Origin of the sequence: Pannonibacter phragmitetus DSM 14782 (assembly GCF_000382365.1) — a bacterium.
Taxonomy (GTDB): Bacteria; Pseudomonadota; Alphaproteobacteria; order Rhizobiales; family Stappiaceae; genus Pannonibacter; species Pannonibacter phragmitetus.
Window position 1 is genome coordinate 1 of record NZ_KB908218.1, and the last position, 56471, is coordinate 56471.

A 56471-nucleotide genomic window follows, 5' to 3' on the forward strand; every position below is an offset into this window, starting at 1 on the left:
GCGCCACCGGCGCATCATTCTGTCCGGTGATGGTCACCGTCACCGTCTGCTGCGAGCTGAGCCCGTTGCTGTCGGTAACGCGGTAGAGGAACGTATCCGTCGCCGTCTCGCCTGCTGCCAGATGCTCGAAGGCCCCGGCCGGATCGTAGGTGAAGGTGCCATCGCCATGGTTCACCACCGTGCCCAGCGTGCCGGTGACATCCACCTCAAAGCTGTGCGTGTCCGAAGCGTCCACGTCGGTGAAGTCCGCCGTCACCGTCAGGGCGGGGCCCTCTTCCAAGGCAGAAACAAACAGAGCAGGGGCGACAGGAGCATTCATGATGGATCACCACATACAATTCGAAAAAAGTTGCACAACCTAGGCAATTCATCTATTGCGAGAAATGTCCAGAAAATTATTTATACAATCGGAAATTGCCGTGAAAAACCGTGCGCTCAAACACACCTCAAATGATGCAAAAGCGTTAGTTGCGGCTGCCTGCCTGTTTACTTTTGGTGACAGTAACAAACTCTCGCTCACGTGATCTAGTCGAACACAACACTCCTATAACTCAAGATCAATGGGCCGGACGTGAGCGAAGATTCACTTCAAAGCGCATTTAGCAGCATTAAGCGCAGCATGTTCGTTGTCGGGCTCATCAGTTTTGTCATAAACCTGCTGATGTTTACCAGCCCACTTTATATGCTACAGATTTATGATCGCGTATTGGCGAGCGGGTCGCTCCCAACTCTGATTGTTCTGTCCGTGTTCGCTGTAACGCTTTACTTGGTCTATGGCATTCTGGAAGGTGGGCGGGGGCGAGTGCTGGCGCGGCTTGCCCAAAGAATAGATGCTCAAGTGTCAGGGCTTGTCTTTAAGGTTTCAACCCTGCTGCCGGTTTACATGGGACCGAAGGGAGCACGGCTTCGTCCGGTGCAGGATTTGGATGCGATACGCCAATTTCTCGCAGGCCAAGGTCCTACGGCAATTTTTGACCTGCCCTGGATGCCAGTCTATCTAGGCGTATTGTTTCTATTTCATCCACTACTTGGCGGTCTTGCAGTTGGTGGTGCAGCAGTCATTCTCATCCTGATTGGCATGAATGAAGCTGCGTCAAAAGGCCCTTCGGCAGAGGCGGCGAGGTCAGCTGCCCGGCGTGCCTTCACAGTCGAGTCAAGCCGCCGGAATGCCGAAGTCATCAAGGCAATGGCCATGACCAAGCAACTGGCAGCCCGCTGGGACACCGAAAATGCGAGATATCTCTCCACCCAGCGAAGGGCATCAGACTGGTCGGGCTTGTTCGGTACAGCGATCAAAACATTCCGCTTCATTCTTCAATCCGCGGTTCTTGGTCTTGGAGCTTATCTCGCGATCGAGCAAGAAATTACTCCAGGGGTGATGATCGCGGCTTCAATCATGATGTCGCGCGCGTTGTCGCCCGTCGAGGTGGCTGTTGGACAGTGGCGCGGATTTGTTGCTGCCCGTCAAGGCTACGGGCGCCTTTGCAATGTACTGAATGCACTGCCGGCGCAAGCCGCAGTCATGGATCTCCCCTTGCCGCGAAGCTTCCTGAAAGTAGAAGCGATCAGTTGTGCCCCGGTCGGAGTGGCAAGGCCCATTCTCCACGGCATCAGTTTCACGCTTTCGGCAGGAGACGGACTGGGCATCATCGGCCCGTCAGGCTCAGGAAAGTCAGTGCTCGCACGGGCTTTGACCGGCGCCATTCCGGTCCAGCGCGGCGCAGTCAGGCTTGATGGCGCGGAACTAGCGCAGTGGCCGGAAGACATGCACGGCAGGATCATCGGCTATCTACCCCAGGATGTTCAGCTGTTCGACGGTACGGTTGCTGAGAACATTGCCCGATTCTCCAGCGAAGCCGATTCGGCTGCAGTCATAGAAGCAGCGCAGCTTGCTAGTTTGCACGAGTTCATCACAGGGCTTCCTGAGGGCTACAATACCCTCATTGGCACAGAAGGAGAGCAGCTTTCTGGCGGGCAGCTACAGCGCCTCGGTCTCGCAAGAGCGCTCTATGGCAACCCATTTCTTATTGTTCTCGACGAGCCCAATTCCAATCTTGATGGCGCTGGGGAGACTTCGCTGACACAGGCCATCCGAGCCATGCGGCAGAAGGGATCAATCGTGATCATCATCGCTCACCGCCCAAGTGCTGTAGCTGCAGTTGAACAGATTCTCATGCTGAGAGATGGGCAGATGGCAGGGTTTGGCCCCAAGGACGAAGTCCTGCGCAGCCTCGTGACGCCTGTGGTCCAAACAGGAGTTGCGTGAGATGAACGTTGTGCCCTTATCGGCAGCGGCTGTCGATCAACAACTAGCGAATAGCGTCACAAAGCATTTTTGGGGCCTTCTGTCACTTGCAGCTCTGGTGCTCGGCGGCCTTGGTGTTGGGATGGCCTTCGCGACGATCTCTGGTGCTGTTGTCGCATCAGGAACCGTGGTGGTCGAAACCAATGTCAAGCAGGTGCAGCACCGGGAGGGCGGCATTGTACGCGAGATCTACGTGCGCAACGGTGATCATGTTGAGGCAGGCCAGCAGCTGGTCAGACTTGATGACACAGTGACCAAGGCGAATCTCGCCGTGGTTTCCACGCAGTTGCTTGACCTATACGCCCAGGAAGCAAGACTTCTTGCTGAACGGGACGGCGCCGAAACCATCACTTTCAGCACACGTGCCTCTGCTATTGGCGGAAGGGAGGAGATAAAGCTCACTCAAGAGGGGCAAATCAATCTCTTGAATGCAAGACGGGCCTCACTTGGAGGCCGCAAGGATCAGCTTGCCGAGCAGATCACTCAATTTGAGCGGCAGATAGATGGACTTGATGCGCAACAGATTGCCAAGGAAGCTGAAATTGCCTTGATTGATACAGAACTCGCAGATCTCACCGGGTTGCTCGAAAAAGGCCTTGTCTCAAAGCCGAGGGTCATTGCCCTACGGCGAGAGAGGACACGTCTCGAAGGTGAGAGAGGCGAGCTGATCTCCCGGATTGCGCAGGTGCGTGAAGGTATCAGTGAACGCCGCATCCAGATACTGCAGCTAGATGACGAAATGCAGGCCTCCGTTCTGGAGCAACTGCAAGACGTAAGGCTTCGCATCGCCGGTCTTGAGGAGCAGAAAATTGCAGCTGAAGATGAACTGCAGAGAATAGTGCTACTCGCTCCACAAAGTGGATTTGTGCACCAATTGGCAGTTCACACGATCGGTGGTGTCATCGCGCCTGGTGAAGTAATAATGTTGATTGTCCCGCAAGAAGACCTTCTTGTAATCGAGGCTCAGGTACAGCCCAAGGACATTTCACAAATTACTGCAGGTCAGACTGCGAGAATCAAGTTCCCGAGCTTTGACCAACGAACTACTCCCGATCTGACGGCCAGCGTCCAGACGATCTCCGCGGACCTGCAACGCGACGATGTAACAGGCCACGCCTTCTATGCGGTGCGGCTGGCAATTCCTGACAGCGATTTGACTAAACTGGATGGCAAGCGGTTGGTTCCAGGTATGCCGGCAGAAACTTTTGTAGAAACAGGTGACCGAACTATCCTCTCATATCTGATGAAGCCTCTATATGATCAGATTTCTCATGCGATGCGTGAAAGATAATATTTAATATACATACTATATAGGAATATTACTTCCCATTATCTCATCTCGCTCCACCTGCAGTGATGAAACGATATCGGTCACATCGTAGACTCTCTTACAAAGCTCGCGATATCCGTCCCAGTAATCCAAGTCTGTTGTCTGGCGCTCGAAGCTGGATGGATCCCACCAGTCTGACAGCCAGTTGGAGGGACGCGCCAGCTTGACGGCGAGGAGGGGATAAAGTTGGCCGTGGATCAGTTGGATGAAGTGTTCAGACTCCAAGAGGAGCCCGACGGAAGCCACATCCTGATAATGGAGCCTCAGTTTCCGGCAGGTATTTGAGAAACTGGCCAAATCATATTCGCCATGCCCACCGATCTGATCGCTCAGATTAAGTGTCGTCGTGAAAACCTCGCAGACAAAGTCATGCCTGTGAACGACGATTGCGACATTGCCTTCTCGTGACATGCTGCGCAGGAAGACGATTTTCTTGGGCTTTTCACGAACGAGTTCGTCCGCAAGCTTTGCCCCATAGCTTGAAATTGAGCCGACTTCATAGGGGCGGCCTTCGCCATGCTTCAACCATGCGGGACGCACGCCCAGGTATCGTGCAGCGCGATCAGATAACTCAAACGCAGGAAATACGGTACCACTAAAGACACGCTCCAGAAGCTCTGCGGTCTGCTCCGAGATGGCCTCCGCAAGCATGGAGACAGTAGTCTGCACCGAACTGGCATCGTTGATCTGTGCGAGCGCCCACCTGTACCTAGAAGCAGCGCTCGACATAAACGAGTCTTCAAGCCGGGCGACAATCTCAGCATTCATCGAACGGTTATTATCTTTAGCCGCTTCAGCGATTTTGTCGCGCATGCCGTCCGGAAAACGAACGACGAACTGGTCTTTGTCTTTGGCTTTTGTCTGACTCATCATCTTAGCTTGATACTACCGACACGCTATCGTGAAAATAGTCCCTTTAACTTGAGTTTTTTGATTTCACTTTTGACCAATCATTTTATATATCACGGTACTATCAAGACGGAGGAACCGATGAGTCGTCAAGATTGGTCCAAAATCCTGTTGCGCCTTCCGCATGAGGCACGGCAGTTCCTGGAGAACGAAACGCTGAAGAATGCATCTTCGCTGAACAGTGAGGTTGTGCGGTGCATACGGCAGCGGATGGAGGAGATGGAGAATTCGCAGGCCCATGCAGGCGGGCGTTCGCAAGTGTCCCAATCAGGGAGCCCGGCATGACTGACACCGGGATACTGCCCAGGGCGCTGACAGAGGCGAAGACGGCGGACGAGTGGGTTTCGATCTTTGCCGAGAAGGGCATCAAGGTCTCTGCCCGCCAGTTGACAGCGCGAGCCAGACGCCTTGGCGCATTCTACCAATGTACCCGGCCCATGCTGATGCACCCGGATCACATCGAACAAATCCTAACTCAGGCAATCCAATGCCGCTCGAACTCATCAAGCGCACAGATTCTGATGTCTGGCACCTCCGGGGCCGCATCGACGAAATCCCAAACAGCCCCTACTTCCGCAAGAGTACGGGAAAAACTCGAAAGGCTGATGCAGAAAGGTACCTAGGCTGGTTTAGAGATCAGCAGATTGAGGAGTATTACAGATCGAAGCTGCCAAAGATTGAGCAGCCGAAGATCGAGCCTCCGTTCCTGTTTGCTGATGCGATTGAACTTTACAATCCAACGCCGGAATTCGCCGGATATCTTCTGAAGGTTATGCCTTATCTGGAGGACAAGCCGGTCAGCGAGATCAATTCGAAGATGGTCCGGGAGCTAGGCCCCAAGATCTCGCCCAGGAGTTCAACCGAAACCTGGCGCAAGCAGATTATCAACCCGGTGCGCGCTGTCATTAATCACGCCCATGATCTTGGACGCTGCCAGCCCCTCAGGATCAAGGGCTACTCAGACAGCGAGCGCGAACGGCAAGACCTGTTACGGGGAAGGCAGAGCCGCGTTGAGAAGACACCGGGCGACTGGACGTGGATCTATCTGTTCCGCGAGCACACTGATCACCGTTTTGGGCTGTTGGCTCAGTTCATGTTCGAGACTGCAGCGCGCATCAGTCAGGCTCTCGCTCTGACGCCGGATGATCTCAATCTCGAGCGCTGTACCGTCTCCATGCCAGCCGCAAAAGGCTATCCCCGAACCGATGTGAAGCTATCGGATGAACTCGCCGCCGATCTTGCCAAGTTGCAGCCCCGCCGTCCGCGCCGGACAAACGATCCCAACCAGCGCCGCCCTCTGCTGCTGTTTGGCTATGCCTCGCGGGCAAGCGTCTACAAGCGCTGGAAACGGGTTTGCGATGCGGCCGGTATCGACCACCGTATGCCCCATGCCGCAGGCAGGCACGGCTTTGCCACCGAGATGCTGAACCGGCAGGGCATTGACCCGCATACCGTCGCCAAGCTTGGCCGCTGGAAAGATGTGAAACTACTCTTCGACACCTATGGGCATTCTGAGGACGGAGAGCGGAAGATTCTCGATGCGCTTCGTACAGGCCGCGTACAGGGGCTGGAGCGAGTGAAAACCAAGATACTGAAATCAAAGGAGAAAACCTGACATGCGAGCTTCCCTCCGAAGGCAGAGGCCAGGGGTTCGAATCCCTTCGGGTGCGCCATTTTTTATAGAAAACTAGAAAACGGATATCTTTGCAAAAGCCGGGAAGGGCCGTTGCCTGTTCGCTGTTGACGGTTTGCCTGCCCTTGCGTTAAATCGGAGCCGTCCAATCCAAGCCAACAGGGGATTGTAGATGCTGGAGCTTGTGACCACCCGCTGACTGTCCCGATCAACCGGGACATCCAGATGCACCGTTTCGCAGCGGCGGTTTTGCCGTGCCCGAAGGGTGCCAGGGTGATTTCTGCACACAGGCTTTTCCATGAACATCTCTCGCAGCGAACAGCGCGTTCTGCACGTGCTGGCGCAAGGCGGCTATATCCGCCATCACCGGTCCGGCAGCGGCCGCATAACGGACGTGCAGTGCTTCACGCGCGACGGCCTTCTCCTGTCCAATTGCACGCCCGAGGTCTTTGCCAAACTGCGGCGCAAGCGCCTCATTGAATCCAGGGCATCCAGCCCCTACCGGATTTCCGGCAAGGGACGCCTCTGTGTCCGGGCTCAGCCCGACAACCGTCAGGAGGCATTCGCATGATCATCCGCACCGAAATGGCCGCAGACACTCCGGCGATACGCCGCGTGGTCACCGAAGCGCTCAAGATGCTGGCGCAATCCACCGGCACGGAGGCCGCGATTGTCGAGGCGCTGCGGGCCGATGGGGCCCTTGCGCTTTCACTCATCGCCGAAGAGGACGGCGAGGTAACGGGCTATCTCGCCGCCTCCTGGGCCCGCATAGGGCCCGATGGCCCCTGGGGGCTGATCGGCCCTCTGGCGGTGCTGCCCGAACGGCACCGTCAGGGCATTGGCACGGCGCTGATGCGCGAAGCACTGCGCCAGCTCAGGCCGCTGGCGCGCGGGGCGGCGCTGGTGGGCAGCCCGGCCTATTATGCCCGGTTTGGCTTCCGGGCCTTTCCCGGCCTGGGTGTCACGGGCGTTCCTTCCAGTGTGGTTCTGGCGCTGCCTTTCGACGGGCAGGCCCCGCAGGGAGAGCTGATCCATCACCCTGCCTTCGGACTGAACCAGCCGGACTGACACTTGGCCGGGCCGCATCGCCACAGGATACGGCCCGGTCATCCCTTGTCGTCAGAAGGGCTTGTCGAGGCGAAGCCGGATCAGCTCGAAGGGCAAGCCGTTGTCATCCTCCGGACGCCGGCCCACCTCCGTGAAGCCCAGCCTGCGGTAAAAGCCATGGGCGGCCTCATTGCGGGCATAGACCTCCAGGTCCAGGCTGCTGCGGCTCTTGAGCGCATGAATCACAAGCGCCCTGCCAAGGCCGCGCCCGTGTTGCGCCGGGTCCACAAAAAGACCACCAATAAAGCCATCAAGGAGGCCGATGAAGCCGGCCGGCTGGCCATTCACCTCGATGATCCAGGTTTCAGCCATGGGCAGATAGATCTCTGCGGTCAGCTTCTCCTGGGCATCGAGCTGGTCCTGGCCCAAAAAGGGATGACCCAGCTCGGAGGCTGCCCGCCAGATGCGGAGCAGGCAGCAGGTATCATCCGGCCGGTACGGCCTGATGCAAAGGTCAGTCATGTTCATAGTTCCATCAGTCAGGCGCAAATGCGCACAATCAATCGTTCGGCCGGATGGCCGCTCACCCAATAGGGTCAAACTGGATTGAAGCGTCTGCGCATAAATCTCCCTGGCTGACTGAGCCTGTCCTAGACGCGCGGCCCCTTGCTGTCAACGCAGCCACCCTCTCCCGCGATTGACAAGCCTCCATTCCCGGCGCAAAGGTTGGGCTTCACCTTGGGGTGTCCCGTGCAAGGGGCTGAGATACTGCTGGCGATGCAGCGCAGTGACCCGTTGAACCTGATCCAGTTCACGCTGGCGGAGGGATGGTGCGTGATGCGCGAGGGTCTGGCGTTTGCCAGCGGGCGCCTCACAAAGCCCTTCCGCCCGTGAGACCGATGCCACGAAAGCCGGAAGCGGATGCGCCAGACACACTCTCGCCTTTCCAGACTGTCAGGCTCTTCTACGGTGCTCGTGCGCGGGGCAGGGGTTGCCGGGCTTGCGGCGGCGCTCGAACTGTCCCGCCTTGGGCTTGCCGTCACCGTGGCCGACACCAGTCCGGCGCCGGGACATGGGGCTTCCTTCTATGCCGGCGGCATGCTGGCGCCCTGGTGCGAGGCGGAGACCGCCGGGCCTGAGGTGCTGAAGCTTGGGCTGGAAGCTGGAGACTGGTGGGAGGCGGCCGTGCCGGGGCTTGTCTCCCGCAAGGGCACGCTGGTTCTGTGCCCGCCGCGCGATCAGGCGGAACTGCGCCGTTTTGCCAGCCGGTCCTCTGGACACCGCATGGTGGATGCTGTGGAGATTGCAGAGCTGGAGCCTGCGCTGGCGGGACGTTTCATGACCGGATTGTTCTTCGAGGAAGAGGCGCATCTCGACCCGCGCCTTGCCATGACGTCGCTGTGGAAGCAGCTGGAAGCGCAAGGCGTCACATTCCGCCTGGGCGATGCGGCGCAAGCGGCAGAGAGCGAGGCATCCCTCGTCATAGACTGCACGGGCCCCGGCGCCATAGACCGGATACAGGGCCTGCGCGGTGTGCGCGGCGAGATGCTGTATCTGGAGACCGGCGAGATTTCCCTGTCGCGGCCCGTGCGGCTGCTGCATCCGCGCCATCCGCTCTATGTGGTGCCGCGCGGCGGCGGGCGCTTCATGGTGGGGGCGACCATGATCGAAAGCGACGATGGCGGCCCGGTCACGGCCCGCTCGGTCATGGAACTGACCAACACCGCCTATGCGCTGCATCCGGCCTTCGGCGAAGCGCGCATTGTGGAGCTTGGCGCCGGAGTGCGTCCGGCCTTTGACGACAACATGCCGCGCGTGGTGGCAGAGCGGGAACATCTGCCCCCCGGCACGGATCTGGCCGTGGCCGGCATGTACCGGCACGGCTTCCTGCTCGCCCCGGCCCTCGCCCGGCAGGCAGCGGATATGGCCGCACGGCGGCTGATGGAAAACAAGGGAGATGCAAACCCATGAATGTGCTGGTGAATGGCGAGGCCGTGGCCTGTGCGGCGGAAACCCTGCCCGCCCTGCTGCTGGAACTCGATTATGAAAGCGACTGGCTGGCCACCGCCGTCAACGGCGAACTGGTGCCGCGCGAGGCACGGGATGCCTGCGCGCTGAACGAGGGTGACCGGATCGAGATCCTGTCCCCCATGCAGGGAGGCTGAGATGAGCCTCAAGCTTTATGACTGCGAGATCACCTCGCGCATGCTGCTGGGCACGGCCCGCTATCCTTCCCCTGCCGTGCTGGCTGATGCCGTACGGCGCTCGAAGGCGGAGATTGTCACCGTGTCGCTGCGCCGGGAGACGGCGGGCGGGCGCAATGGCGGCGCCTTTTTCCAGATGATCCGGGATCTGGGTGTCAGGGTGCTGCCCAACACCGCCGGGTGCCACAGCGCGTCCGAGGCCGTGCTGACGGCGAAAATGGCGCGCGAGGTGTTCGCCACCAACTGGATCAAGCTGGAGGTGATCGGCCACCACGACACGCTGCAGCCGGATGTGTTCGAACTGGTGGAGGCAGCGCGCATTCTCAGCGCCGAAGGCTTCGAGGTGTTCCCCTACACCACCGATGACCTGATCGTGGGGGAAAAGCTGCTGGCTGCCGGATGCCAGGTGCTGATGCCCTGGTGCGCGCCCATTGGCACGGCTGCGGGCCCGCAGAACCTTGCCGCTCTCAGGTCCATGCGTGCCGCCTTTCCGGATGTGCCGCTGATCGTCGACGCCGGGCTTGGCCGACCCTCCCATGCCACCACGGTGATGGAGCTGGGCTTTGATGCGGTGCTGCTCAACACGGCCGTGGCCGGGGCAGCGGATCCGGAGCTGATGGCCGAAGCCTTTGCCGGGGCGGTGGAGGCGGGGCGCCAAGGCTATCTTGCCGGATTGCTTGAACCAAGGGACATGGCCGTGCCATCAACCCCTATCATTGGCAAGGGAGCCTTCGGATGACGCTTGATCCGTTCTATCTCATCGTCGACAGCGCGGACTGGATCGCGCGCCTTGTGCCGCAGGGCGTGAAGCTGGTGCAGCTTCGCGTCAAGGGCTGCGAACCTGAAGAACTGCGACGCCAGATCCGCGAGGCAAAAGCCGTGTGCGAGGCGCATGGCGCCACACTGGTGCTGAACGACTACTGGCAGATGGCCATCGACGAAGGCTGCAGCTGGCTGCATCTGGGGCAGGAGGATCTGGCGGAGGCCGATCTTGCCGCCATCCGCCGCGCCGGGCTGAAGCTGGGACTCTCCACCCATGACGAGGCCGAACTTGAGACGGCGCTTGCCGCGAAGCCCGATTATGTGGCGCTGGGTCCGGTCTATCCCACCATCCTGAAGGAGATGAAGTGGGTGCCGCAGGGGCTGGAAAGGCTCGGCATCTGGAAAAGCCGCATTGGCGCATTGCCACTCATCGGCATTGGCGGCCTGACGCCGGAACGGGCGGAGGCGGCGCTTGCCGCAGGGGCTGACAGTGCAGCGGTCGCCACCGACATCACCCGCAACACAGATCCGGAAGCGCGCGTGCGCGAATGGCTCGCCGCCACGGCCCGCTGGCGCTGATCGCCAGCGGGGGGACCGGGCCTCAGGCCTGCAGCGGTACGCTCATGCGCACGGTCAGGCCATGGCCGGTGAATTCACGCTCGATCTTGCCACCCAGCTCGCCGCGGATGCTGGCGTCAATCAGCCGTGTGCCGAAGCCCTTGGCTGTGCCGGGTTCCACGGCTTGTGCGGATTTCTCGGTCCAGACAAGCTGAAGCAGCTTGCCCTTGGGGGTGGCTTCCAGCGTCCAGTCCACGGTCAAGGCCCCTCCCTCATCGCCAACGCGGGCATATTTGAGCGCGTTGGTTGCCAGCTCGTGGAAGACGAGACTCAGCGCATGCGCAGCCTTTTCGTTGAGGACAACCGGAGGACCGCACAGCTTTTCACGCTGGAGCGCTTCGCCGAATACCTGCTCCAGCTCCTGCTCCAGAAGCTCGTTGAGCCCGGCCCGCTGCCAGCGGGACCGGGTCAAGAGGTCCTGCGCATTGGCCATGGCCTGCAGTCTGGAGGCGAAGGAGGAGGAAAAGCTCTCCAGCGAGGGAGAACTGCTGGCCGTCTGCCGTGCAATGGCGAGGATGCGGGCGATCGAATTCTTGATCCGGTGCTTCATTTCCTGAAGCATCAGATCCTTCTCGGCGATGACCTGCTGCGACAGGGTTTCCAGCTCGCGCCGGGCTTCGACGGCCCGGTTCTGGTTGCGGATGGAAACCGCCAGGGCCGCTGCAAACAGCAGTGAAAACGTGCAGATCAGCAGCGAGCGCCAATGCGCCCCGATGCCGTTTTCAACGTCCGGCTGCCGCACCCGCACGAGCCAGCCGCGGCCCGCAACGGTGATTTCTCCTGACATGGACTGGAAACTCTGCTCCGAAAGTTGCGCATAGTCTTCGGACCGGAAAAGAACGGGCTGAGTGGAACTGTCAGCCCCTAGATCCGTCACCTCGACCTCGACAGGCAGCTCCTGCGGATGCGTCAAAGACGCCAGAATGAGATCTCCCGCGCGCACCGGCGCATAGATGAAACCGTCCGGGTGCCGGCCGGGTTCATCGCCCAGCGCACGCGGCTGGCTTCCGCGAAAGGGACTATAGACCAGAAAGCCTGACTGTTTTTCTGTTCCTGTCTCCTGCACCAGTTCAACCGGCGCCGAGGCATGGGGCTTGCCGGTTTCCATGGCACGCGACATGGCGGCCCGGCGCAGGGGCTCGCTGAACATGTCATATCCGATGGCCCGGGCATTGCGTGAGGCCTGCGGCTCCAGCATCACAATGGGCGTGCGCCAGTCTTCTGCGGTGGCATTGGGCCAGACGGCAGCTTCAGGCCCGAAATGGACGGACAGAGCCTCATTCACAGGGGCCTCAGCCCCGGTTCGGATCAGTTGTGCAAAGCCGACGCCCTGCAGCCCGCGAAGCTGGCCCGTCAGCTCAAGGCCCAGAACGAAGGTGCGAAACTCGTTATGCCCGGCAACGCCCCCCGCAGCCTCGAAAAAGGCCTGGGTGGCAGCCAGCACACTGAGCTGCTGGTCTATCCGGCTGCTGACCCTGTCAATGGCTTCCCGGGCAACGGCTTCAAACCGCTGCCGTTCTGCCGTTGTTTCGGCCTGAAAAACGGCCCAGGTCAGCCACAGTCCAACACAGACCACGGCAAGAAACACGGCCGGGGAGAGATACTTCCTCATGACATCTGCAACCGTGCTCAGGGGACAGGGCGTACACACACCCTGCCGGTTAGGGGAGTAAACGGCGTGCCTTGTCAGGTTTCAATAGGTTACGTTAGGATAATGTGGTGAATTTCCGGAGTTAACCCCATCTGGCCGGAGGAATCAGGCCGGATGGGGCTCCAGGGGAAACTCGATGCTGTATGTCACCAGACGCGGCGTAAGGCTGTAACTGGCCTTGCCGTTGACAGCCTGCGGCACCACCCGCTCCAGCACGGTGCTGCCAAAATGCCGGTCATAGGCCGTGCGGGATGTCTGGGCGGCACCTGCCGGGGCATCCGTCTCGCCGGCCTGCGGCGTCACGGTTTCGATCCAGACGATTTCCGCAACACGCACTCCGTCCTGCTTGCTCACCCGGCAGCGCACCGTGACCGGCGGGCCAACGGTCAGCGCCGTTCCGTAGCTGACGGCATTGACCATCAGTTCATGCAGGGCGAGGCCCACATGCAAGGCCGCATTCGGGTCCAGCAGGGCGTTATCGCCCAGCACCTCGACCAGATGCGGATTCTGCGGGACATAGCGGCTGACCTGCTGGCGCACCAGATCCTCGAAATAGGCTCCATGCCAATTGGAGTCCGTCACAAGATCCTGCGACTGCGCGAGCGAGTGCAGCCGCCCCCGGAACTTGGCCAGAAACTGGTCCATGCGGGTCGAATGCCGCGCTGTCTGCGAGGCAATGCTCTGGATGATGGCAAGGAGGTTCTTGGACCGGTGACTGACCTCGCGCAGAAGCGCCCGGAGTACCTTCTCGCGGCGGGTCTTTTCGGTGAGGTCGGCGATCGTCGTCAGCAGATAGGGACGCGCACCGAAGGACGTTACCTGTTCCACATTGAAGGAAAAAACCCCGGCCTCGCCGAGATCGGCTTCAAGGGAAGCAGGCTCACCCGAGGCCATGACCTGAGCCTTGCTGGCCGCCAGCATTCCGGCCACCTCGTCACCGAAAATAGCTGCATCCGTCGGATGGCCTGCCTCCGGATCCAGCCTCCAGGGCGCGGGGAGATTGGCGGCATAGACATAGTTCAGCTGGCTGTCCTGCAACGTCAGACAGATACCTGACCGCTCCAGCGCCAGCAGCAGATATTCACGAAGATGGGTCTCCGGCTGCCCCGGGTCCTTCCAGATCAACCGATGAACCACCGGCACTACTCCAACTGTCGCAGAAAGGGGCTCCGCTGCTTTTGCAGCCAGCCCCCCCTGCTGTTCGCTCCGGAACATCACCTCTGCCCTAGCCCCGGCGCAGCACACCAGCGACTAGGGACAGGACGAGGAAGACCAGAAACACGAAGAACAGAATCTGTGCAATGCCGGCAGAAGCACCGGCAATGCCACCAAACCCCAGCACACCTGCGATGACCGCAATTACGAAAAAAACAGCCGCGTAATAAAGCATGTTCAGCTCCTTTCGTGGGGCGGAGGCCTTGTCTTTACTGACAAGAACTTCTCCGCCTGAAGAGTTTTGTTAACCTCCACCGCCGGGGGCCCCGCGCATCTGGAAGCAGTTCGCTGATCATGAAACGGCTGAATGTCTTTCTGGTTCCATCACATGCGCTTCAGAGCGGTTGAAAAAGCCTCACTCGGCGGCAGCCCTTGCGCTTTCATCGAAGAACAGGGCCTGGCTGATCAGCGCTTTGACCATGTCCGGATTGAACGGCTTGGTCACAAGGAACGCCGGTTCCGGCCGCTCGCCGGTCAGCAGGCGCTCGGGGAAGGCGGTGATGAAGATGACCGGCACCGTCACGTCGGCGAGGATTTCGTTCACCGCATCCAGGCCGGAACTGCCATCGGCAAGCTGGATATCGGCCAGGATCATCCGCGGCCGGGTCTCGCGGAACAGTTCCACGGCCTCCGCATGGGTGCGGGCAATGCCGGTGACCCGGTGGCCCAGCCCCTCCACCATCTGTTCGATATCCATGGCGATCAGCGGCTCATCCTCGATGATCATGATATCGGTGGCCACCTGACGGGAGATGTCCTCCGCCGCCTCACGCAGCAGAGCGCCAAACTCGGTTTCCGTTACGGACAGAATATCGGCCGCCTGGGCTACGGTGAACTCTTCCACGGACACCAGCAGGAAAGCGAGGCGGCTGCGCGGCGGCAGAGACGCAAGGTAACTGGAGGCGCGGCGCTCCCACAGGAACGGCGATTCCGACGTCTCGATCTCGATCAGCGTGGAACCAAAAAGCGTGGCAAAGAGTTTGTAAAGCGCAACCCGGTCGTCCTGCGCCTCTGGCAGAAGCGACACATCGGCAATCAAGGCCTCGAGGGTCGCCGCGACATAGGCATCGCCTGATGCCTGCGAGCCGGTCACGGCTCTGGCGTAGCGGCGCAGATAGCTCAGGTGAGGTGCAATACGGGTCGAAAGCGACATAAAAAAACGCTCCATAGGGCTTTCCGGGTGGCGTCCAGAATGGAACTGCGCCGGGAAACCGGATTTTGACCGCCCGCACGCACGGGCATCTTGGTAGAGAAACGCCTGGCTCCAAAAAAAGTTCCTCCTGCCTGGAACTTTTTTTGACGGCCCGCATTTTCCTGACAGATACGAAACGGATGCATGATGCCCATGAACGACTGGAAAAAGCCCGGAACACCGGACGCTGGCACTGGAGCGCTGGATGGCGCTCATGCCCAGCAGATCTCGGCCCGTCTCCGCCAGCTTTACGACACGGTACAGAACGAAGGGATTCCCGACCGGTTCCTCGATCTTCTGGAGCGCCTCGACGAAGCTGAGGAGAGGAGCTTGAAGAAATGACGGCAGCGGGGACGGCAGACACGGCGCAGGCGGCAGACCCGCGCAAGATCTTCAAGCGTGAGATGCTCGCCTGCCTGCCAAGCCTGCGCGCCTTTGGTGTGTCGCTGGCCGGGAACGCCGACAGGGCCGATGATCTGGTGCAGGACGCCATCATGAAGGCCTGGGCCAAGCAGGAAAGCTTCGAGCTGGGCACCAACATGAAGGCCTGGCTCTTCACCATCCTGCGCAACGAATTCTACAGTCAGGCCCGCAAGCGCGGCCGCGAGGTGCAGGACAGCGACGGCCTGTTCACCGAGCGTCTCGCCGTGCATCCGGGCCAGTATGGCTCGCTCGACCTGCAGGACTTCCGCAAGGCGCTGGAAGAGCTGCCCGACGATCAGCGCGAAGCCATCATTCTGATCGGCGCCTCCGGCTTTTCCTATGAGGAAGCGGCGGAGATCTGCGGCTGTGCCATCGGCACGATCAAGAGCCGGGTCAACCGCGCCCGCAACCGCCTGCAGGAACGGCTGCAGATCAGCGGCGAAGAAGATTATGGCCCCGACAGCCTGTCTGCACCGGCCACCCAGAAGCTGTTTCACGGCTGACCGCGAATCAGCCTTTTGGCCTTGCCTGCGGCGGGCAGACCTGCCCTTCGTTCCGCCCGCTTGTGCTCTATGATTGAAAGGCTGCGGCACGAAAGAGAGTTTGAATGCGCGTTACAGCACTTCTGAACCGGGATGGCGGCACTTTGAAGACTGCCGACATTCAGGCGGTCTGCAACCGTATCGAGGCCGAATTTTCCGCCGCTGGACATGAGGTGCAATGTATCGTCACCTCCTCCGCCCGCCTTGAAGACAATCTGAGCCGCATTGCCGGGGATCCGGCAGCAGAGGTCATCCTTGCCGGCGGCGGGGATGGCACCATCTCGGCTGCCGCTGCGATGGCCTACCGGTCCGGCAAGGTGCTGGGCGTGCTTCCGGCCGGGACCATGAATCTCTTTGCCCGCTCGCTCGCCATTCCCTTGCCGCTCGACAAGGCCATCGCGGCGCTGGCGAAGGCAGAGGTGGTGCGCTCCGACATTGGCCTGATGAACGGCCGGCCCTTCGTGCATCAGTTTTCCCTCGGCCTGCAGGCGCAGATGATCCGGGAGCGCGACAAGGCGGAACATGCCTCGCGCCTTGCCAAGATGTGGGGCAGCTTCCGCGCTTTCCTGCGCTCCACCTTCCGCCCCTTTTCCTTTCGCGCCAAACTGCGCACCGGCAGCGAGGTCCGGGGCGGCCGGTTCAGCATCATTGCCGTGTCCAACAACGTCTATGGCGAGGGCACGCTGCCCTATGCGGCCCGGCTGGATGAGGGGGTTCTGGGTGTCTACAGCGTCCACCGGCTGACCTCACTGGAAACAACGCTGCTGGCCGCCGACCTTGCCCGTGGCGCATGGCGCTCCAACGCCAATCTGATGTATGACCGCGCCCGTGAGGTCGAGGTGGAACTCTCCCCTTCCATGCGCCGCAAGATTGGTGTGCTGGATGGCGAGCTGGTCGGCCTGCCGCTGAAGATCACCGTAAAGATCGAGCCGCAGGCTCTTGCCGTGCTGCGTCCGGCTGCGGCCGGGGCAGCGTGAGCCCCCTCCGGCGCCGGTCTCCTGACAACGGAAAATCCCGGCACAAGGCCGGGACGAATGCAGATGGCTGGCTTGGCAAGGGTTTGTTCCAAGGCTCCCGATGCAGGCGCATCACGGCAAGAAATTGCTCTGGAACATGGCTCTGGCACCGCACGGGCTTGGCCACCAACTCACTGAGCCAAGCTCAGTGAGTGGTGTTATTCGCTGCCGGACGAGCGGGTGCGGGTGGCGAGGAACAGGCCGGCTATTGCGAGAACGGCCAAACCCATGGTCTTGCCCTTTCCGCCGGCCAGAAGGGGCGCAGCTGCGGCAAGGGCGATGGCGTTGAGCGCGCGTTTCTGCTCGCGCTTGCGCCGGTCCTGCCGGTTCAAAACCATCATGATGGCCACCAGAAGCGCCGCCAGAGACAGCAGCAGCAGAGCACCGGCGAAAAGAACGGCAACCGGATCATATCCGGTGCGGACAACCCAGATCACGGCGGCGGTGGCGCCGAAGCCCCAGGCGGTGAGGACCAGCAGGGCACAGGCCCCAAGCAGCAGGACGCTGCGGCGAAGCTGCCGCAGCCTTCCTTTTGCGTCACCCAGGGTATCCAGGGCGAGGGAAGCCAGAAGGCGCATGGTTTAGCGCCGCAGCAGCAGGGCTGCCAGAACGCCGGCACCTGCGGCGATGGCAAGCGCCTGAAGCGGACGGGCGCGAACCTGCGTGACAACCTTGCCTTCCAGATCGGCAAGCTCTTTCTTGAGGGTTTCCAGCGCGTCCTCACCGGCGACCTTCAGGTCATCGGCCTTGCCGCTGCCATAGCTGGCGACGGCCTTTCCGAGATCGGTGACATCGGCCCGGACGCGGGCGATGCGCTCTTCCAGATCCTTGGCGGAAACAGACTTGCTGGTGTCATTTGCGGCATTCTGAACTGCTGCGGGCATGATATGCTCCTGTTGTCAGATTTTGCGGCCGGACTGGCCGTCATTTCTCGGAGAAGATGGATCCGGCTGGTGGCGCCCGCAGCTGCGGGCGCCAGTCACGATCAACGGATGACCGTGGTTTCCGGGCTTTGCCTGTAGGCTTCGAGCGTGTAGGCCGGGGCGTTCTCGATGGCCTCCGGCGTCACTGACGTGGTGGCCTGAATGGCGCCTTCGGCATCACGCTGGATCATAATGTTCGAAGCCCCAACGGCGACCGGCTTGCTGCCGATGCCAAGCACGCCACCTACGTCAACCACATAGGCTTCTGCCTTGCCGGCGGGTGCGAGCACCACGTCGGAGATCTTGCCGGCCGTGTCGCCGCCAGCCGTAACCAGGCTGGTGCCGATCAGGCTTTCGGTGCTGATCACATTGACACCTGCAGCCTGTGTGCTGCCTGCCTGACCTGCGGCACCGGCGCCCGGCATGGCCGTGGTGGTGCCTGCGGTTTCATCGGTCAAACCGGCTGATTCCTTCAGCTCGCCGATCACAGACGGGCCAGTCAGGCTGGTCTTGTCGAAGGCAGGCTCGGCATTGAGCTGCTGCGGCGTCATCTGCACCATCAGGCGGCTTTCGCCGTTCTGATCGATCCAGGTCAACTGATCGAAGGGAACGGCAACGTCCTTGCCTTCGGAATCAGCGGTGCTGTCAACCGAGATGATCACGGCGTTGACCTCGCCTGTCTCGGTCATCGCTACATCGGACACCTTGCCGATGTGCTCGCCTTCGGTGGAACCAGTCGCATGGACGTCCTCACCGATCAGGCTGCTGGCGGCAACCTCAGACGTGATGCCCGGCAGGCCGGACGGAGCGATGGTGCCGGACGGCTGGCTCATGTCCTGTCCCGGCATGACACCCGGCTGTGCATCCATCGGAGCACCAGGCATCACGCCAGGATTTTCGACAGACGGCGCCGTTCCTGTTGCGTTATTCATGTCCTGTGCCATTGCCGGAGCGGCAACAAGTACAGAAACAAGAGCGGTCGTAGCAAGAATCCTTTGGATCATTATTTATCCTCCATTTCTTGCAGATGGCCCCGCTGATCCCTGAATTGAGAAACAACTGAAAGCCATCCTGTTTTTCCCACACACGGTAGCAAAACACACCACGGAGAACTTTGTTCCAAAATTTTTTGCTGCACGCTCCGCCGGACCGGTCGCATCAATCATATTTACTTGAATCAAAAACTCAGGTATCGAAGGCCAAATCAAAAACTCAAGGTTGCGTACCCGTGACAAAAATCCGGATGCTGATGCTGGCCTTGGCGGCCAATGCATTCCATCAGGCGGCATTGATCGCCCTTGTGCCGGTATTGCAGCATCTTTTCGGTGTCAGTCTTGCAACGCTCGGGGCCCTGGTCGGGCTTGGCCTGCTCGCGGCTGCTCTTGCCATTCCGGGCTGGGGCCGTGTGGCAGCCAGCCGCGGGCTTGACCGGGCCCTGAAGCTGACGCTGACAGGGGCCGGCCTCGGCGCCATGATGATGGGCGCAGGCATTGCCGCAGCAGCATACGGCTGGCTCGCCGCCCTGCCGGCCTTCGGGCTTCTGGCCGCCGGACGCCTGATCTACAGCCTCAGCGCCCCGGCCATTCTGCCGCTGGCGCAAAGTGCAGGCACGGTCAGAACACAGCAGAACACCGGAACAGAGGGCGCGGCGCTGGCCGGTCACATCGGCCGCCTCAATGCCATGAACGGCATTGGCCGCCTTGCCGGAAATGCCTTGATCGCACCCCTGCTTCTGCTGGGCGCCTGGGCGCCCGTTCTGCTGCCACTGCCGGTCTATCTGGCGGCGCTTGTGCTTTTCCTGCGTCAGGGCGCTGGCGGAAAACCTGCCGTCCGCCCGGTTCCGAAGAGGGAAGCTGCCGCGGCCAGACCGGGCTGGCGACCGCTGGCGGGGCCTCTGTCTCTTGGCTTCCTGCTGCAGCTGTCCACGGGCGCCGCTTATGTTCTGCTTGGCCCCCTCATTGCGCAGCGGCTCTCTCTCTCTCCTTCGGAAGCGGCCAGCGCAGCGGGACTGTGCCTAGCCGTCTCGGTGGCCGTGGGCATTGCCGTGCAGCTTGGCCTTGAGCGGATCATTGGCCACCGCCTTCAGGCAGGCCGCCTGGCCGGGGCAGTGCTTTGCGCGGCAGGGCTCAGCCTTCTGGCCTTTGCAGCCAGCCTGCCGGTCCTGGCGCTTGCCGCAGCACTCACCGCTGCCGGTCTTTCCGTAGCCTTGGGCGCCAATACGGCCCTGACGCTGTCTGCCGAAGGCATGCCAGCGCCAGGCCGTGCCCTGGCCTCCACCCGCCTCAGCAGCCTGCAATTTGCAGGGCTTGCTGCAGGCTCCCTTGCGGGCGGTGTTCTGGGCTCCCTCAGCCTCGACATGGCCCTTGCCGTTCTGGCGGGCGCAACCGCGCTCACCGCAATTCTCATCCCAATCCTCACCCGTTTCAGCCGCAGCAGCGGCCCGGCGCTTCAGCTCCCCCTCCCGGATCTGTCCGCCGCCGCCCCTGCCCACGCCCCTCATAAAGGAGCATCCGAATGAACCCCGTGCTCGAAATGCGCCCCCATGCCGGCACCCCCGCCTTGCCGCTTGATGTGGCTGGAATTGGCATCGGCCCCTTCAATCTCAGCGTCGCTGCGCTCCTCGACAGCGTGCCGGGGCTGAATGCACGCTTCTTCGAAAAGAAGAAGCAATTCGTCTGGCATCAGGGTCTGATGTTCCCCGGCTCGATCCTGCAGACCTCGTTCCTCAAGGATCTGGTCACGCCCGTCCTGCCGACGAGCCCGCATTCCTTCACCGCCTTTCTGGTGGAGAAGAAGCGCTTCTATGACTTCCTCTCCGGCCGCTTCACCGGCGTCACCCGGATGGAATTCAACGAGTACCTGCAATGGGTAAGCGGGCGGATCGACACTCTCACCTTTGGCGAGGAAGCCACGGCCGTGCATCTGGACGGCAGCCGCCTGCGGCTGGAGTTTGCCAGCGGCCGCACGGAGCTGGCGCACAATCTCATCGCGGGCGCAGGCATGGCGCCGTTTGTGCCGCCCTGCACGGCCGCGCATCTGGGGGCCGATTGCTTTCATGCGGGTACCTACCTGACCCAGCCGCGCAACTTCACGGGCAAGCGCGTGGCGGTGATTGGCGGTGGTCAGACCGGCGCGGAAATCGTGCTCGATCTTCTGAACCGTGCCGAGGGCGCGCCTGCGCACGTAAGCTGGATCAGCAATCTGCCGCGCTTCTCCCCGCTGGAGGAAGGCGGCTTTGTCGATCAGGTGTTCACGCCGGGTTATGTCGCAGCCTATCAGACGCTCCCCTTCGAGGCCCAGCGCAGCGAGATTTCCGGCCAGAAGCTCGCCAGCGACGGACTGACGCCCGCCACGGTGGACACGCTCTTTGCCGAGATCTACCGCCGCCGCCATCTCATGGGCGAGAACTGCATTTCCCTGCTGCCGGGCCGCAATCTGGAGGCGATGGACCGGCAGAACGGCGGGTTCCTGCTGCACACCCACGCCATCACCAGCGGCGAGAGCGAGCTTTTCGGCGCTGACGCGGTGATCCTGGCGACCGGCGCCCGCCCCGCGCTGCCAGCCTGCCTTGAGCCCCTGCGCCACCGGCTGGATCTCGATACCAATGGCCTGCCGGTTCTGGATGCCAGCTACCGCCTGCAATGGGATGGCCCTTCCAGCATCGGCCTCTTCGGCCTCAATCTCGGCCTGTCGTCGCACGGGATCGTCGATCCGCAGATGAGCCTGATGGCCTGGCGCAGCGCCGTCATCATCAACGCCCTGACCGGAGAGGATCTCTTCGATGTCAGTGCCGGACCGGAACTGGTGGACTGGCCGAAGCGCATCCCGGATGAGACCCCGCTCACCCGGGCCGTCGGGTAAACCGGCCGCCACCGTCGCCGCCGCCTGCCAGACCCGCCCCGGTCCTGGCGGCGGCGGCTGACCTGATCCCGATTGACGAGGACCCGGCATGAACCAGCTTCTGCCCCTGACCCAGCTTGCGCCCGCTGCCGCGCCCACGGATGCCGCCGCCCTGGCAGACCATTCCGCCACCAGCGCCTTTCTCAACGCTCTTCTGCGCGAGTGGGACGGATGGTCTGTCACCAGACCGGACGAAACAGCGCGCCTTCAGACAGCCTTGCCGGACGGTTTTGCCGGTCCGGGCGGGGAAATCCTGAAACTGCCGCTTGCGGGCGGCGATGCGCTGCTGATCCACGCCCCTGCCCGCACCCCCTTCCGCACCGCCGTGCGCCTGCCCTTCTGCCTGATGAGTGCTGATGGCAGCCTGCGCAAGGTGCCGCTGGCCACCGCATTGGCCCTGCTCGTCACCGATCCGGTGGCAAGCGCGGGCGATGCGGCGCTGCAGATGAAGCTGCTGCAGCGGGTGATGGACAGCCGCCTTGCAGCCGAAGCAGCCTTCCGCGCCCGCCAGCCGCTGGGGCTCGCCTCAGGCTGGACTTTCCAGCAGGGCGAGCAGGCCCTGACCGGCGGCCACGCCACCCATCCCAATCCGCGCAGCCGCGACGGGCTGGATCTGGAGGAGGCCCGCCGCTTCGCGCCGGATCTGGGCGGGCGTTTCCCGCTGTTCTGGTGCCTTGCCCACCGCTCCATCCTTGTGCTGGCCAGTGGCATGCCGGTTCCGGCGGAACAGATGCTGCGGGCACTGGCAGACAGTGATCCGTCCTTGCCGCAAGAGCTGCGCCAGCCGGAAGACGGCTTCGTGCCGCTGCCCTGGCATCCCTTTCAGGCGCCGAAGCTTCTCGCCCGGGCGGATGTCATCGCCCTCGTGCGCGAAGGCCTGCTGCGCCCGCTGGGCGAGCTGGGCCAGCCCTTTGCCGCCACCGGCTCGTTCCGGGGTGTCCATGCCTGGCATGCACCGTCGATGCTGAAATTCTCGCTGTCCCTGCGGCTCACCAACTCCCGCCGCACGCTGGCGCGCAAGGAAGTGGAGCGGGGTCTGCAACTGGCCGAATTGCTGGATGGCCCGATCGGGGAAAGCCTTGCCACCGGGTTCCCCAAAGCTTCGATCCTGCGCGAACCAGCCTATGTGGCGCTGAAGGATGCCGATGGCGGCGCGCTGGAGGAAAGTTTCGTTGTCCTGCGCGACAACCCGTTCCGTGATGAAACTGCATCCGGTCCGGTGATGATGGCGGGCCTGTGCGAACAGCGCCCTGATGGCGCGTCACCTCTCGGCGAGCTGATCCTTGCCCGTGCCGCACGCGATGGCGGCGCGGTGGAGGAGCTGGCGGAGAGCTGGCTGCAGGGTTTCCTTGATGTGGCGATCCATCCGCTCCTGGAAATCCGCGCCCGCTACGGCCTTCTCTTCGGGGCGCATCAGCAAAACATGACGCTGGCACTCGATCCGCATGGCTGGCCGGCGCATTTGTGGCTGCGCGACTGTCAGGGCACCGGTCACCTCACCACACATCACGAAATGCTGGCCAGGCACCTGCCCGATATCGGCCGCCACGCCGAAAACGTGGTGCCGCCGGAGCTGGGCGATGGGCTCGTCTGCTACTACGTCATCGTCAACAACCTGATGAGCGTGATCGCCACGCTGGTGCTGGATGGGCTGATCCCGGAAGAGCGGGCCAACCGCTGCCTTCTCACCTTCCTGCAACGGGAAAAGGCGCAAAGCCGGGGCGACACCAGCCTGCATGATTTCCTGCTGAACCGGCCAACCTGGGTGAGCAAGGGCAACTACCGTACCAGCCTCAGCAACGTGAACGAGGCTTCGGGCGATGGCTCGGGCCAGCTCGCCGCCTTCCTTGAAATGCCGAACCCGCTGCTGGCGCTGACGCGCGCGGACGGGAAGTGACACGGAGACACAGCCCATGAACATTCATGCTGCCAGCACCACACGGGCGGAAGCCCTCGTGACCACCCGTCTCGACAGCACCGGGGAAACACCGGTTCTGTCGCTGCGCCTGAACGGGGCAATGCCCGGCGCGGACGAGCTGACCGGCGCCGTGCTGCGGGCGCTGGAAGCGGCCTTTGCCGCTGACGGAAGCCTTCAACGGCTGATCCTTGATCCGGCAGATGCGCCGCTCACCATCCGCGATCTGCCCTTTGCCCATCCGGTTGCGGGCGGGCTGGAGGTGCGCCGCGATGGCTTCTACCAGACAGACATGGTCTGGCTGGGGCACAGGCCCACGGGACGGCTGCGCACCGGGCTGGTGCCGGGCCCCGATGGCCGCGACCACCCCTTGCGCCCGCCCCATCCGGTGGGCGTGGTCTATGAGCGGTATGACCCGGTGGCCGATCTCACCGTCTCCTTCCGTGCGGTGGACATCGACCGGGACCTCGACACCTTCCACCGCTGGATGAACGATGGCCGCGTCGCCTATTTCTGGGAACTGGCCTGGGACAAGCCGAAGCTGCGCGACTATCTCGCCGCCTTCGCGGAGCGTCCGCATACCTATCCGCTGATCGGCTGTTTCAACGGCGAGGACGCGGGCTATTTCGAAACCTACTGGGTGCGGGAGGACCGGCTTGGCCCCTTCTATGACAGCGGCCCCTGGGACCGGGCCTGGCACGGGCTGATCGGCGAGCGCCGCCACCTTGGCCGCGCCAAGACCGGCGCCTGGCTGCGCGGCCTGCTGCATTACCTCTTCCTTGATTGCCCGATGACGGAAAACATCATGGGCGAGCCGCGCGTCGACAATGCCAAGCTGCTGAACTACGCCGAGGAGGTGGGCTACGAAAAGGTCAAGGAATTCGACTTCCCGCACAAGCGCTCGGCCCTGATGCGCTGCCCGCGTGACCGGTTCTTCTCGGAGGTGCGGCTGTGAACGCGCCCTTCACCCTGTCCACCCCGGCCGGCAGCCGCAGCGCTGCTGACGCCCGCTGGAACGCCGTTTGCCGGACCGCACTCGCCAAGATGCTCGACGAGCTGACCTACGAGGAAGTGCTGGCGCCGCAGACTGAAGGGCCGGGCGAATATGCCCTGCGCCTCAAGTCCGGCATCACCTGGCGCTTTGGCGCCCGCACCGGCGCCTGGGGCAACCTGCTGACGGACAGCCGGACGATCCGGCGCGAGCCGGAGGGGGCGGTCTCGCCGCTTCAGTTCACGCTGGACGCAAGGGCCGAGCTCGGCATGGCACCGGAAACCCTCGCCACCTTCCTGCGCGAGCTTTCCAACACCCTGCGGCAGGACATGATCCTGCATCAGAAGGCGGAAGGGCTGGATGCGGAACGGCTGCTGAACCTTCCGGTGCATGTGCTGCACGGGCTGCTGGAAGGCCACCCCAAGGCGGTGGCCAACAAGGGGCGCCTTGGCTGGGGCGCGGATGACCTTGCCCGCTATTCGCCGGAATCGGCCGAACCCTTCTCCCTGTTCTGGCTGGCCGCCACCCGGCAGAACTGCCGCATGGGCGGAGAGGGGGATGAGGCAGCCTTCCTGCGCCGCCAGCTTGGAGGAAATGAGGCGGCAAAGCTTCTTGCCCGCCTCACGGAAAAGGGGCTGAGCCTTGAGACCCATACGCTGATCCCGGTGCATCCCTGGCAGTGGGACAACGTGATCCAGCAGGCCTATGTCACGGATCTGGCGACGGGTGGTCTGGTGTTCCTCGGCAGCTTCGGCGGGCGCTATGTGGCCGGTCCCAGCCTGCGCACGCTCACCAGCATCGACCGGCCCGGCTCGGCGGATGTGAAGGTGGCGCTGACCATCCTCAACACCTCCGCCTGGCGCGGCATTCCGGGCAAATACATCGCCATTGGCGCTGCCCTGTCAGACTGGCTGGAAGGCATCGTTGCCTCAGATGAGCTGCTGGCCCGGCACGTGACGATCCTGCGCGAGGCGCGCGGCATCTGGTACCGGCATCCGCTCTATGGCCAGATGGAGGACGCACCCTATCAGCATGGCGAAACGCTGGGCGTGATCTGGCGCGACAATGCCTCCGGCCGGGTAGGGCCGCACCGCCGCGCCTGCCTCTATGCCGCGCTGCTGCATCCCGATGCGGAGGGGCGCCCGCTGGCCGTGGCCCATGCGCGCCGGGCGGGAATGGACTTCGAGGACTGGCTGAAGCGCCTGTTCGAGGTCAGCGTGGCGCCGCTTTACCACATGCTCTGCCGCTTCGGCACGGGCTTCATCGCCCATGGGCAGAACATCACCGTGGTGCTGGAAAGGGACGTGCCGGCGGGCATTGCCATCAAGGATCTGCAGGGCGATGTGGATCTGGTCAATGTGGTGTTTCCCGAACAGGCGGACCTTCCGGACGAGGTAAGGGCCGTGCTGCCGTCGAAGCCTCCGGCCTATATCGTTCACAACATCCAGACGGCGCATTTCGTCACCGTGCTGCGCTTCTTCTCTGCCCGGCTCGAGGCGTCCGGCGTGCTGCCGGAAGACAGGTTCTACCGGCTTCTGGCGGATGTGCTTGAAGCTTACATGGCGGCCCATCCGGAGCTGGCGGAACGGTACAAGATGTTCGATCTGTTCAATCCGGCGATGCCGAGGGTCTGCATCAACAAGGTCCGCTTTGCCATCGGCTATGGCGATGCCGCCCAGCGCCCGATGCCCGCCCTCGGCACGGATCTACGCAACCCGCTGTGCCGGCGTGAAAATGTTGCGTGAACGCAACAGCACAACTTTTGCAAGGCGCAGGCTTCGTACGAAACTTGAATCTTTAATTCATATATGTAGTTGTAGCGCCAATATCAGGAAGCCAGGCCGCAAGGGCCAAGCCACCGCAGACCAGACTTCAACCGCACATGCAACAGGTGGCAGGCCATGCATTTCAAGACACTTGCGCTGACAACGACGGCGCTCATCGCAGCATTTCCGGCACTGGCGCAGGATGACACCGCGCAGAAGACGTCCACCCTCGACAAGATCGTCATCACTGCGGGGCGCAGTGAAAGTGCGGTCAGCACGCTGGCACAGTCGGTGGTCGTGATCGACCGGGAGCAGATCGAGAATACCAACTTTGGCTCGACGGATGCAGCAGATCTCATCTCCCGTCTGGTGCCTGGCTTTGCGCCTTCGAACCAGACCCTCTCCGGCGCTTCGGAAACCTTCCGTGGCCGTGAAGTGCTGATCATGGTGGATGGCGTACCGCGCAACACGCCGCTGCGTGACAACTCCCGCATCCTGTCGATGATCGACCTCAACACGGTCGAGCGCATTGAAGTGGTGAATGGCGCATCCAGCCTTTATGGCGCGGGCGCGACCGGCGGCACCATCAACTTCATCACCAAGCGCGGTGCGGAAGAGGGCATCCGCACGACCATCACGACGCAGGCCAGTGCCTATACGCAGGATGTGGGCAACTCCATCGCCCCCTCGGTCAGTGCGAACGTGGAAGGCCGTATCCGGCAGTTCGACTATTTCTTCTCCCTCTCCGGCGACATGACGCGCAAGGCCTATGACGGCCGTGGCAAGGAGATGGCTTCCGACGCCATGCTCGGCCAGGGTGGCGCCGACCGGACGAAGCAGGGCAACCTGTTCACAGGGCTCGGCTATGAGAACGAAAGCCGCCGCTTCGATCTCAGCTTCGACTGGACCTATCTGGAGCAGAAGCCCGACTGGCTGACCAACTACACCACCACGCCCGTTTCGCCCGACTTCCGGTCGCCTTATGTCAGCGATCCGCTGAAGGAAGATTCCAAGTATCTGACCGGCAAGTTCACCGAGAATGATTTTCTGCTGGGCAAGCTGGAACTGAAGGCTTTCTACAATTCCATCGAGAAGCAAAGCCCGTTCAACACGCTCTCGGCCGTCAATTCCATTGTCTATTATTCCGGCAATCCGGCCAGCCCGACCTCGCGGTTCAACCAGAGCGTCCTCAAGAGCGACCGTGCCGGTGTCAGCGCGACCGTGAACAGCCCGATCGACTGGCTGCGTCAGGGTGCCAATCTGACCTGGGGTCTGGATTACACCTATGACCAGACGACACAGGAGCTGACCGATGGAACAACGGTCATTTCCCCGATGACGCAGAACCAGATTGGCGCCTTTGCGCAGATGGAAGTGCCCGTCACCGACCGTCTGACCCTTCAGGGCGGGGCAAGGTTTGATCAGTTCTATCTGGACGTGAAGGATTTCAACCGCCCCGCAGCGGTGCAGTACCGCTCACCCACGGCCTATACGCTCTGGCCTGCAATCAATGTCCGGGGTGGCAGCTTCGAGTACAACTCGCCGACCTACAACATCGGCGCGGTGTTTGATCTGACGCAGGAAGCCCAGGCCTTCGCGAACTTCTCGCAAGGTTACTCGCTGACCGACATCGGTGGCTTTACCCGCCGTGCCGGCGTTAACACCACCGGCGAGATCTGTGCCGCCTATGGCTCGCTTGCCCGCGCCTTCGGCTGCTCCGGCACGCCGTCGCTGACCATCAGCTATGCGTCGATTGCGCCCAAGCCGCAGCTGGTGAACACCTACGAAGGTGGCCTGCGCGGCGACTGGGGCCGCTTCCGCGGCACGGCGAGCGCCTATGTCTCCACCTCGGATGATGGCGTCTCCTACAACGTGACCACCAATCAGGTCTCCCAGCAGAAGGAGAAGATCTGGGGCCTGGAAGCCAGCGCCGAGGCGGACGTCTGGGACAACGTGACCATCGGCACCGTCTTCTCCTACGTGGAAGGCAAGTATGACGCCAATGGCAACGGCCGTATTGATGCAGGCGAATACATGCCGAACAACCGCATCCCCAACAACGTCAAGTTCAATGTCTATGGTGAGATGCGCTTCATTCACGACATCATGGCCCGCGCCGAGATCGAGCATCTGTCCGGACGCAAGCAGACGAGCCAGCACCTGCCAGCCGTTACCTTGGTGCACATGGGCGTTTCGAAGGACATGGGCAAAGCGGGCAAGCTGTCACTTGGTGTGCGCAATGTCTTCGACACGGAATATGTCAACCCGACAGCCAGCGCCGTCCGCGGCGCGGAGATCTCGGGCCTTGGCCGTACGGTTGCCCTCACCTACCGCGTGACCTTCTGATCCTGAGGCCTCCCGCAAGCGATTGCGGGAGGCTTGCCTTTTTTCCGGAAAGACCAGTGCCATGCGGGATGCACCAGCGCCCCAAAGCCAGACAGCGCCAGAAGAGAAAAGCCGTGTCCGTCTTTATGTGACGCTGGCCGGGCTCTATCTGGCGCAAGGCATTCCCACCTATCTGATCGCCGCCGCCCTGCCGCCCGTTCTGCGCGAGCAGGGCGTTTCGCGTACGGCCATCGGGCTTTTCTCGCTTCTGATGCTGCCGCTGGTGGTGAAATTCGCCTGGGCGCCCTTCGTCGACCGGATCCGCCTCTTGCCCATCGGCCACAGGCGCGGCTGGATCGTGCCGATGCAGCTGGCCAGTTCGGCCGCCCTTTTCGCCATGGCCTTCATCCAGCCCACGGATGTGGTCAGTCTTTTCGTCATCTGCACGGTCATTTCCGTTGCCATGTCGACCCAGGACATCGCCACGGACGGCTATGCCACGCAGAAGCTGACGGAAGCGGACCGGGGCATCGGCAACGCCTGCCAGGGCGGGGCAGTCGCCTTCGGCGTCGTCATCGGCGGCAGCCTGTCGCTGTTCCTGTTCGAAAAATGGGGCTGGCAGCCGACACTGCTCTTCGTCGCCGCCCTGTCCCTCATTCCCCTCGCCATGACCGTGATGATGGAGGAGGACGAGGACGAGGACCGCACCGCCCACACAGGCGAACGCTCCGCTCCCCCGCCCCGGCCCTCGCTCCGTGCCTTTTTCCGCCGTCCGGAGGCCGTGCAGATCCTCATCGTGGCGCTGGTGTTCCGGGCCAGCGAAGGTCTCGTCAAGGCGATGGAAGGGTCTTATCTCGTTGATATCAAGCTGCCGCTGTCCTGGATCGGTTATCTGTCGGGAGCTTCGGCGGCAACGGCCGGTCTTCTCGGTTCCGTGGTCGCCGTGGGTCTCATGCGCTGGCAGGGCACCCGTACCGCGCTGATCACGCTGGGCGGCCTCAGGACCATCTGCTTCCTGATGTTCATGGTCCATGCGCTCGGCCTTTCCAGCAGCATCTACACCGTCATGGGCGCCGCCGCCTTCCAGACGCTGATCCGCTACATGGAAATCGTGGTGCTTTATTCGCTGTTCATGTCCGTCGCTTCAAAGGATCAGCCGGGCACGGATTTCACCATCCTCGCCTGCGCCCAGCTGGTGGTCTATCTGGCCGGAGCCAGCGTTTCGGGTGTGCTGGCGGACAAGCTCGGCTATGGCACCCTCTTCACCCTGTCCACGGCCCTGTCCGGCCTTGCCGTGCTGCTGACAGCAACACTCCTGCGCCGCAAGCCCGCCCCGCCGATGTTTGAGGAAGTCCGCCCATGAACGGCCCCGCCCCTCTGATTGCCTTCACCACGCTTCCCAGCGGCGCGCCTGCAGCGCTGCTGGAAACGCTCATGTCCGAAATGCTCCGCAACGGCATGGACATTGCCCGCCCCTCCCCGGAGGAAGTGGTGCTGAACCTTGACCCCAACACCGTTGGCCTCACCGTTCATGAGGGCGAAGGGCTGCGCATCACGGTACAGGCAAACGGGCTGGTTCCGCTGCACCGGTTGAAGCAATGGCTGATGGAGCATCTCGAAGAGCTGCAGCCCGGCACGACCGCCGCCTTGCGCTGGTCAGACGATGGCCCGCGCGATGACGAGGTGGCCCCGCCCTATTTCCACGAGCTGACGGTGCTGAAGAAGGTGGCGCTCAGCCCTGTGCTGCTCCGCCTCACCTTCAAGGTGGAGGGGATGGAGCGCTTCGGCAGCGACGGGATTCATGTGAAACTGCTGCTGCCGCCGGAAGGCCGCGCCCCTGTCTGGCCCCGGCTTGCCGCCAATGGTGCACTGATTCTGCCTGAAGGGCCGGACGGGCTGCACATGCGCTATTACACCATCAAGGACACCCGCAAGCAGGCCGGCGAGATCGATATCGACGTTGTCCGCCATGCGGGCGGCGCCGTCTCTGACTGGGCCGAGGCCTGCCGCGAGGGCGATGTGATCGGTCTGCTCGGCCCCTCGGGTTTCCAGCATCCGCCCTTGCAAGGCCCGCTGCTGATCGCCGCAGATGGCACCGGCGCGCCCGCTGCAGCCCGCATGATCGAGGCACTGGCCGAAGATATGGACCGGGAAGGCACCCCCGTTTCCGGCGGCGGGCATGTGATCCTCGGGCTCGGCACGGATGAGGAGGCGCTGGCCTATCTTCCCGCCGCAGAGGTTGCCCGCCTCGGCCTGACCGTGCATGGCCTTGCCCCGGAAAGTTTCGATGCGGATCTGGAACAGACCATCCGCACGGTCTTTGCGGGCACGAAGCCTGCCTTTGCCTGGTTCGCCGGCGAACAGCAAACCGCCCAGCACCTGCGCCCCCTGTTCCGCAAGGAGTTCAGCCTCGGCAAGGGCGATCAATATGCGATTGCCTACTGGACGAAGGGCAAGACCGGGATGGAGAGGTAAGCGTCAGGGGGGGATTTACCAGAAAGCCTGACATCCATTAGTTTCGTCTTGCCATGGCCCGACCATGGCATCCATTCCGTGACACCTCCACCTGCTCAGGCCTGCCGGTTGGCAAGGGCATGGATGCCATGATCAAGTCATGGCAAGACGGAGGAAAGGGATGGGCCTCTATCCCAAACAAAAGCCCCGGCGGATGCAGCATCCGCCGGGGCTTTGTTACGCCTGGCCGTTGCAGCCGTGTCTCACTCCAGACCTTCAAACAGCGCCGTGGAGAGATAGCGCTCGGCAAAGGACGGGATGATGACGACGATGGTCTTGCCCGCCATCCCGTCGCGCTGGCCAACCTTGATGGCGGCCGTCAGCGCCGCGCCGGAGGAAATGCCCACCGGCACGCCCTCGGTGCGGGCCACTTCACGGGCCGTGGCGAAGGCCTCGTCATTGGTCACCTTGACGATTTCGTCAAAGACCGACGTGTCCAGCACGCCCGGCACGAAACCGGCGCCAATGCCCTGGATCTTGTGCGGGCCGGGGTTGCCGCCGGACAGGACCGGGCTGTCGGCCGGCTCCACCGCCACCACATGCAGGCCCGGCTTGCGGCTCTTCAGCACCTGCGACACGCCGGTGATGGTGCCGCCCGTGCCGATGCCGGAGACGAACACATCCACCTCGCCGTCCGTATCGTTCCAGATCTCTTCCGCCGTTGTGCGGCGGTGGATCTCCGGGTTGGCCGGGTTCTCGAACTGCTGCGGCATCACCGCGCCGGGGATCTCGCTGACCAGCTCCTGCGCACGGGCAATGGCGCCCTTCATGCCCTTTGGCCCTTCCGTCAGCTCCAGCTCGGCGCCGAGGATCTTGAACATCTTGCGCCGCTCGACGGACATGGTCTCCGGCATGACGAGGATCAGCCGGTAGCCCTTGGCGGCGGCCACGAAGGCCAGCGCAATGCCGGTGTTGCCGGAGGTCGGCTCCACCAGCGTGGTCTTGCCCGGCTGGATCTGGCCAGCAGCTTCCATCGCCTCGATCATGGCCACGCCGATACGGTCCTTGACGCTGGAAATCGGGTTGAAGAACTCCAGCTTGCCCAGCAGAGTGGCCTTCACCCCGTGCTTTTCCGCAAGGCGGTCCAGCCGCACAAGCGGCGTGTCGCCGATGGTTTCGGTGATCGAGCTGTAAATCCGGCCGCGGCCCGGCTTCCTGTCGGTCATTCTCATCTCCCGTCCTGGCCCCCGGCACCGTGATGCGGGGCACCTGTTCTTTTGTCGGAATTCTGACCCTAACCTAGGAACAATTCGCGCCGGAATCGAGTGCTCTCATGCTCAAAAGCCTGAGGAATAAGGAAAGTTGTGCCAAAGCGCGGGGAGGAGGGGGGAGGGCATTGGCTGGGAGGTGGAGGCAACCACGTTGATACTTCTTGGGAGTTCGTCTGAGCTTCTATGATGATTCTGCCACAATGCCACTGCTATCCAATTCGGAGGGGGGTACCAGATCGTTAGTTCTTCTCAAATCGTTTAGGAACGCTTCAAGCACACTGTCGACCGTGGCAAATACAGTTGCTGTAGTAAAATGGCGTTCCACGCGCGCGACAATTGCGTCCCGGCTCACAGCCTCAGGATTACCCTTAGCCCATTCTCTGCCCGGATGAAGAGTATCCCAGGGTGATTTATTGTTCGTACGAGTTTCAGCAGAGTCGCCATGTTTTCCGATTCCGAACAATATCTTCGTTTCGTTATTCCATAGCGGCTTAAATAAGCTGATTAGATGACGCTCCGCAGCGGCCTGGTATCCGCTTTGAACAGCAAGATATCGGCATTCGAAATGGTTGCTATCGATCCCTTCTACTTTTCGAATGCTCTTGCGATGTTCCTTTAATCGATCAAAGAGCTTGGTTCCCTGATCAACAGGCGATTTTGGATTTCCTTCCGGGTCAGCCTTACCGACGTATATCGGCGTCTCCGTGCGAGAGACGGGCGCATACGGCGTAAAGTCACCGACGTAATAGAGCGCATACACACCCGCGCCATAGAAACCTTTCAAGTCCTCTAATCGCTGGCGTGGTTGGGCGACTAAGGCAATTGATATGAACCTTCCGATGAGGCTTGGCTCGGTAGGATCGAAGAACGATAAAGGCAGCTGAACAGGATCAATTTCTCTCACAACCTGTTCAAGCATTCTCTGCATTTCCAGCAGTCGCCCAGTGAGCTTATTGCGAGCGGGCGCTGAGAAACCCGGTCCGTGATGCGTGTCCTTTGCTTCCGCCACGAGTCGTTCGATTTCTGTCTGAACGTCCTGGGCTCTCTGCAGCATTGGATTCGACGGCTTTCTTGCCATGCTGGTCCTTTAAACCTTCTTAGACAGAGATGCGGCAACACTTCTTGCTATTGTCTCCGCAAGGGTGACGGGGACCGCATTCCCAAGTTGTCTCATAGCTTCCGACCAGACGCCTTCAATTTTGTAGTTATCAGGAAAGGTTTGCAGGCGCGCGCTCTCACGCACGGTGAAGTACCTGACTGAGCCATCTGGCCTAGCCAGCATATTCTCACCACCCGGAACGCCATGAACGCCGGCTTTGAGCGTTTTTGCAGGCTCGTCGAGAGGACTCCCCGTATGCCCTGGATACGCTCGCGCGCCAGGCTGCAACCTATGGGCATCATGTCGCGAAGCCAATGTCGGATTGCGCTCAGGGTCAGGTAAATCGTGAATCGCGTCTCTGACTGTTCTCCAAGGCAGCATTCCCTGGCACATTCCCTCGGCGCGAAGAATGCGCGTCTTTGCCTTTTCCGAGACCAGTTGATCACGTTTCCGGACCTTATGCCGATCAAAGTAGGTGCCATGGATTTGATCATGCAATAGAGCTTCGTATGAATGGGTTTGTGTTGGGAACGTCCATCCTGACTTCACGTCGTTTCGGAACCCTACGAAAAACACTCGCTCACGTTTCTGCGGGACACCAAAATTAGCCGCGTTCAGGACTTCAGTTAGCAGCGTATATTCCAGGCCCCGATTGCCGCGCTTGCTGTTGTGATGACGCTCCAGACGGCTCAAGTGCTCGGCCCAGTCCTCGTCCTTCCGAGAAGTCAGCTCTGGATACTGCATCTGTAGCCGAATGTATTCAAAGTAGTTTCGGAAGCTCTGTCGCGTAAGACCGCGAACGTTCTCGAAGATAAAGGCCCGAGGTTTGGCTTCGCGAATAGCTCGAACGGCTTCTGGAAACATATCGCGGTCATCGGCATGAGCTTGGTGCCTTCCACCCAAGGAAAACGGCTGGCAAGGTGGCCCACCTGAGACAAGGTCTAGCTTTCCTTCGAGGTCACGGAAATCAACCTCTCTTACATCACTATCTACGTGGATTGGCCAATGAACAGCCTCGGATTGCTTACTCAGGGTATTTTCCTTGAGCGTGGCTTGACAATGGCGGTTCCATTCAACGATGCGTTGAGGACGAAAACCAGCTCTTGAAATACCAATACCTAATCCGCCAGCTCCGGCGAATAGCTCAACTGCCTGCATGATATATCCCTAGCCAGACTTGTTCTCTCTTTGTTTCTGTGGACAATACAACGATTCCGGTGTCGCACGAAAGAGCGAATCGATGGCGAGCGAGGTTGTAGCTTAGGTGTTGATGATTGGTAGCGGTCTTCGAAATCACCCCACCCCAGTCGACCCAAACCCGCCAGCGCCGCGCTGGGTGGCGTCGAGGGTGGTGACTTCGGTCAGGGCGGCTTGCATGGCCGGGGCGATGATCATCTGGGCGATGCGCAACCCGCGGGTGATGGTGAAGGGCTCGTCGCCGTGGTTGATCAGGATGACCTTCACCTCGCCGCGATAATCCGCATCCACCGTGCCGGGGGAGTTCAGAACCGTGATGCCGTTCTTGGCGGCAAGGCCGGAGCGGGGGCGGACCTGGCCTTCGAAGCCGCGCGGGATGGCCATGGCAAGGCCGGTCGGCACCATCGCCCTCTTGCCCGGCTGCAGCACCAGATCTTCGCTCACCGCCGCCATCAGATCAAACCCGGCTGCATCAGCGCTCTGATAGGCGGGCAGCGGCAGGTCTGTGCCATGCTCAAGGCGCAGCAGTTCAACGGTGACGGAGGCAGGAACGGACATGGCAATTCTCCTTGAAGGAAATACGGCCCTCTTGCTGTCAGCATTGGCGGCCCAGCGCAAGCCTTGCGGCCTGCGGTCAACAGGTCATGCGGCACGGCGCGGGATCAGAGACACGGCTTCTGTGTCTCTGAGGTGAACGATCCGTCGCATTTGCGCCTCTTTATTCACGGCGGAAACATTCCTATTCTCAGACCCAAGATCGACACCCCTGTGTCCTTTGGAGGGATCACATGTCTGCCACAGGATTTGAACCGCTGTTTCTGGCCCATGGCTCGCCCATGCTGGCGATTGCCGACAGCGCCGCGCACCGGTTTCTGAAGGCGCTGGGGCCCAGCCTGCCGCGCCCGCGTGCCATCGTGGTGCTGTCGCCCCACTGGGAGACGGAGGGCCTCCGGGTTTCCGCCCCCGGCCCGCTGCGCACCATCCATGATTTCGGCGGCTTTCCCCGTGCCCTGTTCGAGATCCAGTATCCGGCCAGCGCCCCGGAAGATGTGACCGGCGAGGTGATGGACAAGCTGAGCGCCGCAGGCATCGAGGCAGAGGTCGACCCCACATGGGGGCTGGATCACGGCGCCTGGGTGCCGCTTTCTCTCGCCTATCCGCAGGCGGATATTCCGGTCGTCGCCCTCTCCCTGCCGCTCAGCTACGGCCCGCAGGAGCTGCTGGAGCTGGGCGAGGCGCTGAGCGGGTTGCAGGACAGCGGCGTGCTGATCATTGCCACCGGCAGCACCACCCACAACCTGCGCCAGCTGATGCCGCAGAACAGCCCCACGCCGGACTGGGCCAAGGCCTTTGACGCCTGGCTGGATCAGGGACTTCTCACCGGCGAAGCGGAGCGGATCACGGATCTCGACGCCGCCCCCGGCTACCGGATGGCGCACCCGAGGGAGGAGCACCTTCTGCCCGTGTTCTTCGCGCTTGGCGGGGGCGGCAAGGGCGCCAGAGGCGAGCTGCTTCACCGCACCTACGAATACGGCACCCTGTCCATGTCCTACTACCGGTTCGGAAAAGCAGCTTAGGGGATGTGGTACCTGCCCTGAGGCTTTGAGGGGCTTTGCTACCTTGCGCCGGAAAAACGAGCAGTTTCAGAGTCTTACCGCTCTGGCTGAAGCCTCTCTTTTCCCCTCCCCCTTGAGGGGAGGGGGTAGGGGTGGGGGTCTTCACGCAGGAGCGCTGCTTGACAGGAACTTGTCTCAGCACAGGGTAGCTTCAATGAAAACACCCCGTGTTTTCAGCCTGTTACCCCCACCCCTCACCCCTCCCCTCAAGGGGGAGGGGGACTGAAACGCCGTGCTTGGGCAATCAGACTGCGGGCTTTCCCGCCTCGTCATCCCCACGAAGGTGGGGATCCAGTATCCCCGGGATCTGCGATCATTTCCGCCGGGGTTACTAGATCCCGGTCTTGCCGCTTTGCGGCAAACCGGATGACGCAGAGAATAGGGCCCCGCCTCACAGCGCCGCTTCGATCTCCGCGGCGATGGCCTCTGCGGCGCGGCGGGGGTCGGCGGCGCGGCTGATGGGGCGGCCGATAACGAGATAGTCGGACCCGGCGCGGATGGCATCGCCCGGCGTCATCACGCGTTTCTGGTCGCCCTTGTCGCTGCCGGCGGGCCGCACGCCGGGCGTCACCACCACCAGCTCGCCGCCCACAGCCTTGCGCACAAGGCCTGCTTCCAGCGGCGAGCAGACGATGCCGCCCATGCCGGCGGCCCGTGCATCCCCGGCGCGTGCCTCGACAAGGCCCGCCACCGGCCCGCGATAACCGGCCGCCACCAGATCCTCCTCGTCCATGGAGGTCAGAACCGTGACGCCGAGCAGGCAGAGATCCCCGGCATCCGTTTCCTGCAAGGCGGCGACGGCGGCGCGCATGGTCTTGGGGTAGGCATGCAGCGTGACGAAGCGCACGCCCATGCGGGCGATGTTGCGCACGGCGCTGGCAATGGTGTTGTCGATGTCGAGCAGCTTCACGTCGAGGAACACCTCGATGCCCTCGCCCGCCAGCTCTTCGGCGAGCCTCAGCCCGCCTGCAAACTGCAGCTCCATGCCGATCTTGTAGACCCCGACGGCGCCCTTCGTCGCCGCAATCAGCGCCCGCGCCTCCTCAACCGTGGGCACATCCAGCGGCAGCATCAGGCGGTGAGTGGCGGACTTGGGGGCAAAGCGGCTGGAGGCGGCCATCCGGGTTTCCTTTCATGGTGGCGTGAGGCGTTGCCGCTTCCTAGCAGGCCCGTTGCAGCAACGCCAGAACCGCGCAACTCCCCGGCTTCGATGATCTGGCAAAGAAGTCTCTGGCCAGATTGCCCATTTGTGTTTCAATGATTGGCACCGCCTGCTAAAACGGCGCGGTTTCGCCAGGCAGGTAGTAAGGCTGGCCGATGGAAGGATGACAGATGCGCACAGCGGCAATCTCGCGCAACACCAAGGAAACCCGCATTGACGTCGAGATCAATCTCGATGGCACCGGCGCCTATGACGTGGCGACGGGCGCCGGCTTCTTCGACCATATGCTGGAACAGCTTGCGCGCCATTCGCTGATCGACATCAAGGTGCGCGCCGAGGGCGACACCCATATCGACTTCCACCACACGGTGGAGGACACCGGCATCGCGCTGGGGCAGGCCCTGTCGCAGGCGCTGGGGTCCATGTCCGGCATCACCCGCTATGCAGACACGCATCTGGCCATGGACGAGGCGCTGACGCGCTGCGCGCTGGATGTGTCCGGCCGGCCCTTCCTCGTCTGGCAGGTGGAGTTTTCCCGCGACAAGGTGGGCGAGTTCGACACCGAGCTGTTCGAGGAATTCTTCCGCGCCTTCGCCATGAATGCGGGCATCACCCTGCATGTCGCCAACATCTATGGCAGCAACTGCCACCATATCGCGGAAACCTGTTTCAAGGCCGTGGCGCGTTCGCTGCGCAAGGCCATCGAGATCGACCCGCGCCAGGCGGGCCGCGTGCCCACCACCAAGGGCCAGCTTGGCGGCTGAGGAGGCAGGGCAATGAGCACATACATGGTCATGCTGCCGCCGGAGGCGGAGGGGCGTGAACTGACGCCCGCCATGGCGCAAAGGGCGGTTTTCGTCCGCGACGGTTTCTCCACCCCGGCGCTGGTCTTCACCGGCATCTGGATGCTGGTGCACCGGCTGTGGCTGCCGTTTCTGGCCTATCTCACCGTTTCGCTGGTGCTGGAGCTGATTGCGCAGAATTTCAGCCAGTCGATCCCCGGCGTTCTGGCCTTCCTGACCGGCATTCTCATCGGTCTTGAAAGCGGCAACCTGCGGCGCTGGTCGCTGGAGCGCAAGGGCTGGATCTTTGCCGGCGTTGTCACGGGGCAGGACAGAGAAGAGGCCGAGCTGCGCTTCTTCAACGCCTACCGCCCGGCCCCTCGCCCGGTGGACACACCGGCTGCCCCGCAGCCGCAGGGCTTCGTGCCGCGCTTTGGCCGTGAGCAGGTGATCGGCCTGACGCTGTCCGGCTCCGGATTCGCAGGAGAAGGTGCAAGATGACTGTCGCCATCATTGACTATGGCTCGGGCAACCTGCGCTCGGCTGCCAAGGCCTTCGAACGCGCCGCCCGTGATCATGCAAAGGTGCCGGATGTGATCGTCACCTCCGATCCGGACCAGGTGCTGAAGGCTGACCGCATCGTCCTTCCGGGCGTCGGCGCCTTTGCCGATTGCCGCCGCGGGCTTGAGGCCGTCGAGGGCATGCGCGAGGCGCTGGAGGAAAGCGTGCGCCGCAAGGGCAAACCCTTCATGGGCATCTGCGTCGGCATGCAGCTGATGGCCTCGCGCGGGCTGGAATTCGAAACGGTGGAAGGCCTCGGCTGGATCGACGGCGATGTTACGGCGATGCAGCCGTCTGATCCGTCGCTGAAGATCCCGCACATGGGCTGGAACACGATCAGCGTGCATCCGCAGTCGCACCCCGTTCTCAAGGGGCTGGCCACCGGGCCGGACGGGCTGCATGCCTATTTCGTCCATTCCTTCCATTTCGCCTGCGCCCGCCCGGAAGACCGGCTGGCCACCTTCGACTATGCCGGCACCTTCACCGCGATGGTGGCGCGCGACACAATGGTGGGCACCCAGTTTCACCCGGAAAAGAGCCAGCGGCTCGGCCTCGGCCTCATTGCCAACTTCCTTGACTGGAAGCCCTGAGGCCCGGCTTTCATGCACGACCAAGGCGCGGCAGGCGCCGCAAGAGAGACATTGCAATGATCCTTTTTCCCGCCATCGACCTCAAGGACGGCCAGTGCGTGCGCCTGAAACTGGGCGACATGGACCAGGCCACCGTGTTCAACGACAATCCGGCAGCGCAGGCCAGGGCCTTTGAAGATCAGGGCTTTGAATATCTGCACGTGGTTGACCTCAACGGCGCCTTTGCCGGGGAAAGCGTCAACGGCGCGGCGGTGGAAGCCATTCTTGGCGCAACGAAAAACCCGGTGCAGCTGGGCGGCGGCATCCGCACGCTCGCCCATATCGAAAGCTGGCTGGCCAAGGGCATCACCCGCGTCATCCTCGGCACCGTCGCAGTGCGCGACCCGGAGCTGGTGCGCGAGGCCTGCCGCCAGTTCCCCGGCAAGGTCGCCGTCGGCATCGACGCCAAGGGCGGCCATGTGGCGGTGGAAGGCTGGGCGGAAACCTCCGAACTCACCGCCGTGGATCTTGCCAAACGCTTCGAGGATGCCGGCGTTTCGGCCATCATCTACACGGATATCGACCGGGACGGCGTGCTGAAGGGCCTCAACATCCCCTCAACGCTGGAACTGGCGGCTGCCGTGTCCATTCCCGTCATTGCTTCGGGGGGGCTTGCCTCCATCGAGGACATCAAGCGCCTGCTGCAGCCGGACTGCGCCATCCTGGAAGGCGCCATCTCCGGCCGCGCCCTCTACGACGGCCGCCTCGACCCAGCCGAAGCCATGGCCCTGATCCGGGCGGCAAGGGAGACCAAGGCATGACCCTCAAGGCCCGCATCATTCCCTGTCTCGACGTCAAGGACGGCCGTGTCGTCAAGGGCGTCAACTTCGTTGATCTGGTGGATGCCGGAGACCCGGTGGAGGCGGCCAAGGCCTATGATGCCGCTGGTGCCGACGAGCTGTGCTTCCTCGACATCACCGCCAGCCACGAGGGCCGGGACACGATCTTCGACGTGGTGCGGCGCACGGCGGAGGCCTGCTTCATGCCCGTCACCGTCGGCGGCGGCGTGCGCACGGTGGAGGATATCCGCAAGCTGCTCATCGCTGGCGCCGACAAGGTGTCAATCAACACGGCTGCGGTGAAGAACCCGGATTTCGTGCGGGAGGCTGCCGAGAAATTCGGGGCCCAGTGCATCGTTGTCTCCATCGACGCCAAGCAGGTGAATGCCGAGGGCGAGGCACCGCGCTTCGAGATCTTCACCCATGGCGGGCGCAACGCCACCGGCATTGATGCCGTGGAATTTGCCCGGAAAGTGGTGGAGCTGGGCGCTGGTGAACTGCTGGTCACCTCCATGGACCGGGACGGCACCAAGTCCGGCTACAACATTGCCCTGACGCGGGCGATTGCCGATGCAGTGCCCGTGCCGGTGATTGCCTCGGGCGGCGTTGGTAATCTCGACCATCTCGTCGAAGGTGTGCGCGATGGCCATGCGACGGCGGTTCTGGCTGCCTCGATCTTCCATTTCGGCACCTACAGCATCGGTGAGGCAAAAGCCCACATGGCCGCTGCCGGCATACCTATGCGAATGGATACCTGATTTCAGGCGAAATCCGGTGTAAGTTTCACGCGTTACGGGAAAAGACAGCTCTGATGACCGCATTCACTCTGGCCGATCTGGAAGCCATCGTAGCGGCCCGTGCGGCAAGCGATGATGACATGTCCTACACCCGCAAGCTGATCGGCAAAGGCGTTGGCAAATGCGCCCAGAAACTGGGCGAAGAAGCCGTGGAAGCCGCCATTGCCGCCGTGCAGGGTGACAGGGACGGCCTCCGGGGCGAAGCTGCGGACCTTCTGTATCACCTCATGGTGGTGCTGAAAGTCAGCGGCATCAGCCTCGATGAGGTCATGGCCGAACTGGCATCACGGACCGGTCAGACCGGCCTTGAGGAAAAAGCCTCGCGGCCTGCCAGTTAAATCCGGCATCCGGTGAGTGAATCTCATCGGGGCGGGGCCAGCCCATACGGCACTCGCGCCCTCCAAGGCATGAGGCGCCCGTCATGAAAGGCTTGGCATAAAGCACCCATCCGGACCCCGAAGGCCCGAATGCAAGCCCAAGCCCTTGGAACAACAGGGACAGAGCCGCCCATGGACCAGACTGTCACCCGCCCCGAGACCATGGACCTGTCGCCGTACAGGGTCTTTACCGAAGCAGAATGGTCGCGTCTGCGCGCCGATACACCGATGACGCTGACTTCCGCCGAAGTGACGGAACTGCGGGCGCTGAATGATCCGATCTCGATGGCGCAGGTCGAGAGCATCTATCTGCCGCTGTCGCGGCTTCTGGCCTATTACGCTGAGGCAACCCTGATCCTGCATCAGGCAACGAAGCGCTTCCTTGGCGTGGCGGAGAGCAAGACGCCCTTCATCATCGGCGTTGCAGGCTCCGTGGCGGTGGGCAAGTCCACCACCTCGCGCATCCTGCGGGCGCTGCTGGCCCGCTGGCCGGCAAGCCCGAAGGTAGATCTTGTCACCACCGACGGGTTCCTCTTCCCCAATGCGGTGCTGGAAGCCGAGGGCCTGATGCAGCGCAAGGGCTTTCCCGAAAGCTTTGACCGCACTGCGCTTCTGACCTTCCTGTCAGACATCAAGGCAGGCAAGCGCAATGTGCGGGCGCCGCTCTACTCGCACTTTTACTATGATGTGATGCCGGGGCATTCGGTTACCATCGACCAGCCGGACATCCTCATCGTCGAAGGGCTGAATGTGCTGCAGACGCGGGAGCTGCCGAAGGATGGCCGCGCCGTGCCCTTCGTCTCCGATTTCTTCGACTTCTCGGTCTATATCGACGCGCCGGAGGATATTCTGGAGACCTGGTACGTGGAGCGCTTCATGCACCTGCGCGAAACCGCCTTCCGCGACCCCGGCTCCTACTTCCACCGCTACTCGCGGATTACGGATGAGGAAGCCCTCGCCACCGCCAAGACCATCTGGACCAACATCAACCTGCTGAACCTGCAGGAAAACATTCTGCCGACGCGCCCGCGCGCCGACCTGATCCTGACCAAGGATGCCAATCACCGGATTTCAAAAGTCGCCCTGCGGCGCATCTGAAATCCGGGAGAAGGCCGGGCTGAACTCACCCCCGCCCGCAGAAGACGTCGTAAAGGCCCGGGCGGGACCAGGTGACGTTGTCCCGCTGTCCCTGGAGGACATAGCCGTTTGCTTCATACCGGAAGCCTGTCCCGCCATTGACGCGCGGCAGCGTGACGGAGACCTGCCCGAACTCGGTCACCATGGCAACGCCGCGGGCGGTGTCATAGACGACCTGCAGGTCGATACCGGCGGTGCAGACATAGTTCGTGGTGCTGACAGTGCCGATGGGTGAGGGCGGCAGCAGCATGCCCGGAGCCTGCGGCTGCATGGGCTGCACCGGCGGCGCAGGCGTGAAGGCACCCTGCGGCAGGCCTTGCTGACCGGGTATGGGACCTGCATTCGACTGTCCGATCACCACGGTCTGCTGCGGCTCGCGGCTGACATAGATGCCAAGACACTGGCCCACATCTGTGGTGACGAGCCAGGCATTGGAGATGATGGATTCCTGGTCCAGCACCTGCCCCGGCTCAAGGCGCGCATAGAACTGCTGGATGCCGGAATAATCGATCCAGAACACATCAATGGGTCCGCCCCGGGCATTGCGGAACAGCATGCGGCCGCGGAAGCCACCGTCAAGCGAACGGATCCCGCCAAGTTCAGCGCAAGCCAGATCTCCCATGCCGCCCGCCATGGCCGGGTTGGAGTTGGGGTCCACGATCTGGTCCGGCAAGGCGCAAGCGGCGGCAAACAGGCGCACGGAACGGGCGCTGCCCTTCAGGGACACCGGCGTCACGGCCCCCTCGACAATCACCTCCAGCACGGATTTACGCGCCATTACGTCCCAGACGGGATCAGTGGCGGCCACGGTGAATTCCGGCAGGGAGCGCCCTTGCGGGTTGTTCGCGTCGGAACCGGTGGCATCATAGCCCGTGTAGAACTCTTCCGACTTCAACGCCACAGAGATGGGATTGCCCTGCGAGACCGGAGCGGTGGTCTGCGGCACGCTGACGGTAATGAAGCCGGACTGCGGCGTGCAGCGTGCGGAAAAGTCTGCATCTGCTCCCTGAGCCGGGCCATGCACGAGCCGCGCCATCGTCGAGCCAAGCTCGGTGCCGGTGACCGTCCATTCCCGCTCAACTGGCGCAGCAGGCTGGACGGGGCTGTCCAGCGGCGGCAGCGGCGCAGGCTGGTTCTGCTGAACGGGAGCCTGAGCTTGCGGCTGGGGCTCACTCTGGGGCCCGCTCTGGGTTTGCGGCTGTGCCTGCGTCTGCGCCGGCGCCTGGACCTGCGGCTGGGTCTGGGCCTGGGTTTGGGGCGCTTGCGCCGCAGGAGCCGTTGCGGCGGGTGCCTGCGTGCTCTGGCTTTGAGCTGGCTGCGAGGCGGAACCCGAGGGGCTGGCCGGCGCCGGGGCGGCGCCTGCACCGCCAACGACGCGCGGACGGCCGCCAACCTCCCGCTTCACATCCACCGTCACCGCACCGCCGGACGCACAGATATCGGCGCTCTCGCGCAGGACGCGGCTGTTCTCCAGCGTGATTTCAAGCTCGACCTGACAGCCAACCGTGGACGGATCGACGGCACCCGTCACAGTCTCGACCACGGCGCCTTCGATGCCGCGGGAGATGATCGGGCGGTAACGCTTGTTGACCAGAATGGAGCGGATGCCCGGCTCGGCCGGGACGACCTGCACCCGGATCTGCTCCGGCAGGCTCTGGGCCAGGACGGGTTGCGCAGGTAGCGTGGCCGCCAGAAGCGTCAGAAGTCCGGCCGTCGCGCCACGGGCACCGCCGCTGAACATCCACCCCATGTCGTCCCTCATCTTCATGCGTTCGCACCCGTCCGGGATAAGCCCAGCGCGAGCCGCTTTTAGCCTTGCCGGGCCACTCACGGCAATATCGCAAACACTTGGGGCGGGATTTTGCTCATCCGGGGTCCGCACCCAAAGCGCCGGAACTGTCCCAGCGCTATCAATTGCATCTGGTGCGAGGCTGGCGGCCCGGCTTGCACCAAGGCTCAGAGATGCTGACGCATCATGCCTTGAAATTGCTCATGCGCCGCACGGTCTCACATCAGCGCGGGGCGCGCTTGGCCAGAATCCGCTGCAGCGTGCGCCGGTGCATGTTGAGCCTGCGCGCCGTTTCCGAAACGTTGCGCTCGCACATTTCATAAACGCGCTGGATATGCTCCCAGCGCACGCGGTCGGCGGACATGGGGTTTTCCGGCGGCACGGCCTTCTCATCGCCCTCGCGGGTCAGTGCAGCAAAGACCTCATCCGCATCGGCGGGCTTGGAGAGATAATCGATGGCGCCGAGCTTCACCGCCGTCACCGCCGTGGCGATGTTGCCATAGCCGGTGAGGATGACGGCGCGGGCGTCGGGGCGGCTTTCGCGGATTGCCTCGATCACATCCAGACCGCTGCCATCTTCAAGGCGCATGTCGACCACGGCAAAGGCCGGCGCACGGGCGCCCACCTTGGCAACGGCCTCACGCACGCTTTCTGCCGTTTCCACCTCGAACCCGCGCTTTTCCATGGCGCGGGCAAGGCGCTGGTTGAAGGCCTTGTCGTCATCAACGAGCAGAAGACTCTTGTCTTCCGCCTCGATCTTGCGAAGCTCTGTGTCACTCATGGGTGCCGTCCTGCATTTACAGACGTGATCAGCTCCGCTGCCAGCATGGTGTCCGGCCGCTCACGGAGCCCCTCGCTCGTGAATAGTGTCCTTTATATGGCCAGAAACAGCCGCCGGGTCCATATCCGGCGCGCCTTCAATGCTGCTGCGCGGCCAGGAAATGCGCACGAGAGCGCCTGTCTCAGGGGCCGGGCGGTTCTCCAGCATCAGCCGCGCACCGGTTCGCTCCAGCAGAGTTTTCGCAATGAAAAAGCCAAGTCCAAGGCCTCCACCGGTCTGGGAACGGGAGGCGCGGGAGGAGATATAGGGCTCGCCGATCCGCGACAATACGTCCGGGGTAAAGCCGGGGCCGTCATCGCGGATCTCGATCCGGACAGTCCGGTGATCCCAGGAGGTTTTCACCTGAACGGCGGAGGCTGCAAAATCCACCGCGTTTTCAAGGAGATTGCCGAGGCCATAGCGGATCGCCGGATTGCGCACACCCACCGGCTCCGGCTCCTTGCCGGCAAAGTCGACATTGATGCTGATGCCGAAGCCGCGGTGCGGCTCTACCACTTCCTCGATCAGCTGCGACATGGGCATGCGCTGGAACAGCTGGTCCTTGTCGCTCGACAGGGTCGTCAGCTGGCGCAGGATATCACGGCAGCGCTCGGCCTGGGCGCGGATCAGCACCACATCCTCGCGGCGCGGATCACCCTCATCAAATTCCCGCGAGAGCTCCTTGGCCGTCAGGAAAATCGTCGCCAGCGGCGTGCCCAGCTCGTGGGCGGCGGCAGCGGCAAGGCCGTCGAGGGCATTGAGATGCTGCTCGCGCGCCAGAACCAGCTCGCTGGCGGCCAGCGCATCAGCCAGCTGGCGCGCTTCCACCGCAACGCGGAAAGCATAGACGGCCATGAAGGCGAGAGAACAGACAAGCGCCATCCAGACGCCGACCGAATAGACATCCGGCAGCGAGAAGACATGCGGCTCCGGCCAGGGCAGCGGCAGATGGATGAAGGCCAGCAGCGTGGCGCAGACCGTCACCAGCAGGCCCAGCATCAGCGTCAGACGGCCCGAAAGGCCGGTGGCCGACACCATCACTGGCGCCAGCAGCAGGAAGGCGAAGGGATTGCCAAGGCCGCCGGTCAAAAACAGCAGGCCGCTCATCTGCAGGATGTCATAGGCCAGCTGTCCGGCGGCCGCCCAGTCCGGCAGGCGTTTGGCGGAAGGCGAGCGGATTTTCAGGAAGACATTGAGCCAGGCCGAACAGGCGACCAGCGCAAAGGCGGGTGCGGAAGGCACCGGATAGCCCAGCCCCAGCTGCACCACCAGCAGGGCCACGGTCTGGCCCGCAACCGCCAGCCAGCGCAGGCGCACCAGCGTATCCAGGCTGAGCCTGCGGTGGGAAAGGATGAAACCGGATTCAACTGGGTCGTTCATGGCATCTAACTGGGCCGAAATCCGTGCCGTGGCAAGTCCTCTCCTCTTGTGTGAACAGGTGCTCGCGTGTTAGCCAGCCTGTCCAGATGGTGTTCTGCGACCGATGAGCGAACACCGGCTTGCCGCTTGATGGTCCGGAACATTCTGCCGGGCCTGAAACTGAAAGACGGATACGAGACAGATGACGGACATCAACGAAGGTGGCGCAGCGGCGCAGGGCAGCGATGCACAGGACGGCGAAGCACCGGGCCTCAGCATCCTGGCCCAGTACATCAAGGACCTGTCCTTCGAGAACCCGAATGCGCCGCGCTCGCTGCAGCAGGGCGAACAGCCGAAGCTCGACATCTCGGTGAACGTCAGCGCCCAGCCGGTCGCCGATGGTCACTTCGATGTGGTCCTGTCCCTGAGCGCCAAGGCCGAGCGCCCGAACATGGTCATGTTCAACGTGGAGCTGGTCTATGGCGGCCTGTTCCGCATCAACGGCGTGCCGAACGAGCACCTGCACCCCTTCGTCATGATCGAGTGCCCGCGCATGCTCTTCCCGTTTGCACGCCAGATCCTGGCCGATGCGACCCGAAACGGCGGCTTCCCGCCGCTGATGCTGGACCCGATCGACTTCGCCCAGCTCTACCGCCAGAACATGGCGAACCAGGAAGCGGCTCCGGTTCCGAACTGATCCGGACAGCCATTTCCGGCAAGGCTTCAGGCCGCAGACCCTCCGGGCTGCGGCCTTTGCTTTTCAAGGGTCAGTGCGCCTCTTCCAGCAGCTCCGCCCAGGTCTTCGGATTGTCGCCGTTGAGCGGATTGGCGGGCGAGCGGCGGTAGTTGATCGTCTCGAAGCGCATGGCCAGCGTGTCGATCATCAGCAGCCGCCCGGTCAGGCCGGTGCCGATGCCGGTGATCTCCTTGATGGCTTCCAGCGCCTGCAGCGTCCCCGCAAGACCCGTCAGCGCCCCCAGAACGCCGGCCTCGGCACAGGTTGGCAGATGGCCCTCCGCCGGACGCTTCGGGAAGAGGCAGCGGTAGGTCGGGTTGGGCGTGCCGTCCGCGCCGGTTTCATGGGGCTTCAGCAGGGTTATGGTGGTGTCGAAGCGCCCCACGGCAGCTGTCACCAGCGGCTTGCGGGCAAAGAAGCAGGCATCGGACACCAGATAGCGGGTGGCGAAATTGTCTGATCCGTCGATGACGAGATCATAGCGCTGGATCAGTTGCATGGCATTGTGGCCTGCGAGCCGCACCGGATGCGGCTCCACGGTCACATTAGGGTTGAGCCGGGCAATCGCTTCGGCCGCGCTCGACACCTTCGGCTCGCCCAGATGCTGCGTGTCATGGATCACCTGCCGCTGCAGGTTGGAGAGCGACACCGTGTCGTCATCGACGATGCCCAGCGTGCCCACACCCGCCGCCGCCAGATATTGCAGCACCGGCGCGCCGAGCCCGCCTGCACCGATGACGAGAACGCGCGCGGCCTTCAGCTTCTGCTGGCCCGGCCCGCCCACCTCCTTCAGCACGATGTGACGGGCATAGCGCTCCAGCTCTGCGGGAGAAAACATGACGGATCCTGTCTGTGTCTGAAAAGCCCGTCAGCCGAGCATGCGGCTGACGAGGCGGGCCGTGTAATCCACCATCGGGATCACACGGGCATAGTTGAGGCGGGTGGGACCGATGACGCCCAGAACGCCGACGATGCGCTGCTCCCGGTCCCGGTAGGGCGAGACCACCAGCGAGGAGCCGGACAGCGAGAACAGTTTGTTTTCCGAGCCGATGAAGATGCGTACCCCGTCGCCCTTCTCGGCAAGGCCGAGCAGCTGGATGAGGTCGCGCTTGTTTTCAAGGTCGTCGAACAGCAGGCGCACCCGCTCCAGATCCTCCGCCACATCCACATCGGTGAGCAGGTTGGACTGGCCGCGCACGATCAGCCTGTCGCTTTCGCCGCCCTCCCCGGCCCAGACCGCAAGGCCGGCCTCGACGATCTTCTGGGTCAGGCTGTCCAGTTCGGCCTGGTTGGCTTCGCGCAGGCGCTCCAGCTCGCGGCGCACATCCGACAGGGTGCGGCCCTGGATCTGGGCATTGAGATAATTGCCCGCCTGCACCAGTGCCGATTGCGGCAGGCCGGCAGGCAGGTCGATGATGCGGTTCTCCACCGAACCATCCTCCGCCACAAGAACGGCGAGGGCCTTCAGCGGCTCGATGCGGATGAACTCGATCTGGCGCAGGCGCACATCCTGCTTGTGGGTCAGCACCACACCCGCCCCGCTGGACAGCCCCGACAGAAGCTGGCTCGCCTCCGTCAGCACATGTTCCATCGTGCCCTTGGTGTGGCTGGAGGCGCGCACCTGAACGTCGATGCGCTCGCGCTCCTCCTGTGAAAGATCACCCACCTCCAGCAGCGCGTCGATGAAGAAGCGCAGGCCCGTTTCGGTGGGCAGGCGCCCGGCGCTGGTGTGCGGGGAATAGAGCAGGCCCAGATGCTCCAGATCGGCCATCACGTTGCGCACGGAGGCTGGTGACAGCGACATGCCGAGGCCGCGCGCCACATTGCGCGAGCCGACCGGCTCGCCGGTGTCCAGATAGGTCTCTACGATGGAGCGGAAAATCTCGCGGGACCGCTTGTCCAGATCGGTCAGGCTCACGTATCCAACCTCATCCTCTGCCGGGTTTCGTGCTCTGCCCGCTTCGGGCAATTCACGGCTCTTCTGCAAGATATAGGACCAAAATGGCCGCAGAGTGCAAGCAGGCCTTTACGGCTCTCGGGTCTCAGGGCTACAAGCGCGGAAAGATCTGTGGGCCAGTGCGCCGCACCGGCCATTTTCAAGTCAGGAGCCAGATATGCGTCCGTCCAAACGCGCCGCCGGTGAGCTGCGGTCCGTCACTCTGGAGCGTGGTGTGTCCAAGCACGCCGAAGGCTCCTGCCTGGTGAAATTCGGTGACACGCACGTCCTGTGCACCGCCAGCCTGGAAGAGCGCGTCCCCTCCTGGCTGCGCGGCCAGAACAAGGGCTGGGTGACGGCCGAGTACGGCATGCTGCCGCGCGCCACCGGCACGCGCATGCGCCGCGAGGCCTCCTCCGGCAAGCAGTCCGGCCGCACCCAGGAAATCCAGCGCCTCATCGGCCGCTCGCTGCGCGCCGTGGTCGATCTGGAAGCCCTCGGCGAGAACCAGATCTCCATCGACTGCGACGTGATCCAGGCCGACGGCGGCACCCGCACCGCCGCCATCACCGGCGCATGGGTGGCCCTGCATGACTGCATCGAATGGATGCGCGCCCGCGAGATCGTCAAGAAGCCGGTGCTGAAGGATCATGTGGCTGCCATCTCCTGCGGCATCTACAAGGGCAACCCGGTGCTGGACCTCGATTATGAGGAAGATTCGGCTGCCGAGACCGACGCCAACTTCGTGCTGACCGGCACTGGCGGCATTGTCGAGATCCAGGGCACGGCGGAAGGCGCCCCCTTCTCCGAGGAAGAGTTCAAGGCCCTGCTGGATCTCGCCCGCAGCGGCATCAGCCGCCTGATCGACCTGCAGAAAATGTCCATCCTGTGAGGCACCCCATGGCACACCGCAAGCTGGAGCCGGGCCGTCTGGTCGTGGCCACCCACAACGCTGGAAAGCTGCGCGAAATCCGCGAGCTGCTGGGCCCCTATGGCTTCGATGTGGTTTCTGCCGGCGAGCTGGATCTGCCGGAGCCGGAAGAAACCGGCACCACGTTCGAGGCCAATGCGGAGCTGAAGGCCCGCGCAGCGGCGGAAGCCTCCGGCCTGCCGTCACTGGCCGATGACAGCGGCTTCTGCGTGGCTGCCCTCAATGGCGATCCCGGCATCTATTCCGCCCGCTGGGCTGGTCCGGAGAAGGATTTCTCCATGGCCATGCGCAATGTGGAAGAAAAGCTGCAGCAGGCCGGTGCCGTGACGGCGGAAGCCCGGCGCGGGTCCTTCGTCGCCGTGCTGTGCCTTGCCTGGCCCGATGGCCATGTGGAGTTCTTCCGGGGCGAAGTGGAAGGCCAGATCGTGTGGCCGCCGCGCGGGCTGCAGGGTTTCGGCTATGACCCGATGTTCCAGCCCGATGGCCATGAGCGCACCTTCGGCGAGATGACTTCGGCGGAAAAGCACGGCTGGTCGGCCACCACACCCGCCCTGTCGCATCGCGCCCGCGCCTTTGTGACCTTTTCGAAGGCCTGCCTGGAGCAAGAATGACCACGACACCGGACGGCGGCTTCGGCATCTATGTGCACTGGCCCTTCTGCGCGGCCAAGTGCCCCTATTGCGACTTCAATTCCCACGTCCGGCACCAGCCGGTCGATCAGGACCGCTTTGTCGCGGCCTTCGAGCGGGAGCTGGCGCATTTTGCCGCCTGGACGCCCAACCGGACGGTGCAGTCGATCTTCTTTGGCGGCGGCACGCCCTCGCTGATGCTGCCGCGGACGGTGGAACGCATTCTGGAGGCGATTGCCCGGCACTGGGCGATTGATACGGACGTGGAAATCTCGCTGGAGGCAAACCCCTCCAGCGTCGAGGCCGAGCGTTTCCGGGGCTACCGGGCGGCGGGCGTCAACCGGGTATCGCTGGGCGTGCAGGCGCTCAACGATCAGGACCTGCGCCAGCTGGGCCGTCTGCATGACGTGGCCGGAGCGCTGCAGGCCATCGAGATTGCCCGCGAAACCTTCCCGCGCCTGTCCTTCGACCTCATCTATGCCCGGCCCGGCCAGACGGTGACCGGCTGGGAGGCGGAACTGCGTCAGGCGGTGAAGCTCGCCGCCGACCACCTGTCGCTCTATCAGCTGACGATCGAGGAAGGCACGCCCTTCTTCAACCTCTATCAGGCGGGCAAGCTGATCGTGCCGGACCCGGATCTGGGCGCCGAATTCTACGAGCTGACGCAGGATCTGACCGCCGATCTCGGCCTTCCGGCCTATGAAGTGTCCAACCACGCCCGCCCGGGCGCGGAATGCCGTCATAACCTCGTCTACTGGCGCTACGGCGATTATGTGGGCGTCGGGCCGGGTGCCCATGGCCGCCTGTCGCTGGGCGCCACCAAGCGCGCCACCGCCATCGAGCGCCACCCGGAAACATGGCTTGCCCATGTGGAGGAGCGTGGCCACGGCATGGTGGAAGACCTGCCGCTGAGTGACGAAGAGCAGGGCGATGAATATCTGCTGATGGGCCTGCGGCTGATCGAAGGCGTCGACATGCGCCGCTACGAGCGGCTGTCCGGCCGCTCCATCGACCCGCGCCGCCTCAACGACCTGCTGGAGCATGGCATGGTCGAGAAGCTGGACGAAACCCGTGTCCGCGCCACCCGCGACGGCTTTTTCGTGCTGGACGCAGTCGTGGCAGATCTGGCGGCTTGAGCGGATTGTACTCTTGTCGTTAGAGGTCGTACTCTCGTTCTAATCCAAAATTATAAGGTATCGCCCCTCATGGACGAGGGCGAAAAGACAACAAAATCATCGTTTTATGGTCGGCTTTGTGGACAAAAGGTGGACGACCGCCCATCTGACTCCAAAATAATCGCGCAATAGCTTAGCTTGGGTTGTGTGTTTCGATCTTAATGGATCGAGAGACATCCGAGATCGGCGTTGAAAATCTGACCCTTCAGCGCCGATCTCAGAATCAAAATGACCCGCATCAGCAACTAGCCATCGCAAACGGGTCACTTGGAGAAAAGGATACCGATATCGGCAGCCTCCCTTTTCGCGGAAAAACGATATCGTGTCCCTCTTTCCGGGACAAGTGCGGTGGCGCAATTTCAAGGAGTTTATCCGCCATGGATATGCCCCCTTTTGTTGTACCGCCTCCGCGCAGGCGGAGATCATCCACCGTTACACCGGAAAAAGCTGCGATCATCAAAGCGCTGCTTAAAACCGGTATGTATCAGCACGAAATCGCCGCTCTTCTCGAAATGAACCAAGGAAGAGTAAGTGAGATCAATACGGGAAAAAAATTCCCAGAGATTGAACCTCTTCAAGGCGATCTGTTCGGCTGATGAACAACGGCCCCGCGCTATGTGCGGGGCCTACCCATCGGGAATATATGCACGAGGGCCTTACGTCGTAGGCAGTGTTGTCCTTTCGGAACCAGACCAGATAACCGGCGATCCTTCCGCCTGCCACCGGGACTGCCCCGCCGGGGGCTTCAACTCTCCGGCAATAAGTCCTTAAGCAAAATAGGATTTCCCTCTATTTTCATGCTGCACTGCGACAACAGCGGTGCAGCAAATAGTCTTTTGGATGATACAAGGTCCTCAACTGGCTTCACGGGCTGTCAACCTGTTGATGTCAGGCTGTTCACAATGGGGCTATTGATGCAGAGGGCAATATGGGCCTATTCTGCTGCAATGCCAGAAGCCGGGCTTGATACACGCGGCAAAGACAGCGCGTGTTCGCCGGGCCAGCGACGAAGGATCAGAAGTGTTGCCCTTCTATCATCTCTACGAGATCAACCATGCCGCCATGGGCCCGGTGCGTGCCGCAGCGGACGCAACACGGCTCTATTTCCAGAACCCGTTCAACCCGATGAGCCACACGCAGCTTGGCCGTCAGGTTGCGGCGGCCTGCGAAGTGCTGGAGCGCACGACGCGGCGCTATGGCAAGCCGGAATTCGGTCTGCCGGAAACCACCATCGGCGGCATGAAGGTGCCGGTGAGCGAGCGCGTGGTCTGGCGCCGCCCCTTCTGCGACCTCTTGCATTTCGAGCGGGGCACCCCCCAGCGCCGCAATGACCCGAAGATCCTGATCGTGGCGCCCATGTCCGGCCACTATGCCACGCTGCTGCGCGGCACGGTGGAGGCCATGCTGCCGCACGCCGATGTCTACATCACCGACTGGATCGACGCCCGCATGGTGCCGCTCTCGGACGGCAAGTTCGATCTGGATGACTACATCGATTACGTCATCTCCATGCTGCATTTCCTCGGGCCGGACACCCATGTCGTCGCCGTGTGCCAGCCGTCGGTGCCGGTGCTGGCGGCTGTCGCCGTGATGGAAGCGCGCAACGACCCCTATGCACCCTCGACCATGACACTGATGGGCGGGCCGATCGACACGCGCGTCGCACCGACTGCCGTCAATGATCTGGCCATGTCCAAGGGCATCAACTGGTTCAAGCGCAACGTCATCATGCAGGTGCCGTTCCCGCATCCGGGCATGATGCGCTACGTCTATCCGGGCTTCCTGCAGCTTTCGGGCTTCATGAGCATGAACCTCGACCGGCACCTCATCGCCCACCGCGACTTCTTCAAGCATCTCGTCAAGGGTGACGGTGACAGTGCCGAGAAGCACCGCGAATTCTACGACGAATATCTGGCGGTGATGGACCTGACGGCCGAGTTCTATCTGCAGACGGTGGAGACCGTGTTCATCGAGCACTCCCTGCCGCTGGGCAAGATGAAGCACGGCGACACGCTGGTGGATTGCGGCGCCATCCGCAACACCGCGCTGCTGACCATCGAGGGCGAGAAGGACGACATCACCGGCCGTGGCCAGACCCGTGCTGCGCATACGCTCTGCACCAGCCTGCCGGACGACATGAAGGTGCATTACGAGCAGCCGAATGTGGGCCATTACGGCGTGTTCAACGGCTCGCGCTTCCGCGCCGAGATTGCCCCGCGCATGATCGACTTCATCCTGACCCATTCCCAGGCCAACCGCGACCGCCTGAAGAAGGCTGCTGCCGCCAAGCCGGCCGCTCCGGCCGAGGCGAAAAAGCCGGCGGCCGAAGCACCCAAGGCCGAAGCCGCACCGGCGCCGGCGCCCAAAGCGGAGGCAGCCGCCGCCGCTGCCAAGCCTGAGCCGAAGGCTGCCGTGGCTGCGAAGGCCGATCCGCTGGCCGAGATCCTGCTGGCCAAGCCGCAGGGCGTTGCCGACAATCTCAAGGCCATCACCGGCGTTGGCCCCAAGCTGGAAAAGGCCCTGAATGAAGCGGGCATCTTCCACTTCTGGCAGATCGCAGGCCTGACGGATGCGCAGATTGAGGCGCTGGACGACCGTCTGGACTTCCGCGGCCGCATGGCCCGTGACAACTGGATCGAACAGGCCCGCAAGCTGGCTGAAACGGTCGCCTGAGACACGGCCTGATACCAGATCAAAGATCTGACCCGGCCCTGCCTCCTGAAACGCCCGCCTCACGGCGCGCAATCAGGGCGGGGCCGGGTTTTTTCATGTCTGCTGCCAGGGCTGGTGACCCACGAACCTTCCGTCCAAGCCTTTGATTCAAGAACCTCTTCTGCCTCTGCGTCAAATTCCGCAGGCAACCTGCGCCGCCGTGTAACCGGCGCGGGACTTCATGGTGTTCTTGAAAGGCCGGGCAGCCGTCCCCACGTTTTTGTCTGTTGAAATCCGAAAGGGGATGACGATGACTGGGAACACTGTGTTGAGGCCTGGCTGGAACGGGGCAAGCATCGCGCTGATGGTGCTTGGGTTCGTGTTGTTCTGGCCGCTTGGGCTGGCAATGCTTGCCTATATTCTTTGGGGTGACCGCTTCCAGACACTGTTTCAGGACGCGCGTGACCAGTGGAACAGAAGCCCGATCAAGAGCGCGGTGAACAACATGAACACGGGAAGCTTTGGCCGGACCGGCAATGTGGCCTTTGACGACTACCGGGAGCGCGAGCTGAAGCGCCTGGAAGAAGAGCGTGCCAAGCTCGATACCATGCGCGCCGAATTCGATACTTTCCTGCGCGAACTGCGCCGGGCCAAGGATCAGGAAGAATTCGACCGCTTCATGTCCGCCCGTGGCCACAACTCGGGCACCACTGGCCCTGCCTGACCGGCCGGTCCGGTATGGCACACCACGCGGGAAGCGGCGCACCTTGCGCCGCTTTCGCCGTTTATACCAAGACGGAACGAGTGAGCCTCAGTGCCTTGGTATCGGATTCCAGTAGGTGATGGCTGACGCCTTGGCTACTGGATCCCCGCCTGCGCGGGGATGACAAGGTGAGGGTGAATGCGCTGCAAGCCACTCCCCCCGCCTGCAAAACCAGATACCCTCTGATACGGTCGAATCACCTCCCGCAGCGCCTGTCTGCGGGCCTTGCAGGGAAGCGGAATGTTCTCACGGCTGCGGCGGCCTGTTTTTCCGGACCATATCGTGCTGCCGCTGAGTGGCGGCGAGATTGCCGTGCGCCTGCGGCCTGATCCGCGCGCGCGGCGCTATCTGCTGCGCCTGCCGCATGACCAGTCCGGCCCGGTGCTGACCATCCCCAAGGGCGGTTCTCTGTCCACCGCCCAGCGCTTTGCCGAAAAACATGCGGGCTGGCTGGAGGAAAAGCTGGCGGCCTTGCCGCAGACGACCCCCTTTGCCGCCGGATCGGTTGTCCCTGTCCGGGGCGTCCTGCACCGGATCGAGCCTTCCGGCCGCCTGCGCGGGCTGGTGGCAACCGGCACGGACGGTGAGGGCCATCCGGTGCTCAGCGTGCCCGGCGCGCCCGAACATACGGGCCGCAAGGTGGCTGACTGGCTGAAGCGGCAGGCGCGGGCGGATATCGAGGCAGCTGTTGCCCGCCATACGGCAGCGCTTAGGGTGAAGGCCACTGCCATTTCCCTGCGCGACACCCGCAGCCGCTGGGGCTCCTGCGCGTCCAACGGGCGGCTGTCCTTCTCCTGGCGGCTGATCCTCGCTCCACCGGAAATCCTGGATTATGTCGCGGCCCACGAGGTGGCACACCTGCGGGAAATGAACCATTCGGACAGGTTCTGGGCGCTCTGCCGCCAGCTTGCCCCGCACACGCCCAAGGCCCGCCAGTGGCTGAAGGACGAGGGCGGCAAGCTGCATCTCTTCGGCTAATCAGCCACCAAACAGCCTTCCGATGAAGCCGAGCGGCCCGCCTTCCGAGGGCGGCGGCGGGATGACACGGCCATCGGCTCCCACGTCCGCCGGGGGAATGGGGGCATTGTCGGTGGGCACAGGGCCGTAATTCTGCGGCAGCTGTTCGGCAACACCGGGCAAGCCCGCAACGGGC

57 protein-coding genes and 1 riboswitch (1 of these 58 running past the window's edge) are annotated in these 56471 nt (G+C 62.7%); of the genes, 36 read left to right on the forward strand and 21 right to left on the reverse strand.

The annotated features are described in order from the left end of the window. A partial coding sequence (locus tag H163_RS22490; protein WP_040678441.1) for a VCBS domain-containing protein occupies positions 1–319 on the reverse strand: 319 nt, incomplete at its 3' end. 252 nt (positions 320–571) lie between these two features. Between H163_RS22490 and H163_RS0108460 the strand changes: the two genes are divergently transcribed. Both H163_RS0108460 and H163_RS0108465 read left to right on the forward strand, forming a co-directional pair. After that, positions 572–2266, forward strand: coding sequence for a type I secretion system permease/ATPase (locus H163_RS0108460; protein ID WP_244296024.1), 1695 nt, complete (start codon positions 572–574; stop codon positions 2264–2266). A gap of 1 nt (position 2267) precedes the next feature. Further along, the gene (locus tag H163_RS0108465; RefSeq protein WP_051105351.1) at positions 2268–3596 is read left to right on the forward strand and encodes an HlyD family type I secretion periplasmic adaptor subunit; all 1329 of its coding nucleotides are present in this window, start codon (positions 2268–2270) and stop codon (positions 3594–3596) included. 15 nt (positions 3597–3611) lie between these two features. On the opposite strand, the gene H163_RS0108470 is transcribed toward H163_RS0108465, so the two are convergent. Beyond that, a complete protein-coding gene (locus tag H163_RS0108470) occupies positions 3612–4508 on the reverse strand; it encodes an Arc family DNA-binding protein (RefSeq protein WP_019964138.1) in 897 nt (298 codons plus the stop codon). Positions 4509–5031: 523 nt separating this feature from the next. Here H163_RS0108470 and H163_RS0108480 point away from each other — a divergent pair. From H163_RS0108480 to H163_RS0108490, 3 genes are all read left to right on the forward strand, one after another. Next, positions 5032–6159 (forward strand): tyrosine-type recombinase/integrase, encoded by a 1128-nt coding sequence (locus H163_RS0108480; protein WP_019964139.1) that lies wholly within the window; start codon positions 5032–5034, stop codon positions 6157–6159. A gap of 316 nt (positions 6160–6475) precedes the next feature. Further along, a complete protein-coding gene (locus H163_RS0108485; RefSeq protein WP_019964140.1) occupies positions 6476–6748 on the forward strand; it encodes a YjhX family toxin in 273 nt (90 codons plus the stop codon). Continuing rightward, positions 6745–7245, forward strand: coding sequence for a GNAT family N-acetyltransferase (locus H163_RS0108490; RefSeq protein WP_019964141.1), 501 nt, complete (start codon positions 6745–6747; stop codon positions 7243–7245). The genes H163_RS0108485 and H163_RS0108490 overlap by 4 nt, the downstream gene beginning before the upstream one ends. 51 nt (positions 7246–7296) lie before the next feature. Here the strand turns inward: H163_RS0108490 and H163_RS0108495 are convergent, their stop codons facing one another. Beyond that, complete coding sequence (locus H163_RS0108495) at positions 7297–7746, reverse strand: GNAT family N-acetyltransferase (RefSeq protein WP_342210607.1); 450 nt, start codon at positions 7744–7746, stop codon at positions 7297–7299. Positions 7747–7953: 207 nt separating this feature from the next. Next, positions 7954–8069, forward strand: a riboswitch (TPP riboswitch). 76 nt (positions 8070–8145) lie between these two features. Between H163_RS0108495 and H163_RS22500 the strand changes: the two genes are divergently transcribed. The 4 genes from H163_RS22500 to H163_RS0108520 are packed head-to-tail and all read left to right on the forward strand — an operon-like array spanning position 8146 to position 10769. Beyond that, entirely contained in the window at positions 8146–9195 is a 1050-nt protein-coding gene (locus H163_RS22500) for an FAD-dependent oxidoreductase (protein WP_051105352.1), read from the forward strand. Further along, positions 9192–9389: a sulfur carrier protein ThiS gene (gene thiS / locus H163_RS0108510; RefSeq protein ID WP_019964145.1), complete on the forward strand. Its 198-nt coding sequence runs from the start codon at positions 9192–9194 to the stop codon at positions 9387–9389. The genes H163_RS22500 and thiS overlap by 4 nt, the downstream gene beginning before the upstream one ends. Position 9390: 1 nt before the next feature. Beyond that, entirely contained in the window at positions 9391–10167 is a 777-nt protein-coding gene (locus H163_RS0108515) for a thiazole synthase (protein WP_019964146.1), read from the forward strand. Then, a complete protein-coding gene (locus H163_RS0108520; protein WP_019964147.1) occupies positions 10164–10769 on the forward strand; it encodes a thiamine phosphate synthase in 606 nt (201 codons plus the stop codon). Before H163_RS0108515 ends, H163_RS0108520 begins: the two co-directional genes overlap by 4 nt. Before the next feature lie 22 nt (positions 10770–10791). Here the strand turns inward: H163_RS0108520 and H163_RS0108525 are convergent, their stop codons facing one another. The 4 genes from H163_RS0108525 to H163_RS0108540 form a co-directional block, all read right to left on the reverse strand. Next, a complete protein-coding gene (locus H163_RS0108525) occupies positions 10792–12420 on the reverse strand; it encodes a CHASE domain-containing protein (protein ID WP_019964148.1) in 1629 nt (542 codons plus the stop codon). A 144-nt stretch (positions 12421–12564) separates the two neighbouring features. After that, the gene (locus tag H163_RS0108530) at positions 12565–13596 is read right to left on the reverse strand and encodes a sensor histidine kinase (protein WP_026355632.1); all 1032 of its coding nucleotides are present in this window, start codon (positions 13594–13596) and stop codon (positions 12565–12567) included. An 88-nt stretch (positions 13597–13684) separates the two neighbouring features. Beyond that, positions 13685–13849, reverse strand: coding sequence for a DUF1328 domain-containing protein (locus tag H163_RS23950; protein WP_019964150.1), 165 nt, complete (start codon positions 13847–13849; stop codon positions 13685–13687). Positions 13850–14029: 180 nt separating this feature from the next. Then, a complete protein-coding gene (locus tag H163_RS0108540; RefSeq protein ID WP_026355633.1) occupies positions 14030–14827 on the reverse strand; it encodes a response regulator in 798 nt (265 codons plus the stop codon). A gap of 192 nt (positions 14828–15019) precedes the next feature. Between H163_RS0108540 and H163_RS22505 the strand changes: the two genes are divergently transcribed. The 3 genes from H163_RS22505 to H163_RS0108555 all read left to right on the forward strand — a co-directional run bounded on the left by H163_RS22505 (position 15020) and on the right by H163_RS0108555 (position 16808). Then, positions 15020–15208 (forward strand): NepR family anti-sigma factor, encoded by a 189-nt coding sequence (locus H163_RS22505; RefSeq protein ID WP_094462866.1) that lies wholly within the window; start codon positions 15020–15022, stop codon positions 15206–15208. Continuing rightward, positions 15205–15792, forward strand: coding sequence for an RNA polymerase sigma factor (locus H163_RS0108550; RefSeq protein ID WP_019964153.1), 588 nt, complete (start codon positions 15205–15207; stop codon positions 15790–15792). Before H163_RS22505 ends, H163_RS0108550 begins: the two co-directional genes overlap by 4 nt. Before the next feature lie 104 nt (positions 15793–15896). Beyond that, positions 15897–16808 carry a diacylglycerol/lipid kinase family protein gene (locus H163_RS0108555; protein ID WP_019964154.1) on the forward strand — a complete coding sequence of 304 codons (912 nt, stop codon included), beginning with the start codon at positions 15897–15899 and terminating at the stop codon, positions 16806–16808. A 197-nt stretch (positions 16809–17005) separates the two neighbouring features. Here H163_RS0108555 and H163_RS0108560 read toward each other — a convergent pair whose 3' ends face one another. The 3 genes from H163_RS0108560 to H163_RS0108570 all read right to left on the reverse strand — a co-directional run bounded on the left by H163_RS0108560 (position 17006) and on the right by H163_RS0108570 (position 18603). After that, on the reverse strand, positions 17006–17425 hold the full coding sequence (locus tag H163_RS0108560; protein ID WP_019964155.1) for a hypothetical protein: 420 nt from the start codon (positions 17423–17425) through the stop codon (positions 17006–17008). Between the two features lie 3 nt (positions 17426–17428). After that, entirely contained in the window at positions 17429–17731 is a 303-nt protein-coding gene (locus tag H163_RS0108565) for a hypothetical protein (RefSeq protein WP_019964156.1), read from the reverse strand. A gap of 101 nt (positions 17732–17832) precedes the next feature. Then, positions 17833–18603 (reverse strand): PRC-barrel domain-containing protein, encoded by a 771-nt coding sequence (locus tag H163_RS0108570; protein WP_160118244.1) that lies wholly within the window; start codon positions 18601–18603, stop codon positions 17833–17835. 395 nt (positions 18604–18998) lie between these two features. On the opposite strand from H163_RS0108570, the gene H163_RS0108575 reads away from it, so the two are divergent. The 8 genes from H163_RS0108575 (at position 18999) to H163_RS0108610 (ending at position 31142) form a co-directional block, all read left to right on the forward strand. Beyond that, positions 18999–20288, forward strand: coding sequence for an MFS transporter (locus H163_RS0108575; RefSeq protein ID WP_147290376.1), 1290 nt, complete (start codon positions 18999–19001; stop codon positions 20286–20288). Further along, positions 20285–21631, forward strand: a complete 1347-nt coding sequence (locus tag H163_RS22510; protein WP_019964159.1) for a lysine N(6)-hydroxylase/L-ornithine N(5)-oxygenase family protein — start codon at positions 20285–20287, stop codon at positions 21629–21631. Before H163_RS0108575 ends, H163_RS22510 begins: the two co-directional genes overlap by 4 nt. Before the next feature lie 88 nt (positions 21632–21719). Then, positions 21720–23567, forward strand: coding sequence for an IucA/IucC family protein (locus H163_RS22515; RefSeq protein WP_019964160.1), 1848 nt, complete (start codon positions 21720–21722; stop codon positions 23565–23567). 16 nt (positions 23568–23583) lie between these two features. Further along, positions 23584–24540 (forward strand): GNAT family N-acetyltransferase, encoded by a 957-nt coding sequence (locus H163_RS23650; RefSeq protein ID WP_019964161.1) that lies wholly within the window; start codon positions 23584–23586, stop codon positions 24538–24540. Then, positions 24537–26321 (forward strand): IucA/IucC family protein, encoded by a 1785-nt coding sequence (locus tag H163_RS22525; protein ID WP_019964162.1) that lies wholly within the window; start codon positions 24537–24539, stop codon positions 26319–26321. Before H163_RS23650 ends, H163_RS22525 begins: the two co-directional genes overlap by 4 nt. A 156-nt stretch (positions 26322–26477) precedes the next feature. After that, entirely contained in the window at positions 26478–28688 is a 2211-nt protein-coding gene (locus H163_RS0108600) for a TonB-dependent receptor (RefSeq protein ID WP_019964163.1), read from the forward strand. Between the two features lie 61 nt (positions 28689–28749). Then, positions 28750–30030, forward strand: coding sequence for a RhtX/FptX family siderophore transporter (locus tag H163_RS0108605; RefSeq protein ID WP_019964164.1), 1281 nt, complete (start codon positions 28750–28752; stop codon positions 30028–30030). Next, positions 30027–31142, forward strand: a complete 1116-nt coding sequence (locus tag H163_RS0108610) for a siderophore-interacting protein (protein ID WP_019964165.1) — start codon at positions 30027–30029, stop codon at positions 31140–31142. Before H163_RS0108605 ends, H163_RS0108610 begins: the two co-directional genes overlap by 4 nt. A 242-nt stretch (positions 31143–31384) precedes the next feature. Here the strand turns inward: H163_RS0108610 and cysK are convergent, their stop codons facing one another. From cysK to dut, 4 genes are all read right to left on the reverse strand, one after another. Continuing rightward, positions 31385–32347, reverse strand: a complete 963-nt coding sequence (gene cysK / locus H163_RS0108615; protein ID WP_019964166.1) for a cysteine synthase A — start codon at positions 32345–32347, stop codon at positions 31385–31387. Between the two features lie 226 nt (positions 32348–32573). Then, complete coding sequence (locus H163_RS23955) at positions 32574–33311, reverse strand: Eco29kI family restriction endonuclease (protein WP_160118243.1); 738 nt, start codon at positions 33309–33311, stop codon at positions 32574–32576. Between the two features lie 168 nt (positions 33312–33479). Then, a complete protein-coding gene (locus H163_RS0108625; RefSeq protein ID WP_026355636.1) occupies positions 33480–34649 on the reverse strand; it encodes a DNA cytosine methyltransferase in 1170 nt (389 codons plus the stop codon). A 135-nt stretch (positions 34650–34784) separates the two neighbouring features. Beyond that, complete coding sequence (gene dut / locus H163_RS0108630; RefSeq protein WP_019964169.1) at positions 34785–35246, reverse strand: dUTP diphosphatase; 462 nt, start codon at positions 35244–35246, stop codon at positions 34785–34787. A gap of 230 nt (positions 35247–35476) precedes the next feature. On the opposite strand from dut, the gene H163_RS0108635 reads away from it, so the two are divergent. Further along, positions 35477–36265: a dioxygenase family protein gene (locus tag H163_RS0108635; protein WP_019964170.1), complete on the forward strand. Its 789-nt coding sequence runs from the start codon at positions 35477–35479 to the stop codon at positions 36263–36265. Between the two features lie 430 nt (positions 36266–36695). Here the strand turns inward: H163_RS0108635 and pyrF are convergent, their stop codons facing one another. Then, positions 36696–37424 carry an orotidine-5'-phosphate decarboxylase gene (gene pyrF / locus H163_RS0108640; protein ID WP_019964171.1) on the reverse strand — a complete coding sequence of 243 codons (729 nt, stop codon included), beginning with the start codon at positions 37422–37424 and terminating at the stop codon, positions 36696–36698. 212 nt (positions 37425–37636) lie between these two features. Here pyrF and hisB point away from each other — a divergent pair, with 212 nt between their 5' ends. From hisB to coaA, 7 genes are all read left to right on the forward strand, one after another. Next, positions 37637–38230 (forward strand): imidazoleglycerol-phosphate dehydratase HisB, encoded by a 594-nt coding sequence (gene hisB, locus H163_RS0108645; RefSeq protein WP_019964172.1) that lies wholly within the window; start codon positions 37637–37639, stop codon positions 38228–38230. A gap of 12 nt (positions 38231–38242) precedes the next feature. Next, positions 38243–38749, forward strand: a complete 507-nt coding sequence (locus H163_RS0108650) for a DUF2628 domain-containing protein (protein ID WP_019964173.1) — start codon at positions 38243–38245, stop codon at positions 38747–38749. Then, positions 38746–39399: an imidazole glycerol phosphate synthase subunit HisH gene (gene hisH, locus H163_RS0108655; protein ID WP_019964174.1), complete on the forward strand. Its 654-nt coding sequence runs from the start codon at positions 38746–38748 to the stop codon at positions 39397–39399. The genes H163_RS0108650 and hisH overlap by 4 nt, the downstream gene beginning before the upstream one ends. Before the next feature lie 56 nt (positions 39400–39455). Next, on the forward strand, positions 39456–40199 hold the full coding sequence (hisA, locus tag H163_RS0108660) for a 1-(5-phosphoribosyl)-5-[(5-phosphoribosylamino)methylideneamino]imidazole-4-carboxamide isomerase (protein ID WP_019964175.1): 744 nt from the start codon (positions 39456–39458) through the stop codon (positions 40197–40199). Next, the gene (gene hisF, locus H163_RS0108665) at positions 40196–40975 is read left to right on the forward strand and encodes an imidazole glycerol phosphate synthase subunit HisF (protein WP_019964176.1); all 780 of its coding nucleotides are present in this window, start codon (positions 40196–40198) and stop codon (positions 40973–40975) included. The genes hisA and hisF overlap by 4 nt, the downstream gene beginning before the upstream one ends. Before the next feature lie 53 nt (positions 40976–41028). Then, positions 41029–41352, forward strand: coding sequence for a phosphoribosyl-ATP diphosphatase (locus tag H163_RS0108670; RefSeq protein WP_019964177.1), 324 nt, complete (start codon positions 41029–41031; stop codon positions 41350–41352). A 171-nt stretch (positions 41353–41523) separates the two neighbouring features. Then, complete coding sequence (coaA, locus tag H163_RS0108675) at positions 41524–42489, forward strand: type I pantothenate kinase (protein ID WP_019964178.1); 966 nt, start codon at positions 41524–41526, stop codon at positions 42487–42489. A gap of 25 nt (positions 42490–42514) precedes the next feature. On the opposite strand, the gene H163_RS22530 is transcribed toward coaA, so the two are convergent. The 3 genes from H163_RS22530 to H163_RS0108690 form a co-directional block, all read right to left on the reverse strand. Then, the gene (locus H163_RS22530) at positions 42515–44296 is read right to left on the reverse strand and encodes a hypothetical protein (protein ID WP_147290375.1); all 1782 of its coding nucleotides are present in this window, start codon (positions 44294–44296) and stop codon (positions 42515–42517) included. Between the two features lie 244 nt (positions 44297–44540). After that, complete coding sequence (locus H163_RS0108685) at positions 44541–45098, reverse strand: ActR/PrrA/RegA family redox response regulator transcription factor (RefSeq protein WP_019964180.1); 558 nt, start codon at positions 45096–45098, stop codon at positions 44541–44543. 60 nt (positions 45099–45158) lie between these two features. Continuing rightward, entirely contained in the window at positions 45159–46517 is a 1359-nt protein-coding gene (locus H163_RS0108690; RefSeq protein ID WP_019964181.1) for an ActS/PrrB/RegB family redox-sensitive histidine kinase, read from the reverse strand. A 181-nt stretch (positions 46518–46698) separates the two neighbouring features. Between H163_RS0108690 and secB the strand changes: the two genes are divergently transcribed. Next, a complete protein-coding gene (secB, locus tag H163_RS0108695; protein ID WP_019964182.1) occupies positions 46699–47193 on the forward strand; it encodes a protein-export chaperone SecB in 495 nt (164 codons plus the stop codon). Positions 47194–47263: 70 nt separating this feature from the next. On the opposite strand, the gene H163_RS0108700 is transcribed toward secB, so the two are convergent. Together H163_RS0108700 and hrcA are read right to left on the reverse strand one after the other, a co-directional pair. Beyond that, entirely contained in the window at positions 47264–48070 is an 807-nt protein-coding gene (locus tag H163_RS0108700) for a HesA/MoeB/ThiF family protein (protein WP_019964183.1), read from the reverse strand. A gap of 30 nt (positions 48071–48100) precedes the next feature. Further along, the gene (hrcA, locus tag H163_RS0108705) at positions 48101–49150 is read right to left on the reverse strand and encodes a heat-inducible transcriptional repressor HrcA (protein ID WP_019964184.1); all 1050 of its coding nucleotides are present in this window, start codon (positions 49148–49150) and stop codon (positions 48101–48103) included. A 196-nt stretch (positions 49151–49346) separates the two neighbouring features. On the opposite strand from hrcA, the gene rph reads away from it, so the two are divergent. The 7 genes from rph to H163_RS0108735 all read left to right on the forward strand — a co-directional run bounded on the left by rph (position 49347) and on the right by H163_RS0108735 (position 56296). Further along, on the forward strand, positions 49347–50060 hold the full coding sequence (gene rph, locus H163_RS0108710) for a ribonuclease PH (RefSeq protein WP_019964185.1): 714 nt from the start codon (positions 49347–49349) through the stop codon (positions 50058–50060). Positions 50061–50068: 8 nt separating this feature from the next. Next, positions 50069–50710: an RdgB/HAM1 family non-canonical purine NTP pyrophosphatase gene (rdgB, locus tag H163_RS0108715; RefSeq protein ID WP_019964186.1), complete on the forward strand. Its 642-nt coding sequence runs from the start codon at positions 50069–50071 to the stop codon at positions 50708–50710. Continuing rightward, the gene (gene hemW, locus H163_RS0108720) at positions 50707–51864 is read left to right on the forward strand and encodes a radical SAM family heme chaperone HemW (RefSeq protein WP_019964187.1); all 1158 of its coding nucleotides are present in this window, start codon (positions 50707–50709) and stop codon (positions 51862–51864) included. The genes rdgB and hemW overlap by 4 nt, the downstream gene beginning before the upstream one ends. Before the next feature lie 416 nt (positions 51865–52280). Further along, a complete protein-coding gene (locus H163_RS24350; RefSeq protein ID WP_147290374.1) occupies positions 52281–52499 on the forward strand; it encodes a hypothetical protein in 219 nt (72 codons plus the stop codon). Positions 52500–52926: 427 nt separating this feature from the next. Then, positions 52927–54576 (forward strand): polyhydroxyalkanoate depolymerase, encoded by a 1650-nt coding sequence (phaZ, locus tag H163_RS0108725; protein ID WP_019964188.1) that lies wholly within the window; start codon positions 52927–52929, stop codon positions 54574–54576. Between the two features lie 289 nt (positions 54577–54865). Beyond that, positions 54866–55279: a DUF2852 domain-containing protein gene (locus H163_RS0108730; RefSeq protein WP_026355639.1), complete on the forward strand. Its 414-nt coding sequence runs from the start codon at positions 54866–54868 to the stop codon at positions 55277–55279. Positions 55280–55558: 279 nt separating this feature from the next. After that, positions 55559–56296: a M48 family metallopeptidase gene (locus tag H163_RS0108735; protein ID WP_019964190.1), complete on the forward strand. Its 738-nt coding sequence runs from the start codon at positions 55559–55561 to the stop codon at positions 56294–56296. Here the strand turns inward: H163_RS0108735 and H163_RS0108740 are convergent, their stop codons facing one another. Beyond that, positions 56297–56471, reverse strand: the final stretch of a protein-coding gene (locus tag H163_RS0108740) for a transglycosylase domain-containing protein (protein ID WP_019964191.1). Its footprint extends 2012 nt past the window's final position; only the last 175 of its 2187 coding nucleotides appear in the window; the start codon falls outside the window, past its right edge; the stop codon is at positions 56297–56299.

Coding starts and splice junctions, on each gene's coding strand:
- H163_RS0108635 (WP_019964170.1), top strand. CDS start 35,477: ATGTCTGCCACAGGATTTGAACCGCTGTTTCTGGCCCATGGCTCGCCC.
- H163_RS0108565 (WP_019964156.1), bottom strand. CDS start 17,731: ATGCCCGCAGCAGTTCAGAATGCCGCAAATGACACCAGCAAGTCTGTT.
- hisF (WP_019964176.1), top strand. CDS start 40,196: ATGACCCTCAAGGCCCGCATCATTCCCTGTCTCGACGTCAAGGACGGC.
- H163_RS0108515 (WP_019964146.1), top strand. CDS start 9,391: ATGAGCCTCAAGCTTTATGACTGCGAGATCACCTCGCGCATGCTGCTG.
- H163_RS0108540 (WP_026355633.1), bottom strand. CDS start 14,827: ATGTCGCTTTCGACCCGTATTGCACCTCACCTGAGCTATCTGCGCCGC.
- H163_RS22510 (WP_019964159.1), top strand. CDS start 20,285: ATGAACCCCGTGCTCGAAATGCGCCCCCATGCCGGCACCCCCGCCTTG.
- H163_RS22530 (WP_147290375.1), bottom strand. CDS start 44,296: ATGAAGATGAGGGACGACATGGGGTGGATGTTCAGCGGCGGTGCCCGT.
- H163_RS0108610 (WP_019964165.1), top strand. CDS start 30,027: ATGAACGGCCCCGCCCCTCTGATTGCCTTCACCACGCTTCCCAGCGGC.
- H163_RS0108700 (WP_019964183.1), bottom strand. CDS start 48,070: ATGTTTTCTCCCGCAGAGCTGGAGCGCTATGCCCGTCACATCGTGCTG.
- H163_RS0108470 (WP_019964138.1), bottom strand. CDS start 4,508: ATGATGAGTCAGACAAAAGCCAAAGACAAAGACCAGTTCGTCGTTCGT.
- H163_RS0108550 (WP_019964153.1), top strand. CDS start 15,205: ATGACGGCAGCGGGGACGGCAGACACGGCGCAGGCGGCAGACCCGCGC.
- H163_RS0108520 (WP_019964147.1), top strand. CDS start 10,164: ATGACGCTTGATCCGTTCTATCTCATCGTCGACAGCGCGGACTGGATC.
- H163_RS0108605 (WP_019964164.1), top strand. CDS start 28,750: ATGCGGGATGCACCAGCGCCCCAAAGCCAGACAGCGCCAGAAGAGAAA.
- H163_RS0108555 (WP_019964154.1), top strand. CDS start 15,897: ATGCGCGTTACAGCACTTCTGAACCGGGATGGCGGCACTTTGAAGACT.
- pyrF (WP_019964171.1), bottom strand. CDS start 37,424: ATGGCCGCCTCCAGCCGCTTTGCCCCCAAGTCCGCCACTCACCGCCTG.
- H163_RS22500 (WP_051105352.1), top strand. CDS start 8,146: ATGCGCCAGACACACTCTCGCCTTTCCAGACTGTCAGGCTCTTCTACG.
- thiS (WP_019964145.1), top strand. CDS start 9,192: ATGAATGTGCTGGTGAATGGCGAGGCCGTGGCCTGTGCGGCGGAAACC.
- H163_RS24350 (WP_147290374.1), top strand. CDS start 52,281: ATGGATATGCCCCCTTTTGTTGTACCGCCTCCGCGCAGGCGGAGATCA.
- H163_RS0108480 (WP_019964139.1), top strand. CDS start 5,032: ATGCCGCTCGAACTCATCAAGCGCACAGATTCTGATGTCTGGCACCTC.
- H163_RS0108495 (WP_342210607.1), bottom strand. CDS start 7,746: ATGACTGACCTTTGCATCAGGCCGTACCGGCCGGATGATACCTGCTGC.
- secB (WP_019964182.1), top strand. CDS start 46,699: ATGACGGACATCAACGAAGGTGGCGCAGCGGCGCAGGGCAGCGATGCA.
- H163_RS0108650 (WP_019964173.1), top strand. CDS start 38,243: ATGAGCACATACATGGTCATGCTGCCGCCGGAGGCGGAGGGGCGTGAA.
- rdgB (WP_019964186.1), top strand. CDS start 50,069: ATGGCACACCGCAAGCTGGAGCCGGGCCGTCTGGTCGTGGCCACCCAC.
- H163_RS0108600 (WP_019964163.1), top strand. CDS start 26,478: ATGCATTTCAAGACACTTGCGCTGACAACGACGGCGCTCATCGCAGCA.
- H163_RS0108465 (WP_051105351.1), top strand. CDS start 2,268: ATGAACGTTGTGCCCTTATCGGCAGCGGCTGTCGATCAACAACTAGCG.
- hisH (WP_019964174.1), top strand. CDS start 38,746: ATGACTGTCGCCATCATTGACTATGGCTCGGGCAACCTGCGCTCGGCT.
- H163_RS23955 (WP_160118243.1), bottom strand. CDS start 33,311: ATGCTTGAACAGGTTGTGAGAGAAATTGATCCTGTTCAGCTGCCTTTA.
- dut (WP_019964169.1), bottom strand. CDS start 35,246: ATGTCCGTTCCTGCCTCCGTCACCGTTGAACTGCTGCGCCTTGAGCAT.
- H163_RS0108735 (WP_019964190.1), top strand. CDS start 55,559: ATGTTCTCACGGCTGCGGCGGCCTGTTTTTCCGGACCATATCGTGCTG.
- H163_RS0108730 (WP_026355639.1), top strand. CDS start 54,866: ATGACTGGGAACACTGTGTTGAGGCCTGGCTGGAACGGGGCAAGCATC.
- hisB (WP_019964172.1), top strand. CDS start 37,637: ATGCGCACAGCGGCAATCTCGCGCAACACCAAGGAAACCCGCATTGAC.
- H163_RS0108560 (WP_019964155.1), bottom strand. CDS start 17,425: ATGCGCCTTCTGGCTTCCCTCGCCCTGGATACCCTGGGTGACGCAAAA.
- hisA (WP_019964175.1), top strand. CDS start 39,456: ATGATCCTTTTTCCCGCCATCGACCTCAAGGACGGCCAGTGCGTGCGC.
- coaA (WP_019964178.1), top strand. CDS start 41,524: ATGGACCAGACTGTCACCCGCCCCGAGACCATGGACCTGTCGCCGTAC.
- H163_RS0108570 (WP_160118244.1), bottom strand. CDS start 18,603: ATGAGCCAGCCGTCCGGCACCATCGCTCCGTCCGGCCTGCCGGGCATC.
- H163_RS0108525 (WP_019964148.1), bottom strand. CDS start 12,420: ATGAGGAAGTATCTCTCCCCGGCCGTGTTTCTTGCCGTGGTCTGTGTT.
- H163_RS0108490 (WP_019964141.1), top strand. CDS start 6,745: ATGATCATCCGCACCGAAATGGCCGCAGACACTCCGGCGATACGCCGC.
- hemW (WP_019964187.1), top strand. CDS start 50,707: ATGACCACGACACCGGACGGCGGCTTCGGCATCTATGTGCACTGGCCC.
- H163_RS0108625 (WP_026355636.1), bottom strand. CDS start 34,649: ATGCAGGCAGTTGAGCTATTCGCCGGAGCTGGCGGATTAGGTATTGGT.
- H163_RS22505 (WP_094462866.1), top strand. CDS start 15,020: ATGAACGACTGGAAAAAGCCCGGAACACCGGACGCTGGCACTGGAGCG.
- cysK (WP_019964166.1), bottom strand. CDS start 32,347: ATGACCGACAGGAAGCCGGGCCGCGGCCGGATTTACAGCTCGATCACC.
- H163_RS23950 (WP_019964150.1), bottom strand. CDS start 13,849: ATGCTTTATTACGCGGCTGTTTTTTTCGTAATTGCGGTCATCGCAGGT.
- H163_RS22515 (WP_019964160.1), top strand. CDS start 21,720: ATGAACCAGCTTCTGCCCCTGACCCAGCTTGCGCCCGCTGCCGCGCCC.
- H163_RS0108685 (WP_019964180.1), bottom strand. CDS start 45,098: ATGAGTGACACAGAGCTTCGCAAGATCGAGGCGGAAGACAAGAGTCTT.
- H163_RS23650 (WP_019964161.1), top strand. CDS start 23,584: ATGAACATTCATGCTGCCAGCACCACACGGGCGGAAGCCCTCGTGACC.
- H163_RS0108485 (WP_019964140.1), top strand. CDS start 6,476: ATGAACATCTCTCGCAGCGAACAGCGCGTTCTGCACGTGCTGGCGCAA.
- H163_RS0108690 (WP_019964181.1), bottom strand. CDS start 46,517: ATGAACGACCCAGTTGAATCCGGTTTCATCCTTTCCCACCGCAGGCTC.
- H163_RS0108670 (WP_019964177.1), top strand. CDS start 41,029: ATGACCGCATTCACTCTGGCCGATCTGGAAGCCATCGTAGCGGCCCGT.
- rph (WP_019964185.1), top strand. CDS start 49,347: ATGCGTCCGTCCAAACGCGCCGCCGGTGAGCTGCGGTCCGTCACTCTG.